The following is a 57,671-nucleotide window of genomic DNA, read 5'->3' on the forward strand; positions in this document are numbered from 1 at the left end:
TACCCATCCCGAACACGACCGTTAAGCCCTCCAGCGCCGATGGTACTTGGACCGCAGGGTCCTGGGAGAGTAGGACGTCGCCAAGCAATAGATAAAGACACTGCCATTAGGTAGTGTCTTTTTTGTCTTTTCTTTTATCTATATTCTAATATTGAATCGGTTTTATTTTACTTGTATTTCCTTTTCACCCTATTTATACTTGATAAGACTGACTTAGACGGGGCAAATTCATCTATATCCTCTTAGCTGTTTTGCGTTGGAGGGTAATGATGTTTTCTTCTAATAATAAAAATTAGTACCAGGTACTAGTATCTAGTGTTATAATACTTATATAAAATATGGGAAGGTGATCGTATCGTATATTCTAAAGCACAAATTACTGCAATAGGTACCTATGTTCCGGAGAAGGTGCTGACCAATACAGATCTAGAGAAGATTGTAGATACTAATGATGAGTGGATTGTTCAGCGTACAGGGATGCGGGAGAGACGTATTGCTGGGGAAAATGAATACGTATCAGACCTGAGTTGCAAAGCAATTGAAGATATGGTGAAGCGATATCATATTGATGTTAGTGATGTAGATATGATTCTTGTAGCTACGAGTACAGCAGAATATACCTTCCCTAGTGTTGCAGCAAGGATACAGCATTATTTTAATATAGCTCAGACAGGAACAATGGATGTAAGCGCTGCTTGTGCAGGTTTCGTCTATGGATTACAGCTGGCAGATAGCCTGATTACGAGTGGAATGTATCATAAAGTTCTCGTTGTTGGCGCTGAAACTTTGTCTAAGATTACAGATTATACGGATCGATCCACCTGCATTTTATTTGGAGATGGAGCAGGCGCTGTTCTTGTTGAGAGAAGTGAAGATAAACCTGGTTTCTTGGGATCTATTTCTGGAACTCAGGGTAGTGGAGGAATTCACTTATATAAAACGGCTTTAGGAGAACAAATGGAGGGGCAAGAACTTCAGAAAGATGGCTATCTCGTGCAAAATGGCCGTGAAGTTTATAAATGGGCAGTGCGTAATGTGCCTGAAAAAACAAAAGAGCTGATACGTAAATCGGGTCTAACTTCATCTGATATTCAGTGGTTTGTCCCTCATAGTGCGAATCTTCGTATGATTGAGTCTATTTGTGAAAAAGGCCCCGTACCTATGGAACGTACTTTAACTAGTGTAGAATATCGAGGAAATACTTCTGCGGCCTCTATTCCTCTTGCAATCCAGCTTGCTTTAGATGAAGGTCGTGTGAAATATAATGATACAATGCTTTTGTTTGGTTTTGGAGGAGGACTAACGTATGCAGGAAGTATTATACGTTGGGGAGTCCCTAATATAGAGAAGTAGAGAAGTTGTTCAAAAAGATCTCATCTGGCTGCAATGAGCTAGGAGGTCTTTTTTTGTTGTGGATATAAAAATGAAGTGAAAAGAGTACAGGGAATCTGTAAATACTCCAGCATTTTCTCTACGCTTTACGTGAATGTTATAATAGAAGTATTGCAGAAAGGGGAGAGTTATGAAAGTACTCGTATTAGCAGAAAAACCCTCGGTAGCACGTGAGATTGCACGCGTCATGGGAAGCCGTGAAAAACATAAAAGTTATTTTGAAGGACCGCAGTATGTGGTAACTTGGGCCCTTGGGCATTTGGTTGGTCTTGCAGAGCCTGAGGATTATGATCGTAAGTATGCGACATGGAATTTAGAAGATTTGCCGATTTTACCGAAACAAACCAAGCTTAAGGTACTTCGGGAGACAAATCATCAATATAAAGCAGTAGCGCAGCTCATGAAAAGATCGGATATTAAAGAACTGATTATTGCTACAGATGCGGCGAGAGAAGGGGAACTGCTTGCTCGCTGGATCATTCAAATGGCACATTGTAAGAAACCTTTTAAACGTCTATGGATCTCTTCTCAAACGGATAAAGCGATAAAACAAGGTTTTGCTAGTCTGAAGCCTGGGCATCAGTTTGATCGATTATATGAATCTGCTCGTTGCCGTGCGGAAGCGGACTGGATGGTAGGACTCAATGTAACTAGAGCTCTTACCGTGAAGTATGGAGCTCAGCTATCTGCTGGCCGGGTCCAAACACCAACCCTTGGCATGATTATGGACCGTGAAAAAGAAATTATGAATTTCCGCTCAGAAGAATATGATACCATTGCAACGGATTTCGGGAATTTCCAGGCAATGTGGCGCGCAGCTCAAGGGGATTCACGTATTTTTGACAAGACACGGACAGAAGAGCTAAAACAGAAACTAGATGGAGCCTCTGCGAAAGTCGTTCAGGTGAAGAAAAGTGAAAAGGTGGAACCTCATCCCCTTGCCTATGATCTTACAGAACTGCAGCGAGATGCGAATAAAAGATATGGTTTCTCGGCAAAAGAGACCTCTAACTTGCTTCAACGTTTGTATGAACAGCATAAACTGGTTACTTATCCTCGAACCGATAGCAGATATTTGACGAGTGATATGACAGATACGCTCAAAGAACGACTGGAAAGTGTAGCGGTTGGACCTTACAGCGCGCTGGCCCGTCCGTTATTACGTAAGTCGCTTCCTATTACGAAACGTATTGTAGACGACGGTAAAGTGACAGATCACCATGCGATTATTCCAACAGAGCAAACGGTCATTTTAAATGCACTCTCTACCGATGAGCGAAAGCTATATGATCTCATTGTGAGAAGATTCATTAGTTTATTTTATGGTCCGGCAAGGTATGATGCAGTGCAGGTGAAGTTAGAGGTAGAGAAAGAAATACTTGCGGTAAAAGGGACTACGGTAAAAGATCACGGCTGGAGAGAAGTTTATGGGGCAGAGGGATATGAGGACGATACAGATGCAGAAGATGAGTCCCACGAAGGTAAATCAGGCGGACAGCAACTTCCAGAACTTCGTGAAGGTGAAACTTTTAAAATACAGCGCTGCATTGTGAAACCAGGCAGAACACTTCCGCCAAAACGTTATAATGAAGCTGCTTTACTAGGTCAAATGGAGAAGCATGGTCTCGGTACTCCAGCTACTCGTGCAGATATTATTGAGAAGCTGGTTAGTTCAGATACGATTGAACGTCAAGGAAATTCACTGCATCCTACTGGTAAAGGTAAACAGCTGATCGAGCTAGCTGCTCCTCAGCTCCGTACGCCGGAATTAACTGCGAAATGGGAAGCTGAACTAGAACGGATAGCCAAAGGACAAGGACAGCCGGAACCATTTTTAGATGGAATTCGTACCATGGCTGGCGAGCTTGTCCGTAGTGTAAAAAATAGCACAGTGGAATACAAACCGCATAATGTTTCTAATAGTCATTGCCCAGACTGCGGAACACGGTTATTAGAGAAGAAATCGAAACGTGGAAAATTCCTCGTGTGCCCTTCAAATGACTGTGGTTATAAGCGTTCTGCGGAAAAAAGGCTTTCAAATCGCCGCTGTCCTCAGTGTCATAAAAAAATGGAACTTAAAGAAGGAAAAGCAGGACTGTATGTACAGTGCCTTCCTTGTGGGATCACGGAGACACTGGATAAAGATAAAAAGCATGTGAATAAGCGTGAACAGCAGAAACTGGTGAAGCAATTTGAGAAAAAAGAATCCATCGGTTCTAATCTGGGTGATTTGCTGAAAGCTGCGATGGAACAGAAAAAAGAAGGGAAATAGGAAAGCTTTTTCTTTTCTTTGGCAACATGTAAATATTCCTTCGCATAATGGAACTAGAGGATGGCACCTTATACTTCAGGGGGTGATCCACGAATGCCACATCATAAGCCGCTTAAAACTAAAAATCAGCAAAACAAGTCAAGTATACTCGAAGAAAGTAAGACGCTTCGTCCGGCAAAGGCTGCCCAATATCCGCCGAGTTTAAACGAAATTCCAAAACAGGAGTCGTAAACGGCAGATATTGTTTTATAAATACCTTGTATGAACATAGAAGTAAACAGCAGCGCCTAACCTAAGGCGCTGTTTTTCTTATCATGAGATTGTGCATAAAAATATCAAAGTTTCGTTACAATAAGATGAGAAGTGTTAACCTTTGTGATCCCTTAATGCAGTGATTGTATTCATTGCCTACATGTTCCAGCTAGCGGTATAATAGGAGGGAACAATGTAGTTAACAAGGCTCATTGAAAGGGGCGATCGGGTGAGAGAGGGAATCATGGTATGGTTTGTTTTTATTAACGTGGTGGCCTACCTGGTGATGTCCGAAGATAAGAGAAGGGCCCAGAAAAGAAGAGACAGGGTGCCGGAAAAGACACTATTTCTACTTTCCGCAATTGGTGGCTCGCTTGGCATTCTCATTGCGATGTACCGTAAACGCCATAAAACAAAGCATGCCAGTTTTACCATTGGTATTCCAATTCTTTTGTTTATAAACGCTGTACTGTATGGGTACTTTCTTAGCTAAAATGGATAATGATTCATTCTCATGAATTTGGTTAAAAACTACATACAGAAAGGTGGAGGTCCTCATGTCATTTTCCAAAATATTATTAGCTTATGATGGCTCACCGGTATCAAATAAAGCACTTGAAAAGGCAGTAGAGTTAGCGGAAATGTCAGAGAATTCAGTACTTGATGTCGTACATGTGTATGATTTTCCAAGAGTGTTTATTGGTGAGGGGCTTGCTCCGATCCCGCCTTCCGTCAACAATGAAGTGTATCAACTTGCGGAACAAACGGTAGAAGAAGCCAAACAACGACTGGCAGCTGCAGGATCCAATGCTCGAGTGGAACTCATTCAAGGCTCCCCAGTAGATGTGATTATTGAATATATTAAACAAAATGATATTGATTTGATTGTTATCGGCAGTCGTGGGCTCAGCGGAATTCGTGAGTTTATGCTCGGAAGTGTCAGCCACCGCGTTGCACAGGAAGTAAGTATTCCGGTTCTTATCGTAAAATAAGCAAACGTCTACAAAATACTTTGAAAAAGTAAATTCTATACAAATAAATGCATAAAACCAGCATCTATCATTCATTGTGGTAGTTACTGGTTTTTTTATTTTATCTAGACGCAATATTTCCGAACAATATAATTATTGACCTATAGATTGTTCGTCTTTAAGTTGACATCTAGTATAGGGGATTGGTAAACTATGAAAGGTAAAGTACGTAAACGTAAACGTAAATGAAAATGTGAATTTTATCAAAACCATATAAATGACTCGTATAACGCCGGGGATATGGCCCGGAAGTATCTACCTGGAGACCGAAAATTTCCGGACTACGAGGGTATCTGTACTTTTATAGTTAGGAAACTGCAGTTAATGACTGATGTTTTTCCATGCTTATAAAGGGGAATACAGGTATCTTCTATAAACTGTCCGGAATCCGTGAATTAATATTCTTCTCAAGGATTTCGGTTTTTATTTTTAATAGAGTTTGGATCAAGGGACAAGGGAGAGGATTGGATGTCAGTGCAAGTCGGTGTTATTATGGGAAGCAAATCAGATTGGGAAACCATGTCGCATGCATGTGAAGTACTCGAGGAACTTGGCCTTTCTTATGAGAAAAAAGTAGTATCTGCTCATCGTACGCCAGATCTTATGTTTGAATATGCAGAGTCTGCCTATGAACGAGGAATCAAGGTCATTATTGCCGGAGCTGGAGGTGCTGCGCACTTACCTGGGATGGTAGCATCCAAAACGGTAGTGCCTGTCATTGGTGTTCCTGTACAGACGAAAGCTTTAAATGGTCTGGATTCTCTGCTATCCATCGTGCAAATGCCGGGCGGCATTCCTGTTGCTACCGTAGCGATCGGAAAAGCGGGTGCAATAAACGCTGGACTACTGGCAGCACAGATGATCGGCTCCTTTGATCCTGAGATTGCAAAACGTGTAACAGAAAGAAGAGATCGGATTCGCACTGAAGTCCTGGAAAGCAGTGACACTTTATGAGTCAAAACACGACTAGCAGGATAGCGCCTGAACTGAACGTGATTGATTCAGAGAGAAAGATACTTAAACCAGGTTCAGTTATAGGGGTACTGGGCGGTGGACAGCTTGGACGTATGATGACTCTATCAGGAGCTGCGATGGGATACCGGTTCATTACTTTAGATCCGACCGATGCATCTCCCTGTGGTCAGATTGCGGAGCAGATTGTTGCTGATTACAGTAATCAGGATGCGGCTCGTGAGCTTGCAAGACGATGTGATGTCATCACATACGAATTCGAAAATGTGGATGCAGAGGTCGCAGCTCTTTTAGAAAAAGAATCTTATGTCCCTCAAGGAAGTAAGCTGTTATACACCACACAGCACAGACTGAGAGAGAAACAAGCCATAGAAGCTGCGGGTGTTCCTGTTGCTCCTTACCGAGAAGTGAAGAGTGCGGCAGACATGGAAGAGGCAGTGGAAGCGCTTGGTGTACCTTGTGTACTTAAGACAGTCACTGGCGGGTATGATGGAAAAGGTCAGCGGGTGATTCGTGAGAAAGAGGCAGCACTTCGCGCATATGAGGAACTTGGCGGTTCTTCAGTGGAACTCGTTCTTGAGCAGTTTATTCCTTTTACTTGTGAAATCTCTGTCGTTGCAGCGCGTAATCCGCAAGGGGAAATCAAAACATTTCCACCGGCAGAAAACATACATGTAAACAATATTCTTCATACCTCTATCGTACCTGCAAGAGTATCTTCCGAACTTCAGCTCGAAGCACAGCATCTTGCTTCACAGCTTGCTGAATCCTTACAGGTTGTGGGACTGCTGGCTGTAGAGTTGTTTGTCACAGAGGATGGGAAACTTTACGTTAATGAATTGGCTCCTCGTCCTCATAACTCGGGTCACTATACGATGGAAGCTTGTACGACAACTCAGTTCGAGCAGCATGTAAGAGCGATCTGTGGTTTACCTCTCGCAGATACAACATTGCTAAGTCCTGTTGTTATGGTCAATGTACTTGGCGAACATATGGAAGAAGTAGTAGATCGTTTTTCTGGATCCGACCTGGAAGCAGAAGAACTGGGTATTGCGGCTAAACTTCATTTGTATGGAAAAGCGGAAGCGAAAACAGGACGTAAAATGGGACATATTAATCTCTTATGCCATGATGTGCAGCATGCACTGATGTGGATTGAGAAAACGAATATTTGGAGGAATCAAAATTCATGATTGAACGTTATAGCAGACCCGAAATGAGGGCTATCTGGACGGAAGAGAATAAATTTCAAGCTTGGTTAGAAGTTGAACTATGTGCTTGCGAAGCATGGGTAGAACTTGGCGTTATTCCTAAAGAAGATGCTGAGTTACTCCGAAAAAATGCTAGCTTTGATATTGATCGGATCTATGAAATTGAGAAAGAAACGCGCCATGACGTTATTGCTTTTACTCGTACGGTATCGGAGAGTTTAGGCGAAGAGCGTAAATGGGTACATTACGGTCTGACTTCTACTGACGTAGTGGATACAGCGAATGGTTATCTGCTTCGTCAAGCCAATGAAATTTTGGAGAAGGATATCTTGAATTTCATTGAAATCTTGAAAGATAAAGCGATCGAATACAAACATACCCCAATGATGGGACGTACGCATGGTGTACACGCAGAGCCGACTACATTTGGTCTGAAAATGGCACTTTGGTACGAGGAAATGAAACGGAATTTGGAGCGTTTCCGCCGTGCAGCTGACAATGTGCAGTTTGGTAAAATTTCGGGTGCTGTTGGAACCTATGCCAATATCGATCCTTTTGTCGAAGAATTTGTATGTAAGAAACTCGGCACAAAGGCAGCTCCGATCTCTACACAAACATTGCAGCGTGACCGTCACGCGGAATACATGGCTACTCTCGCTCTAATCGCAACTTCACTCGATAAATTTGCAACAGAAGTGCGTGCGCTTCAGAAGAGTGAATTCCGTGAAGTCGAAGAAGCTTTTGCTAAAGGTCAAAAAGGTTCATCTGCCATGCCGCATAAACGTAACCCTATTGGCAGCGAAAATATCTCTGGTCTGTCCCGCGTTATTCGCGGACATATGCTGACTGCTTACGAGAATGTAACGCTCTGGCATGAGCGCGATATCTCTCACTCTTCTGCTGAGCGTGTCATCCTACCAGATGCTACGATGCTGCTGAATTATATGTTGAACCGTTTCGGTAACATCATTAAGAACCTGACGGTATTCCCAGAGAATATGAAACGCAACATGGCAAGAACATATGGTGTTCCTTTCTCCGGCCGCATTATGACGAAACTGATCGACAAAGGTTTCAGCCGTGAGCAAGCATATGATACGGTTCAGCCACGAGCGATGGAAGCATGGGAAACACAGCGTCAGTTCCGTGAGATTGTAGAATCTACACCAGAGATTACCGAAGTGCTGAGTGCAGAAGAAATTGAAGATGCATTCAACCCAGCATGGCACCTGAAGCATGTAGATACGATTTTTGCGAAGCTCGGACTGAACTAGAAACAAGATAGCATGTACTAGCCTTACCATGATATGAATTGATATTTGTTCTTTAGTAACAGATTCATGATCTGCCTTTGACGCTTCTAAAGGGAATGTGAAGGCAGATCCATTTTCTAAATATGAAGTTGTGGAGTGATTCAGGCTATGACACTATCATCCGCGGTAGAGCTCGTTAATGCACCGCTGTTATATAAAGGAAAAGTTCGTGAATTATATGATATTGGCGAACATTATCTGATTGTTGTAACGGACCGTATTTCCGCTTTTGATTATGTACTTGAGCCGGCTGTTCCTGAGAAAGGGAACGTTCTTAACCGCCTAAGTGCATTCTGGTTCGAGCAGACAAAAGGATGGATGGAGAACCACGTTGTTCATACGGATGTAGAATTGCTTGGTGATGTGGTCAAGAACAAAGAGCAGTTAAAAGATCGCATCATGGTGACCCGCAAAGCGGAACGTATTGATATCGAGTGTGTCGTTCGCGGCTATATTACAGGCGGCGGCTGGAGACAATACGAAGCTTCAGGAACCGTTAACGGGATTCAGCTTCCGCAAGGACTGCGTAAGAATTCCAAGCTGGAACAGCCGATTTTTACACCTGCTGCCAAGAATGATGTCGGTCATGACGAAGATATCTCAATGGCTCAGATGGAAGAGATGGTTGGAAAAGAGTTGGCTCAGGAACTGGAAGCAAAAAGCCTTGAACTTTATGCATATGCAAGAGATTATTGCGAGAAGCGCGGCATTATTTTAGCAGACTGTAAGTTTGAATTCGGTATGGTAGATGGGAAGGTCATTCTCATTGATGAGATTTTCACACCGGATGCTTCAAGATTCTGGGCTAAAGAAAATTATGCGCTAGATGTAGAGATTGACAGTATGGACAAAGAACCTGTAAGAACCTACCTTTCTACTACCGATTGGGATAAAAATAGTCAGCCTGATCCTCTTCCGCAGCAAGTGGTGGAAGCAACATCAGCCCGCTATACAGATATTATGAACCGATTGATATAGGGGGGTCTCATATTCAACTCCCTCTCTCCAGTTGGCTTCGCCAAAAGTCGTTCGGGATTTGAATATTTCGACCTAGCAGGGAAGAGAACAGATTAAGGGCAAGAGCAGAAAGCTAAGGGCAAGGGCAGAGGACAATAATATCAAGGGCAATAGCAATGGTTAGCCAATAAAAAGCAAGCCGAAAACGAGTCCAGATGAACAGTCGTTCAAGAAGCAACTTTAAAGATAGTGAAGTGAAAGAAAAGCAACAAAATAAAGTCCTAAGTGTAGATAGAAGGATGTAACTCAGCAAACAACGGCAAAACGCGCTATTATACTTCATCCCATAAATTATTAAGTTGAGAAGTTTTTAATCCCATATCTAATAGATGTAATGAATGAGGGACAAGGCATGTCCTGAAATAATGATAGATTCATAAAAAGATAGAGTCTTAAAGATGCTAGATTCAAAAATAGTAGAACGTAATAATGCTAGATTCAACAATTTAATATCATCACAGTAATTCGCAAGCCTGTAACGACTAATACCAAAATCTTTTACCATTCCTTAGGAGGAACTTCCGATTATGATAAAAGCTACTGTATACGTGACGATCAAACAAAGCGTGCTAGACCCGCAAGGTGTTGCTGTGCAAGGTGCACTTCATTCCATGGGTTTTGCAGAAGTGGACAGTGTACGAATTGGGAAATACCTTGAGCTCACTTTAGATACAAGTGATAAAAAGGAAGCAGAAGAACGCGTAAAAGTGATGTGTGAAAAGCTGCTCGCGAACACGGTTGTAGAAGACTATCGCTTTGAGTTGGAGGGTTAATCCATGAAATTTGCAGTTCTCGTGTTTCCGGGTTCCAACTGTGATATCGACTGCTTCAAAGCAGTAGAAGAAACGGTAGGGCAAACAGTCGATTATGTATGGCATACGGCGACGGATTTGTCAGCTTATGATTGCATCATCGTTCCTGGTGGTTTCTCTTACGGCGATTATCTCAGATGCGGAGCGATTTCTCGTTTTGCTCCCGTCATGAATGAAGTAGCTAAAGCAGCAGAGCAAGGCAAATATATCATCGGAATCTGCAACGGATTCCAAATCTTAACGGAAGCGGGTCTCCTACCAGGTGCGCTGCTTCGCAACGAAGGTATGAAGTTCATTTGTCATGATTCGGTACTTAAAGTGGAAAACAACAACACTCCGTTCACTCGCGAATATGAGGCAGGCGAAGAAATCGTCATTCCGATCGCACACGGAGAAGGCAACTATTACTGTGATGAAGAGACACTGGCTGAGATTACTGCAAATAGCCAGATCGTCTTTACTTATAAAAATAATCCAAACGGATCTTTAAATAACATCGCCGGTGTCAGCAACAAAGCCGGTAACGTCGTTGGCATGATGCCTCATCCGGAACGTGCCGTAAACGAAGTGCTTGGAACAACGGATGGCAAACGTATGTTTACTTCGATTTTGAATGCCTGGAGGGATCAACATGACGCAGCAAGTATCCGTTAAAGAACCAACCGCAGCACAGGTTGCGGAGCATAAACTTTATCAGCAAATGGGCGTTTCGGACAGTGAATATGATCTAATCGTATCCTTTATGGGTCGTCAGCCTAACTATACAGAGATAGGCGTATTCAGTGTAATGTGGTCTGAGCACTGTGCATACAAGAACTCAAAACCTTTGCTTCGCCGCTTCCCAACTACGGGAGAACGTGTTCTGATGGGACCAGGGGAAGGTGCCGGAATCGTTGACATCGGTGATAATCAAGCGGTTGTATTTAAAATCGAAAGTCATAACCATCCATCAGCAGTTGAACCTTTCCAAGGTGCAGCAACAGGTGTGGGCGGGATTATCCGCGATATTTTCTCGATGGGTGCAAGACCAATTGCAACACTGAATTCCTTGCGTTTTGGTAAGCTCGAAAGCGACCGTGTTAAGTATTTGTTCGAACATGTTGTCTCGGGTATTGCGGGTTATGGTAACTGTATCGGAATTCCGACCGTTGGCGGCGAAGTGATGTTCGACGAAAGCTACGACGGTAATCCGCTTGTTAACGCAATGTGTGTTGGACTGATCGATCATGATAAAATCCAGCGCGGTGTAGCAAAAGGGGTAGGCAATCCTGTGTTTTACGTGGGACCTCCGACAGGCCGTGATGGTATTCACGGAGCAACATTCGCTTCCGTTGAACTTACAGAAGAATCCGAATCGAATCGTACGGCAGTTCAAGTTGGTGATCCATTCATGGAAAAACTCGTTATGGAATCTTGTCTCGAACTGATCAACTCCGGCATCGTGCTAGGTATTCAGGATATGGGCGCAGCAGGACTTACATGCTCTAGTGCGGAGATGGCAAGTAAAGCAGGAAATGGCCTGGAACTATACCTTGACCAAGTACCACAGCGTGAAGAAGGCATGACTCCTTATGAAATGATGCTGTCTGAATCTCAAGAGCGGATGCTTTTCGTTGTTGAACCAAAAGATGAAGCGCAAGCGCTGGAAATCTTCGAACGTTGGGGCGTTATCTGTGCCAAAGTTGGTAAAGTAACCGATGATGGAAGACTCAAACTGTATCATCACGGCGAGGTTGTTGGCGACATGCCAGTTAACGCACTTGTTGACGAATGTCCGGTGTATAACAAACCTTCAACTGTTCCCGAGTATTACATTGAAAATGGAAAAATTGACACGTTGCGTTATGAAGAAGTGTCGGATCTTACAGGCGCTCTTAAAACGGTACTGTCCTCTCCGACAGTGTCCAGTAAAGCGTGGGTATACAACCAATATGATTACATGGTTCGGACAAGTACAGCCGTTCGTCCAGGTTCCGATGCAGCCGTAGTAACCGTGCACGGAACACGCAAAGGGCTTGCTATGACGACAGATTGTAACGGACGTTACGTATATCTCGACCCAGAAGTAGGCGGCAAAATTGCAGTCAGCGAAGCTGCTCGTAACATCGTTTGCTCTGGAGCAGAACCACTGGCAATTACAGATAACCTGAACTTTGGTTCTCCTGAGAAACCAGAAATTTTCTGGCAAATGGAAAAATCAGTAGACGGTATGGCAGAAGCTTGTAACGTACTTGGAACGCCGGTTATCGGCGGTAATGTAAGTATGTATAACGAAAATGCCAAAGGAGCAATCTATCCAACTCCGGTTGTGGGTATGGTGGGTCTCGTACATGATACAGATCATATTACGACACAAGGTTTCAAAAACGAAGGAGATGTTATTCTCCTGCTCGGAGATACTTTTGCTGAACTTGGCGGCAGTGAATTCCAGTATGCGGTTCATGGTGTGACCGAAGGACGTCCGCCGAAACTGGATCTGGCTACGGAGAAAGCACTTCTAGATGCAGTACTTGGTGCGATCCAAAAAGGACTTGTCGAATCTGCGCATGACTTATCTGAGGGCGGTCTAGCTGTTGCTCTAGCTGAAAGTTGTATCAGCGGCGGTAAAGGTGCTCAGGTAAGTATGACAACAGAGCTTCGTAAAGATCATGCTTTGTTTAGTGAAAGCCAGTCTCGTATCTTGCTGACAGCATCGAAAGAAAATGCAGAAGCTTTAGAAGCATTTGTGAAAAATAACGGAGTTCCTGTACAAGTGATCGGACAAGTAACAGGCAGCAATCTAACAGTGGAGTTGAACGGTACATCAGCTGTGGACGAATCGGTAGCGGTTCTGAAGCAGGTCTGGGAGGATGTTATTCCATGTCTGATGAAGTAAGCGTTCCGAAGTTCTGGACAGGTGACTATTACAACGAAGGTTCGGGTAAAGAAGGACTTTTCGATAAATTGAAAGAGGAATGCGGGGTTTTCGGGGTGTACAGACACCCTGAAGCCGCCTCTTTATCCTATTACGGACTTCACGCCCTTCAGCATCGTGGAGAAGAAAGTGCCGGTATGTGCGTTAGTGACGGCAATGAGTTCCATTACCACCGCGGGATGGGACTTGTAAAAGAAGTATTCACAAAAGACCTTATGGCTACTTTGACTGGAGATATCTCCATAGGTCATGTGCGCTATTCCACTAGTGGAGACAGTAAACTGACGAATGCACAGCCGCTTGTATTTAAATACCGTGATGGTGATCTTGCTGTTGCGACAAACGGTAATATCGTGAATGCGCCCGAAATCCGTAAGGAATTGGAGCAAAGCGGTTCGATTTTTCAAACAACCAGCGACACGGAAGTCATTGCTCACCTGATTGCACGGTCATCGAAGGATTTAGTTGAGGCAGCAAAAGATGCCTTCCGCCGAATAGTGGGGGGATATGCTTTTCTGATTATGACGAACGACCGTCTGCTCGTAGCATCTGATCCGCATGGTCTTCGTCCGCTCACGATGGGTAAACTCGGAGATGCTTATATTTTTGCTTCTGAGACTTGTGCATTGGAGACGATTGGTGCGGAACTGATTCGTGATATTGAGCCTGGTGAGATGCTGATCTTGGATGAGAACGGACTTCATGAAGATCGTTTCGAGGAACAAAAGCACCGGAAAGCACTTTGTGCAATGGAGTATATCTACTTTGCTCGTCCAGATAGTGATATGAATGGTTCCAATCAGCACGCAGCAAGAAAACGGATGGGCAGCCGAATGGCGCTTGAATCCTTTGTCGACGCCGATGTGGTGACGGGGGTACCTGACTCTAGTATATCCGCAGCGATTGGATATGCAGAGCAAACGGGCATTCCGTATGAGCTTGGAATGATTAAGAACAAATATACAGGTCGTACATTTATTCAGCCAAGTCAGGAACTGCGTGAGCAGGGCGTGAAGATGAAGCTGAGTGCCGTACGCCGGGTAGTAGAAGGCAAACGTGTTGTTATGATTGATGATTCGATCGTGCGGGGAACTACATCACGCCGAATCGTAAATATGCTGCGTGATGCAGGAGCAACAGAGGTGCATGTACGGATTACCTCACCTCCGTTTAAAAATCCTTGTTTCTACGGAATCGACACGCCAAATCGGGATGAACTCATTGCTTCTTCCAGATCGGTTGAAGAGATTTGTAGAGAAATTAATGCCGATTCCTTGTCTTTCCTTAGTCCTGAGGGCCTGATTGCTTCGATTCAAGGCAATCATCAAGATGAATATAAAGGCGGCTTATGCCTTGCCTGTTTTGATAATGATTATCCGACGACCCTGAGTTTCAAAGAAGGGGCGAAGGCCGGCTGCGGTTGCTAAGCTAAGCAGCATCATAGAAAGCTCCATGGAGAGTTGACCTACCTTTGCGAAGCAAATAGGGATGATCTCTCAAGGAGTTGTAAATTGCTTCACCACTTACGAATGGGGTGAAGTAAGCGCGCAGCGCGAGGGCACTAGCTAAGCCGAGAATCCCCACATTTGCCGCAGGCAAACAGGGAGATTCGGCAGAGCAACGCGCACAGCGCGAAAGAACTTGTGCAGCAATGGAAGCCGCCGCATTTGCCAACGGCAAACAGGTGGACTTCCTTGCGGAGCCCCGCGCGAAGCGCATGCACTTAGCGAAGCTGAGAATCCCCGTATTTACCGCAGGTAAACAGGGAGATTCGGCGAAGCGCAGCTCTTGGCGAAGCCGAGAATCCCTGCATTTGCCGCAGGCGAACAGGGAGATTCGGCGGAGCTACGCGCGTAGCGCGAAAGAACTTGCGCAGCTAAGGAAGCCGCCACATTTGCCAACGGCAAACAGGTGGACTTCCTTGCGGAACTACACGCGCACAGCGTGAAGGCACTTGCACTTATGCTCGATGAGCCAAATGTAAGCCGGTCTGAAAGACCATTAGCGATCCAATCACCAACGTAAACATAGCAAGAACACCCAAAACTCCGGTCCGCTAGCAAATTTGCGGGTGTCCAGAGGGGCGCTGCCCCTCTGGGGTCCTCCTTGTCAGGGAGGATTTAGGTGGGTGATTTTCCCCTTAAGGATGGTGTCCAATTTGTCAGAAGCCTACAAGAATGCCGGCGTTGATATCGCGGCAGGCAACGAAGCGGTAGAAAAGATGAAAAAACATGTGAAGCGTACATTCCGTCCAGAAGTAATGACAGATCTCGGTGGATTTGGCGCTTTGTTTGGTTTGAATAAAGACAAATATGATGAGCCAGTACTGGTATCCGGTACAGACGGTGTGGGAACGAAGCTCAAAATTGCATTCGCCATGGATCGTCATGACACCATTGGTATTGATGCAGTGGCGATGTGTGTGAATGATATTGTCGTTCAAGGCGCGGAGCCTCTTTTCTTCCTTGATTACCTTGCTTGTGACAAAGTCGTTCCAGATAAAATTGAAGCCATCGTAGCAGGTATTGCAGAAGGTTGTCATCAATCAGGCGCAGCACTGATCGGCGGCGAGACGGCTGAAATGCCAGGTATGTACAGTGATGGTGAATATGATATAGCTGGTTTCACGGTGGGTATCGTAGATAAAGCTAAAATCATTAACGGAAGTACCATTACACCTGGAGATACCGTGATCGGGGTTGCTTCTAGCGGAGTTCATAGTAACGGATTCTCTCTAGTGCGTAAGCTGCTTCTGGAGCAAGCCGGCTATAGTCTTCATGATGAGGTTGCAGAACTGGGCGGTAAGCTTGGGGATGAGCTCTTGAAGCCAACGAAAGTCTATGTAAAGCCAATCTTGGCACTCCTGGATGAAGTGAAAGTAAAAGGAATGGCTCATATTACCGGCGGTGGATTTATCGAAAATATTCCGCGGATGCTTCCAGCAAACGTGAATGTAGAGATTAACTATGGCTCATGGCCGATTCTACCAATCTTTAAACTGATGCAGCAAAAAGGAAGTATTTCTAACAAAGACATGTTCACTACCTTCAATATGGGGGTTGGCATGGTGATTGTAGTAAGTGAAGCAGATGCAGAAAAAACAATCGAATCACTGCGTGCAAATGGAGAGGAAGCCTACACCATCGGCCGAGTAACGGAAGGAAACCAAGTGGTAACCTTTACTGGAGCGGATGTATAATGTCCGGTTTTCGTATTGCCGTATTCGCTTCTGGGCAAGGAAGTAATTTTCAGTCCTTAGTAGAAGCTGCATCTAATGGAAAAATAGAAGGTTCGATCGAGCTTCTTGTCAGTGATAAACCGCAAGCTCTTGTTGTCCAAAAAGCACAGGCTGCCGGGATTCACTGCCATCTGTTTCAGCCGAAAGATTATCCTTCACGTGAAGCATATGAACAGGAAATCGTCGAAAAACTGAATGCACTTAAAATCGATCTTGTTGTGCTTGCAGGTTATATGAGACTACTGACTCCTGTGATTGTCGAGGGGTATGCGGGAAGACTCATCAACATTCATCCTTCTCTGTTACCAGCTTTTCCAGGTAAAAATGCAATTGGACAAGCTTTGGATTACGGGGTAACTCTTACGGGAATAACGGTACATTTTGTTGATGGCGGAATGGATACGGGGCCTATTATTGCACAGCGTGCAGTAGAAGTTTCAGCGGAAGATACCGCGGAATCGTTAGGGGAATCCATTCATGCACTGGAGCAACAGTTATATCCAGAGGTTGTTTCCTGGTTTGCAAAAGGTCTTGTGAAACTGGATGGACGTAAAGTTACGATTGGTGCGAAAGAATGCCAGGAAAATACTCAAACTGCACCATAGTGGAGACATTCCAACATTTTGTGCGGGGCTAGTAAAACGGATACGGCATGATGTGATATTTCTCGGGAAATAAACGTAGTTTCGACGTTGTTCATTAGGCGTAAGAAATCGGTATTATCTTTATTTGATCGTTCCAATTAGACGTGTTTCGGAAATTAGTCTTTAACTATTGATTCTATGTGGTGACACACAAGAGGAGGAGCTTCATCGTGAGTATAAAAAGAGCACTCGTTAGCGTATCAGATAAAACAGGCATCGTGGATTTTTGCCGCGAGTTGTCTAATTTAGGGGTCGAAATTATCTCGACAGGCGGCACCAGCAGCCTGTTGTCGAAAGAAGGTATTCCAGTCATCGGTATTTCCGACGTAACGGGATTCCCTGAGATTATGGATGGACGTGTAAAAACACTTCACCCTGCCGTACACAGCGGGCTTCTCGCAGTTAGAGACAATGAAGAGCATCAAAAGCAAATGAAGGATCTCGGTCTTGATTACATCGATCTGGTTGTTGTAAATCTCTATCCTTTCCAAGAAACAATTGCTAAACCGGATGTTTCTTACGAGGATGCAATCGAAAATATAGATATTGGCGGGCCAACCATGCTCCGTTCTGCTGCGAAAAACCATGCTTTTGTTAGTGTTGTTGTAGATGCGAATGACTACAGTCAGGTACTTGCTGAGGTACGTGAACAAGGAGATACAACCCTTGAGACTCGTAAACAGCTTGCGGCAAAAGTATTCCGTCATACGGCATCTTACGATGCACTTATTTCCGATTACTTGTCCAATGTGAACGGGGATCCGCTTCCTGAGCGGTATACGGTTACTTACGAGAAGATTCAGGACCTTCGTTATGGAGAAAATCCTCACCAGCAAGCTGCATTTTACCGCAAGCCTCTTGCGCCGCAGGGCACGCTGACAACAGCAGAGCAACTTCATGGTAAAGAGCTTTCCTATAACAATATTAATGATGCTAACGCTGCACTCCAAATTGTAAAAGAATTCGAAGAGCCGGCTGTCGTGGCGGTTAAACATATGAATCCTTGCGGAGTAGGTACAGGTGAAAGCATTTATCAAGCTTACATGAAAGCTTACTCAGCGGATCCGACTTCGATTTTCGGCGGTATTGTTGCAGCCAACCGAATCATTGATGCGGATACAGCGGCAAAACTTAGCGAAATCTTCCTCGAGATTGTGCTTGCTCCTGATTTCACAGAAGAAGCACTCGAAATTCTCACCAAGAAGAAAAATATTCGTCTGCTCAAAATGGGCGAACTTTCTTCTGCTAAAGAACGTACGAGTCAGTTTGTTGTAACGAGTATCGACGGTGGTATGGTCGTTCAGCAAAGTGACGTACACTCCGTGGATGTAGATGATCTGCAGGTCGTAACCGACCGGGCTCCTTCTGAAGAGGAACTGAAACAACTTCTGTTTGGATGGAAAGTAGTTAAGCATGTGAAATCCAATGCGATTGTGCTCGCTTCGGATAATATGACAGTAGGTGTAGGTGCAGGACAGATGAACCGTGTAGGTGCAGCGAAAATTGCACTTGAACAAGCGGCAGATAAAGCAAAAGGAGCTATACTGGCTTCGGATGCATTTTTCCCATTGGGCGATACGGTAGAGCTTGCGGCTAAACACGGCATTACTGCGATTATTCAGCCAGGCGGTTCCATTAAGGATGAAGAGTCCATTAAGGCAGCAAATGAGAACGGAATTGCCATGGTCTTCACAGGAGTACGACATTTCAAACATTAATTTCCCGGAAATAAGGTACAAGGATATTTTCATTTCATCATATTAAAGATATATTACCTAAAATGGATTCAGATTCGAGCGTGATCTGCACACGATCAAAAAGGGGTTTTTGAACGGAACAGCATCAATTTCATAAATTCATAATAAGGTTTTATGAAATTAATTCTTCAGCAGAGCGTTATCTTATCTTTCCTGAGGCTGGGAGTGCAAAGCGGAGAGCTTGGCCTCTCAGCCTTTATTATTATTCAAAGGTACATACTTAAGGAGGAACTTATGGATATTCTCGTTATTGGTGCTGGCGGACGCGAGCATGCGATCGTATGGTCTCTATCAAAAAGTGAAAAGGTAAATACCATTTACTGTGCTCCCGGAAATGCAGGAATCAGCCAAATTGCACAGTGTGTGCCGATTGGTGTACATGAATTTGAAAAACTAGCTGATTTTGCAATCCAAAAAGAAGTGGGACTTGTTGTCGTTGGCCCCGATGATCCATTAGCAGATGGAATTGTCGATGTGTTTGAAGCGAAGAACATTCCGGTCTTTGGACCACGAAAAAATGCAGCGGAGATTGAAGGAAGTAAGGCATTTATGAAAGATCTGCTTCGGAAATATAACATCCCAACCGCAGCTTACGAGAAATTTGATAACTATGAGGCGGCACTCGATTATCTTCGTTCTCGCCCGGTTCCGATCGTCATCAAAGCTGATGGACTTGCTGCTGGTAAAGGAGTAACCGTAGCATACACTCGTGAAGAGGCAGAAACAGCACTTCACCTTATGATGGTAGAAAAGACATTTGGTGAAGCAGGTACAAATGTCGTAATCGAGGAGTTCCTGGAAGGTCAGGAAATGTCGATTCTGGCATTTGTCGATGGAGAAACCGTAAGATGTATGCCAGCAGCACAAGACCACAAACCGGTATACGATGGGGATAAAGGTCCAAATACTGGCGGGATGGGGACGTATTCTCCACTGCCGCATATCGATCAGGCGATTATTGATAAAGCCATAGAAACCATTGTTGTTCCAACAGCAAAAGCGATGGTATCCGAAGGTCGTCCATTCCGCGGGGTTCTTTTTGCAGGGCTCATGATCTCACCAGACGGTACACCGAAGACCGTAGAATTCAATGCTCGTTTTGGTGATCCTGAGACGCAGGTTGTTCTGCCAAGACTAAGAACAGACTTGCTTGATATTTTCCTGGCTGCCGTGAACGGTACACTTGCTGACATCGACATTCAGTGGAGTGACGAAGCAGCTGTATGCGTAATTCTCGCTTCTGGCGGATATCCTGCTTCTTATCCGAAGGGGATTGTCATCTCTGGACTTGAACAAGCAGGGGATGCTCTCGTATTTCATGCAGGGACAGCGAAAAATGATGCAGGTGAATATGTAACAAGCGGAGGACGTGTACTTGGCGTCGTCGGAAGAGGAACATCCATCGAAGAAGCAAGAAATAACGCTTATACGGCTACAAAACAGATCACTTTCGAAGGTAAACACCAACGCTCTGATATTGCAGCAAAAGCTTTAGTGTAATGTGAAAATATAGCTCCCGCATACAAATAGCAACAGATCAAAAACTAAAGATCAAAAACAAATAGATCAAGCACAAGCAGATCAAATCAGAGTAGGAACGCTCGGTTTGATCTGTTTTTCTTTTAATCAAGAGGAAATCAGATCTACTCTTGAACTGCGGATGAAAAAGAAGTATGATGAATTCAAAGAGATTATCTTAAATTTAAGATAATTAAGCGAGAACGCTCAGAGAATGAGAAAAGTGGGTAATAGAACTGATAACGATTCGATTGACTAAGGTAGAGTGATATGAAATAAAAGGAGAGCGAAAATATGACGATGAAACATGTATTCCATAAAGGGACAAATCCAGAATTGCCTACTATATTAGTGCTTCATGGCACAGGCGGAACGGAAAGCGATTTAATTCCTCTTGCAGAGATGGTATCTCCATATTCAAATATTTTAGGGGTTCGTGGAAATGTAAGTGAACACGGAATGTCCCGATTCTTCCGCCGCTTGGCAGAAGGGGTGTTTGATGTAGAAGACCTGATTTTCCGCACAAAAGAACTGCACGAGTTCTTGGATGAAGCAGCTAAGACTTATAACTTTGACCGAAGCAACGTAGTAGCGATCGGTTATTCAAACGGTGCTAATATTGCGGGAAGTCTCCTATTCCACTATGCCGACTCTTTAAAGGGAGCAATTCTACATCATCCTATGGTTCCTTTACGTGACAAAGACTTGCCTGATTTATCTGGAGTTCCTGTTTTTATCGCTGCCGGCAAAAACGATCCGATGTGCGCACCTCAAGAATCCGAAGATCTTCAGCAACTTCTTGAAGGGGCTGGAGCAAGCGTACAGTTACACTGGGAAAATAATGGCCATCAGCTGAGTCGTACAGAAGTTGTAGCGGCAGCTACATGGTTTAAGCAAAACATCATTTCTTAAGACGTATGATCCGATAAGAAAATTAGAAGGACACTTACTAGTAACATAATGAATAAGTAAGTAAGTAAATAAATAAGTGAATCATATTCATGATACCTTTCGTTGTCTAAACAAAAGTAAATATAGAACGTAACGGTTTCGTTTGTCTAAAATGTTGTCTAAAATATAGCCTCAAATGTAATGAATTATAAATTTGATTCAAGTAACATTCAAAAACCCAAAGGGATTCTCTCTATACGAGGGGAACACCTTTGGGTTTTCTTTCTCCTCTGCTAGTTGCAGTCACAGTCGCAGTTTTGAATTACTCTGCTTCTTTAATCGCTTCAGCAAGAATCTTGCGGAAAGCAACTTCCTCATGATCCTCGAATCCTTTGAAAATAACGTCTTTAATATCTTCATGATTAAAGAATGCGTTGGAATCTTCCGTCAGATTTCCGTGAGGATAGTAGCATGCAACATAATCCCATGTATTTTGAGATTCCGTATCATTTTGCAAACGGCCATAAATCATCAGCTTCTGTTTCCACTCTTTGATGCGTACAACAGAGCCAATAGGCAGTAAGTCTTGTTCGTAGTTAATCGACATTGGTTAGGGTCCTCCTCTTTCAAACACTGCTTTTATTTAAACATAGGTTTGCAGTGATATGCAAAATGTAACCTGAAAGAAAAGTAAATTTTTCAAGAAAATTCAGGAAAATCCGCAAAACGAACCGTCCTTCGTCCGTCCAAAGATGGTACAATACATAAAATAGAAAATATGTGCAGCGAATGTAAAGCTGACCAAATCAAGCGGAGTGTGGGAGAAAATGAAATCAGTGGAGACACCTAATCATGGCACTGTCCCTGTAGTGGGAATGGAAGATATCGTTAGAGCACACCATGTACTGAGAGAGGTCATTGTAAGAACGCCGCTCCAGCGTGATGCTGTACTATCTGCAAAGTACAATTGTGAAGTCTATCTGAAAAGAGAAGATCTGCAAGTCGTTCGTTCTTTTAAAATCCGCGGTGCCTATAATATGATCCGAAACTTATCCGCTGAAGAGCGTGAGCGAGGCATTGTTTGTGCGAGTGCAGGAAATCATGCACAAGGGGTTGCTTTTTCATGTAATGCCCTTGGGATTCAGGGTAAAATCTTTATGCCAAGCACAACTCCAAATCAGAAGGTTAAGCAAGTGAAACGTTTTGGCGGCAGTAACATTGAAGTTGTCCTTACGGGGGATACGTATGATGATTCCTATGAAGCGGCTATGCGAGTAAGAGATGAGCAGGAACTTACGTTCATTCATCCATTTGATCAGCCGAAGATTATTGCAGGGAACGGGACAATTGGGATGGAAGTCATGGAGGATCTTGATGGTCCTGCTGATTATGTATTTGTGACGATTGGCGGAGGCGGTCTTGCTGCTGGAGTGGGAACCTATGTTAAAACAGTGCATCCACAGACACGGGTAATTGGGGTGGAGCCTTTAGGCGCAGCATCCATGACAGAGGCGATGGATCAGAAACAGGTGGTTACGCTTCAAAAGATTGATAAGTTTGTCGATGGGGCAGCGGTGAAGAGAGTAGGAGATCTAACTTATGATATCTGTACCCGAACTTTGGATGATGTAGTTAAGGTTCCGGAAGGAAAAGCTTGTACCACCATCTTGGAACTGTATAACGAGAATGCAATTGTAGTCGAACCTGCGGGCTCTCTGGCCGTAGCTGCACTGGAACAGTATAAAGATAAGATCAAAGGTAAAAAAGTCGTATGTATTATTAGCGGCGGGAACAACGATATTGACCGGATGCAGGAGATTAAGGAACGTTCGCTTATCTATGAAGGACTCAAACATTATTTCATGATTAATTTCCCACAGCGTGCAGGTGCCCTTCGTGAATTTCTCTCGGATGTACTTGGTCCAGATGATGATATCGCAAGATTTGAATATACGAAGAAAACGAATAAAGAAAATGGTCCTGCCCTTGTCGGTATAGAGTTACTCAATAAAGAGGATTACGAGCCGCTGGTTGAACGAATGAAGGCGAAAAACATCCAGTATACGGAGCTCAACAAAGACCAAAACTTATTTAATCTACTGATTTGATCATTTTGTGAAAAACCCATAAGTAATGGATGGATTCAAATTTTTTAAGATGCTGGAACTAAAAAGTGAATATAATGATCGACAAACCCCCGTGAAGAAAGGTTCGCGGGGGTTTTGTTTATTTTGCTAAAGTCCGTAAAAATCGATTATTTATGATTGCTTCGTTCCATAAACTCCAGGCGATTTCCAAAAGGATCTTGAAGATAAAACCGAACGACACCTTCCTCTTGGCGGGCATCATCTGCGATGATCGGAATTCCTTGATCTACTAAGTAGCTGCGCAATGCTTCTAGCTGTTTTACATCAAAAGCAGGATGAGCCTTTGTAGCTGGAGAAAAATCAGCCTGCACGCCGATATGAACCTCGTGACTTCCACAAAGAAACCATACACCGCCCCTTTTTTGCAGTACTTCCGGTTTAGGGATTTCAGTAAATCCAAGGATTTCACTGTAAAAATGACGAGCTTCTTCCTCGCATCCGGGAGGACCTGCAAGCTGAACATGGTCAATGCCAACATAATGATAGTTCATGGATTTCACTCTTCTTCCTGTTTCGTATAATGAAACTGAATATCGTTAGATGAAATTAGTATCATTATATCAATAAAATGGAAAACGAAGAAGTGTTTCTTACCCTATCGCAATTTATATGCATTAAAATATTTTTTGTTTTCCGTCCCTTTTATGGAACTTTATCCCATTCACTTGCGTTATAAGATTGCTAAGCTAAACCAAGTTAATAATAATCCAAATACTGGAGGTAACAATAATAATGAAAAAATGGATCTCCACAGCAGTCATTGCTGCCTTAATTACAGCAAGTGTTCCCCCTGTCGTGTCTCACGCTGCAACGGCCATACAGATTTACATTGATAACGAGAAATTATCAGCTTCACAACCCCCAATTATGAAAGGCGCCAGAGTACTCGTTCCACTTCGGTCTATTTTTGAAGGGCTGAACGCAAAGGTCGTATGGAACAATAAGTCGAAGACGGTTACGGCCACCAAAGGCGACCAGACGGTATCTCTGAAGATCGGATCAAAGACGGCTACTATTAATGGCAATACGGTCTATCTGGATATTCCAGCCTCTGTAGTTAAGGGGAATACCATGGTTCCCATTCGATTTGTAACGGAAGCATTGGGAGAAGAAGTGTATTGGAACTCACAGGCAAAACGTGTGGATATCGTCACAAAGAGCGATGATTTGTCTACCTCTACCATTACAACGAGTGTAGGTACTCAGTATGGTGACGGCCGGGATATAAAAGTTGATTTTACACCTTCGCAGAACGAAGGCGGAGTATACGAATATCGTGTCATGTTAGTCAAGGATACGAGTGCAGGCAACTTTACACTTAATGCAGCCATGAATATAACCTCTGCGAACTATACTCAAGTAAGCAAAAGGAATGGAAATGTGAGTGTCACTTTAGGAGAGAACACACGGGATGTGAGCGGAGAGAAGATTAGATCCGGTGTAACTTACAAAGTGTATGTATTAACCGTTGGAAACGATGCTGCTGACTATGCCTCACTTCTTTCTTCCGCAAGAAATTCAATTACCCTGACAGCAAAACCAGCGGTGCAGGCAGTAAGTGAACTGCGTGTCAAAGATGTTGCGAATAACGGAGATGGCCGTGATCTTCAGATTAGTTTCAAACAGCCTGGAACGACATCGGATATTAACAGCTACCGTGCCTTTATCGTCAAGACCAAAGACGCATCATCTTTTGACCTAAATGCGGCGAACCGTGCTTCGAGCAGTTACTCGACGGTCATCGGTAAATCAGGAAGTTCCGTGATTACGACGACACTTTCCTCTTCATCACGCGATGTATCAGGGGATCTTATCAAGAATGGAACTGCATATACGCTGTTTGTTCTCTCGACTAGTACGAATACGAATGATAAACAGAATAGACTGTCCTCTGGTTCTTCGAGCTTCACTTTGGACGGAAGTACACTGACTGCTCCTTCCATTACATCGGTAACCGATCGAAGTGATAACGGAGATGCACGAGATCTGCAGGTTTCATTCAACAAAACAGGTGACGAATCCAAAGTAGGCTTTTATCGGGTGTTTGTAGTCCGCAATAATAACAGCTCTGCATTTACCATGAGTGAAGCGAATAAAGTATCTTCCGGAAGTTACTATGACATATCGAAGAATGGAAAAAACCAGACGATTACACTGCCGCAAAGCCTAAAAGATACAAGTGGGATTACGGTTCGTGAAGGAGAAAGCTATCGTGTGTTTGTAGCAGCGATGGGAAATCAGCAAGGAGGATATGAGAATTTATTATCTTCTTCCTCTAATGCAATCTCCTTAAGTAACAACTCGGTGTCGAAGCCAGCGACTAGCGTAGCTGTAAGTGATATTCAGGATTACGGAGATGGACGGGATCTACAGGTTACATTTAATAAATCATCTGAAGAATCTCGCGTAGATCATTACCGTGTATTTGTAGTGAAGTCAGGCAATGCAGGAAGCTTCGACCTTTCTAGAGCAAATGGGATGAGTAGTGATCGATATACAAGAGTAAATACAACGGGTGGCAATCTGAAGGTTACACTCGCATCCGGGGCAAAGGATACGGATGGATCAGCGATCCGCAGCGGGGTAAGTTACCGGGTATTCGTACTTGCCGTAAGTAACCGCGGGGATAGTAAGCTGAGTGCATTGTCATCTGCCTCTTCAGCGATACAGCTGTCTTCAAGCAGTGTTAGACCTGCTTCTAATGTATCTGCGAATATCAAAGGAAATAATGGGGACGGCCGTGATGTGACGATCTCTTTCCAAAAAGCTTCAGATGAAACTGGAATATCCCGTTATCTGATCATGCTTGTGCGAGCAGATGAAGCAAGCCGCTTTGATCTTTCCGCAGCAAATCGTGTATCGTCAAGTAATTACACGGCGGTAAATAAAAACGGTTCGAATATCTCCAAGCTTCTTGGAGAAGGAACCAAGGATATTAACGGTAATAAGCTGGTTGCCGGTACTAGTTATAAAGCGTTTGTTCTCTCTCTAGCAGATGGTTCAACCCGTTCAGTGAATGCCTTATCGGATGGATCGAGTAATTTTGCACTGAGTCAACCTTCCGTTCAGGTAGATCAGGCTAACATAACGAAGGTAGAGAATAAGCCAAATGGAAACCCTGCAGTACAAGTGAATTTCAATAAAGCAGGGGATGAGAAAGGTCTTTCTTTCTATGCAGTGATTGCAGTTAAAGCAGCTTCAGCTAGTCAGTTTACTTTGGATCAAGCGAATGCCCTGCCAAGATCACAATACACATCCGTGAATAAAACGGGTGGAAACGGAGTCGTCACTGTAGATACTTCAACGCTGGATTCAGATGGAAGTTCACTGAAACCGGGGGTTAGTTACCGATTCTTTGTTCTATCTGTAGCGGATGGAGATAAAGCAACGATTAATAGCTTATCCCGAGCTAGTGATTCCATTGTCCTTGAAGAAGTAACACCAATGAAAGAAGAAAAGAAAGAAGAACCGAAAGAACCGAATGAGGATAAGAAAGAAGATAAGAAAGAAGATAAGGGGAACTAGAAATAAGGTAATTTGAAGAGGGAAGGATGAACGAAAGCCGGGACCATGATATATGGTTCCGGCTTTTATGCTTGCCTTGCGTTTGTAGATAAGGGCGCGAGATTACCGAATCATTCTGCGATACACCGCTGGGGTTAGACCTTCTAATTTCTTAAACGTTTTAATAAAATATCCCGCATCCGTATATCCCAGGTCCTCGCTGATTTGATGAATTGGAAGATTGGTTTCTTCAAGCAGCTGCTTTGCCCATTCCATTTTCAGTCGAGGTACAAACACGGAAAAATTCTCTCCCGTTTCTTTTGTAAAGATCCGGCTAAAATAGCTTGGACTCACGTGACATAATTTTGCCATTTGCTGCAGCGTGATATTCTCATTTTTGTGATGATAAATATACTCAAATGCTGGGGTAAGCAAGGGGTTCATTGTATGGAAATCATGTGTAGTGAATTTCTTGATCTTTCTGTCGATCATCGTATTAACCAGCTCATGCTGCATGGCTTCCATATTTTTAAATGCGGTGACGGAAGGGAGATGAGTCGGGATTGTAAGCGGCACGTCCTGTGACAGCGCGTTTTTATACATCTCAATGGTTGCATTCTTCTGGATGGACTCCTCGACAATATAAGTAGAAAGCTGAAGCAGCATCTCTGCCGCTTGGGCCACTTCATCGTAAGTAAGCTGCGGTAGTGCGTTGTATTCTTTTTCAAGTACTTTGAATTTAGCTCGGCTTTCCGTATTCTCAGGACGATTCACAATCTGTTCAAGATATAGTTCCTGATCCGTCAATTTGATCTGTCCTGCCATAATTGCACCCACATATTGACCATCAACAAGGATCGGAATGGCAATATCCACGATATTAAAATGACAGGAATATATGTAGGGTTTGTTTGTTCGAACGGCCTCAAGCCCGCCTCTGGCATCACATTTCTGGCAGTACTCAGACAACATCTCGTCTTTACGCACAGCTTGGCAGAAGGACTGGCAATGACTGTGCTTCGTCACAGGGACACCTTTGTAATCGACAGTAATGATCGCCATTTTCGTTACAAGTGAGAGGGAGTCTTGGAGCCCGTGCCATTTATCAATATCAATGATTTGATTCAGATGGAAGTGTGCTGGTTTCATAGTGGTGTACTCCTATAGTGAAAAATTGAAGTTAGATGCCTAATTCTTCTTTAAGTATATCTTTTTACAGAAGTGAAGTACATAAAAGTACGATTTTTGACAGTTTAGTACAAAAAAACACAATAAGAAAACGCTTTAATTAGTAATCGTAGTTCAATGTAATGAGATTGGGTAAAAAATATAATAGAGATAGAGAAACAGAAAACAGATAGAAGAACCATTTTGCTAGGAGGTAATAACGATGAGAAGAGCTTTTATTAGTCCAACGAAATATGTACAAGGTGAAAATGAACTTTTGAATTTAGGATATTTTATTCGGACATTTGGTGACTCTGCGTTACTGATTGCCCATCCAGATGATATCGCTCGTGTGAAAGAACAACTGAACACAACTTCAGATAAATTTAACGTGACTTTTGTAGAAGGTGGATTCGGCGGAGAATGTACCCGCGAGGAGATCGCTAGACTGCAAAAGCTCGCAGAAGAGAAAAAATGTGATTGTACGATTGGCCTTGGCGGAGGGAAAGCCATTGATACAGCGAAGTGTGTAGCTGAAGGTGAAGCACTCATTATCGTACCAACGATCGCTGCAACAGACGCACCAACAAGCCATTCCGCTGTACTTTATACCGAGGATGGAGCATTTGATGATTACGCTTACTTCAAACAAAGCCCAAGTGTAGTCATGATTGATACTACGATTATTGCGAATGCACCTACTCGTTTCCTAGTTTCTGGAATGGGCGATGCTCTTTCTACTTATTTTGAAGCGAGAGCAACTGCTAGATCCTACTCTGGTGTGAACGCAGGTCTTCCTTGTGGTGTACTTGACGGCAGTGCACCGAAAGTAGTCGGTACAAAAGCAGCACTTGCGCTTGCAAAACTATGTTATGAAACACTGCTCGAAGATGGACTGAATGCGAAGGTTGCATGTGACTGCAACTTAGTGACTCCAGCGCTTGAGAATATTGTAGAGACGAACATCTTGCTGTCCGGACTTGGTTTTGAAAGTGCAGGTCTTGCAGCAGCCCATGCGATTCATAATGGACTTACTGCACTTGAAGGCACACATCATTATTTCCACGGTGAAAAAGTAGCGTTCAGTACCATCGCTCAATTGGTGCTTGAAAATGCTCCGAAAGAAGAGCTGGACGAAGTTCTTGCTTTCTGTGTATCCATCGGACTTCCGGTATGTCTTGCTGATATCGGCGTTGATACAGTTACAGTGGAAGAACTGAAAGAAGTAGCAAGAAAAGCATGTATTCCAGAGGAATCGATTCACTCCATGCCATTCCCGGTAACCGAAGAAGCAGTCGTTGCTTCCATCATGGTTGCTGACCAAATTGGACGAGAATATAAACAAAAGTTAGGGTGAACGATATGAAAAAAATAATGAACAAACCAGAAACACTTGTAAGAGAAATGGCTGGCGGTCTTATTCTCGCTCATCCAGAACTTACATTTGATTCAAGATATAAAATCATTGCGAAAAAAGAACTTAACCCTAGCAAAGTGACGCTGATCAGCGGCGGAGGAAGCGGTCATGAGCCGGCACATGCAGGTTTTGTAGGGAAAGGGATGCTTGATGTAGCCGTCTGTGGAGACGTATTTGCTTCTCCATCTCAGATTCAAGTTTACCAAGCGCTTCGTGGGTCACGCAGTGACAAAGGTACGCTACTTATTATTAAAAACTACAGCGGGGACATCATGAACTTCCGTAATGCTGCCCATCTGGCACGAGAAGACGGAATTACCGTTGACTACGTAAAAGTAGAAGATGATATCGCAGTGGAAGACAGTCTGTACACAGTAGGTAAGCGAGGTGTTGCAGGTACCGTATTTGTGCATAAGATTGCGGGAGCTGCAGCAGAACTGGGCAAATCACTGACAGAAGTCAAAGAAGCGGCACAAAAAGCAGCAGACCGTACGAAAAGTATTGGTTTTGCCCTGACTTCTTGTACCGTTCCAGCCAAAGGAAGCCCTACGTTCCAATTGAACGAGGATGAGATTGAATATGGAGTGGGTATTCATGGTGAGCCAGGGATTCGGCGTGAAAAAGTACTTCCTGCCGATGAACTCGCTCGCCGAATGGTTGAAGACTTGCTGAAACATATGGATCCAAATGGAGAAGATGAGTATGCTGTTCTCGTTAATGGCTTTGGAGGCTCACCGCTTCAGGAACTGTATTTGCTGAACAATGCAGTCATGAGAGAGATGAAGGCGAGAGGCAAAAAGGTGATGAAGGTTCTCGTTGGTGACTATATGACAAGTATTGATATGGCAGGCGCATCCTTGTCACTGATGCAGCTTGATGAGGAACTAAAGAATCTGCTTGCTGTAGAGTGTGAGACACCGGCGCTTACGATGAGAGGACCTCTAACAGAAGTGGTCTATACAGACCAAGTGGAAGAAGTTCAAGCAGATGGCGGTAAGAAAGCATCTTATACCGTAGAAACTTCTGAAGAATATTCGAAGGTACAAAACGAGCAGTTCTCTCTCAATAATCTGATCTATTATATCGACAAGATGAGTGAAATCATCATTAAGAATGAGGGACCGTTCTGTGATCTCGATTCTCATGCAGGAGACGGTGATTTCGGTACAAGTATCGCAACCGGATTTAAACAACTCAAAAAAGAGTGGGATCACGTACTAGAGAAAAGTTCCAGCATGTCCGAATTCCTTGATGCATGTTCTCTCATTATTATGGAGAAATGCGGCGGGGCTTCAGGTCCGATCTGGGGATCGGCTTTCCGTGCAGCAAGTAAAAGTGCAGGCGAGAAAGAAGTTCTTGGGGTACAGGATGTTGCTGATCTGTTGTCTGCCGTAGTGAAGGGAATCCAAGATACAGGTGAAAGATCATTTGGACGCGGAGCAGTTGTGGGTGACAAGACACTCATTGATGCACTTGTACCTATGGCTGATTCCTGGCAGAAGAGTGCAGATGCAGGAGAAGATATGCAGACTGCTTCTAAAAAAGCTGCACAAGCTGCGGTGGAAGGTGCGAAGAAAACCGAAGAAATCGTTGCTCGTATGGGAAGAGCAGGGACGGTCGGAGAACGAAGCATTGGATATCCAGATGCGGGAGCTTACGCGATCGGGTTTATTTTCACCGAGTTGTCTGAAGCAATGAAATAATAACCAATTCTTATCCTATAAAAAAGGCTGTCTACGTATCGTTTTCTGGCGATACATTAGACAGCCTTTTCTTTTATTTTACCCGTTTACGAACAAAGATCGGATAGATCAAGATAAAAGCAATAAGTCCGATGATGAGAAATGTAATAGAAGAGAGTTGAATGATGGGAAGGACTTTTCCAAGCATATATCCTAGTAATAGAATCACTACAACGACGATGAGATATTTGAGCATAGAAGTAAGCTGAAACCCTTTTTTTCTTACAGAGGATTGAACCTCATCGGTTCCATTGTTGAAAGAAAGCAACACTTGAATCAATACAATGGCTCCGCCTGCAATAAGAGTTAAAGTAAATAAGCTGATTCGGGTATAGGGAGTCGGATCTTGACCGCTCCATTCCGTTACTAATCCGATGAAGCCCATGAGTACAAAGACAATCGATATCGCAGACCAAGCAATCAGTAGATTGAATGAAATTCCTCGGGTTTCGCTCTCTGTCGCAGAAGATGAAGCTTCGGCCTTCGTGTCCTTTGGTGAAGCCCACTCCGAACCGGTTTGTGGTCTGTATTTCTGTTCTAGTTCTTTTATGTATCCTAGCGGATTACCTTCATATATGGAATCAGGTGCATCCCCTTTGTTTTGTGCTTCTACAAGGCGCTTAGCAGCATCCAGGAGCAATTCTTCCTGCTTCTGTGCTGGAATACGGGTGTCTCTAACATTCATAGAGAAAGTCTCATAAAAGGCTAAAGTTCTTTCCTTCATCTGCCCAAGAAAAGTATTCTGGCGATTTCGGAGCAGCATGATTTGTTTGTTGTTCGGTTTCATTCGTGTTCTCTCCTTCGGAGTACAGGCTCTGCTCATAAATTATACGGGACGACACCTTAATTCGCAAAAATGGATACAGAAAAAGGTTTGATTGACTTTTTTAGCAGGTGGATGCTACACTAATTTTACCTTAATTCATATTAAACCTATCGGATTTAAATAAATAGATATATTTCATTCTTAGGAGGCGTTTTTATGGAAAGACAAATCGTTATTCGTCATGGTGAGGAAGAACTTGCTGCGACAATTCATTATCCTGTCGTGTCTGAACTGCAAGAAGGAGAACGTCCTTCACGTGTACCGCTTATTGTTATATGTCACGGCTTTGTAGGCAGCCGGATTGGCGTCGATCGTCTTTTTGTAAAAACGAGCCGGGAACTTGCGGAAGATGGATATTTAGTGCTCCGTTTTGATTACATTGGTTGCGGTGAAAGCAGCGGAGAGTATGGAGCAGAAGGCCTTGAATCGATGATAAATCAGACACGCACAGTTCTAGACTATGCAATCCAGTGCTGTGACGTTGATCCTAAGAGAATCACGCTACTTGGACATAGCCTTGGCGGGGCGACAGCGCTGCTTACAGCGGTGAGAGATAAGCGCGTGAACAGGCTGATCATGTGGTCTGCAGTAGGTTATCCTTTCAATGATATCGTGAAGATTACGGGCCGCAGTACATATGATCAGTCTGTAAAAGAAGGAAGCGCAGATCATCTCGGTTATAATTTTAGTCCGGTGTTCTTCAATTCGCTGGCTCAGTTTCAGCCGTTTCAGGAGGCTGCTAAATTTACGGGAGACGTACTTATTGCGCATGGAACAAGCGATGATACCATTCCGGTCGATTATGCTTTTTTGTATCAGAAAATATTTTGGATGCGTTCTACTGGGCGCTGTGATAAAGATATTATTTTTCAGGGGAATCATACATTTTCATCAGGACCAGAACGGGAGCAACTTATCAAACGTACCCGTGCATGGCTTGCTGAACAGAATCGGATAGATGAGGACTGGCAACACTGGATGATCTAATGAAAAATTATGAAATTAATCCTGAAAATGATTGGAATTCTTACATTCTAGCGTTAAAATAAAGGGGCAACCATTATACCTGTGTCTGGAGGCTTGGCAGCGATGACCTTACCTACATTGTTTATAGCTCACGGTTCACCTACCCTTGCGGTGGAGGATAACGAGTATACTGCTTTCCTTAGAGAACTCGGTACCCGTATGCCGCTTCCCAAAGGCATTGCCGTTTTTTCGGCGCATTTCGATGAGCCGGTGCAGACCGTATCGATGGACGAGCATCATTCCACGATGCATGATTTTTATGGTTTTCCTAGCGAGATGTATGAACTGGAATATCCGGCTCAAGGTGATCCTGCATTATCTAGGAGAATATGCGAAATTTTCAAGGAAGCGAACCTTCCTGTGAAACCACTTAAAGACAGAGGACTCGATCATGGCGTTTGGGTTATTCTTCGTCATATGTTCCCGGAAGCGAACATTCCAGTAGTCGCCTTATCTGTAGATTCACAGCGTTCTTCGGAGGAACAGTATCATATTGGACGTATGCTGGCCCCGCTTCGCGAAGAAGGAATTCTACTGATTGGCAGCGGAGGGGTGGTTCATAATTTGAGGAAGCTCAGTCAGCAAGACGAGCCTGAAGGCTGGGCAGTGGAATTTGATGAATGGGTTGCAGAACGTCTTGAACAGTGGAATCTTAGAGAGCTGTTTGCTTACGAGAGAAAAGCACCTTATGCGGAGGATGCAGTTCCTTCTTATGCTTCAGAGCATTTCGCTCCCTTGTTCTATGCAATGGGCGCAGCTGATGCAGATCGGAAGGCCGAGAGGAAATTTCAGACCTATCAATATGGCAGTCTCAGCTTGAACTGCTGGCAGTTTGGAACAACGTAAGTCTATCTTTTATAAAATAAAACAAGGCATCCCTGATCAAAAGGGGATGCCTTTCTTGTATGTAAGCAGAATTACTTTTTGATCTCGAAGAATTCACATTCGTTCCGTCCATGATAAGCCAGGTCACTGACACTAGACTGGATCACGATCGTCTTCTGATCAAACCGAATAATCTGTCCTCCGTTATTGATCTGATGATTATCTTGAAATACTCGAATTTGATTCTTGCCGTTCATTGCTTCTTCGAAGTCAGCATCGGTATTCAGGCGGCGATTAACAGCCATATACACACACCTCCAGGTGGTTAATTATGAAACGATAGACTTTTCTCTACCAGAAATTATAACATAGGCAAAGCGTGTGTAGAGGCAAAAAAACAAGCTCCCATTTACAGGGAACTTGTTCATAGAAGATATGATGATTTAAGTGAATCAATTTCATAATAAAGCGAGTAATATTTTGATTAATAATTTTGTTGTGTTTTTATGTGAACTGCTTTGTCTTTATTTCTAAATTTACCAAACAGGCCGCGGATGTAAGGAACCACCCAGTTATCAAGACCGATTTTACCTGCGTTAAATCCAGCAACCAGGATAAACATTTGAAGCAAGATCAGCTGTGCATTCGTGCTTACTGTACCCGAGAAGAGGAAAGCGAAGTTCATGACCATTGCCATCAGTACGGCGAAAGTAGTGAAACATCCAAGGATAAGACCAAGACCAACAAGGAACTCACCAAGCGGTACAAGAACGTTGAACAGTCCTACATTCGGTAGAGCAAAAGTTTGAAGGAAGCTTCCCCACCAACCTTGAACCGTTGCGCCCTCACCAGTCGAATTGGTGATCGCATAGCCGATAAAGCCACTTGCATCAAAACCGCCGCTGGTAAGTTTAGCCCATCCGTGAGTCATCCAATCATAACCGATATAGATACGCAGTACAGTTAGTAACCACATTGCTACTTTATTTTCTCTAATCCATGTTGTAAACATAGAAACCACTCCATCCATTTTTTATGGTTTATTAAAATATTACCGAGCATCCAAGTTGCGGTTGCTTTATTGCTGAACTGATTTTTTTGCTATAAAAGTGATCACTCTTTCGATGTCTTTATATTAAAATAAATTCCACATCATGGTTGTGATATTTTTCACAAATAGAAAAAGAATTCATTTACTCCATTTTCAATTCTCATTATTTCCAAATTTTCAACAAATAGGGACAAAACCCCTACTGGTGTGATTAAATAAATGAGATAACCATGTTCATTAGAGTGGACAAACGGAGGAGGAAAAATCGGTTTGCATAAAAAATGGAGACTTGTGGCGTTATTGATGTTCTTATTGGTTGTGCTTCTAATGACAGCCTGCCGTGCCGAATCATCAAAACTTGCGGATCCTTCAGCGCTTGAAATGGAAGCACCAACGGAATCAATAGATTCAACAGATCCAACAGATTCGCCCCAAGAGAATCAAGAACAAGACTACGCTTATACGGCTCCTTTAACGGGGATGAAAGTAGAAGAACCTGCTGAGAAAAGGCCCGTTGCGGTAATGATTAATAACGCGCCCGCTGCTAGACCCCAATCGGGACTAAGCCATGCTGATCAGATCTATGAAGTGCTTGCTGAGGGAGGTATCACCCGGCTGATTGCTATTTTTCAAAGTGAGGGTACGACGGAAACGGTAGGTCCTATTCGCAGTATTCGCCCTTATCTAATAGAAATTGGAGAAAGCTATGGCAGTATTTTTGCTCATGCCGGAGGAAGTCAGGCAGCCTATTCTATTTTGCAAAATCAGGGAAAACCTTATCTGGATGAAATTTCGAACGCAGGTCCCTACTATTTCCGAAGTAGTGATCGCAAAGCACCTCATAATTTGTATTCATCGCTGGATCAGCTGAGAGAAGCTGCTGCGAAACGAGGATATTCGGAAGAGAATAAATCACCTGTATATAGCTATTTAGAAGAAGGAACGCAGGTGGAGGGAGAAGAAGCTCTCCATTTTGATATTACCTACTTAACTAGCAGTTACGAAGTGAGTTACGATTACGATAAGTCTACGAACACGTATGTAAGAAGTGTAGAGGGAAAAGAGGATATCGATGCCGATAATGGGGAGAGGCTCGCAGCTTCCAATGTTATCGTATTATCCACAGCCCATAAAGTACTGGATGATGTCGGAAGACTCAGTGTCGATCTTACATCTGGCGGAGATGCGATGTTATTTCAGCAAGGTAAAGTAATTCACGCGAAATGGTCCAAGCAAGCAGGGGATCTTATTCGTGTGACGAAAGAAGGAAAGGAACTGCCGCTTGTGCCCGGAAAGACCTTCTTTAGTATTGTGACGAGTGTACCACCGCTTGGTGAGCATGTTATTATTCGTACACCTTAATAAAAGTGAAATCATAAAGTTTGCTCATATCATATGTCTATTGAAAAGCTAACTACCTTAGGTCCTGACCGATCAAAGAGCGTTAGCTTATTTTGTTATAGAGTGAGGACAAAGTTAATAGAAGCAAGACAATGATAAGCGTTATAAACAGTATTTGGATAATATGTGTCGGCACTGGTCAGTCTATGTCAAAAGATGAAAAATTCTATTGTAAAAATCGTTCGTTTTTTATGTAAACACAATGAAAAGTGTGATAAGATATCACTTGTTGTCATTTCTTTTCATTAAATTTCACGCAATCTTTCTGTGAAGGGGATATAAAAATGGCTTTTAAGAAGAAAAAAGATATTTTTTTCGAGTCACTCGAAAATATGGCAAATACCGTTGTACAAGCTGCAGACTACTTTGCACAGAACACCGGCGATCTAAGTAACATGGTTGAGTTCACTGACCAAATGAAGAAGTACGAGACCGAGTGCGACAACTATACGCATACGATCATCAAAGAGCTTAACAAAACGTTTATCACGCCGATTGAACGTGATGATATTATGGCTCTGGCGACAACACTTGACGATGTACTGGATGGACTTGAAGCAACGGCTTCCCGTTTCTATATGTACGATCTGAAAGAAGCGGACGAGTATATCATTCAGTTCTCCGAAATTCTTCGTGAATCTGCTTATGAAATTCAGAAGGCAGTTCACCTCTTATCACAGAAAAAATTGCTCGCTATCCGTGAGTATACGATTCGCCTGAATGATCTGGAGAATCAAGGAGACGAGCTTCTTCGTATCTGTACTAAAAACTTGTTTGCTTCCGTACAGGACCCAATCGAGCTGATTAAGCGTAAAGAAATCTACGAGCGCCTTGAGGCAACTACAGATTCTTGTGAACATGTAGCTAACTGTCTTGAGTCCATCATTATGCGGAATTCATAAGGAGTATGTGAGATATGGATATAACAACTCCACTATGGATTCTAGGGATTGTCATCTTTTTAGCTTTGGCCTTTGACTTTATCAACGGTTTCCATGATACAGCTAATGCGATTGCAACCTCAGTATCTACTCGTGCTCTGACACCGCGTCGTGCGATTTTGCTCGCAGCCAGTATGAACTTTATCGGGGCGCTTCTATTTACAGGAGTAGCCAAAACCATTGGGGGAAGCGTTGCAGACCCCACCCAGCTAGATAACGGAATCAATATTGTTATAGCGACGCTCATTGCAGCGATTGCTTGGAATTTAATCACCTGGTGGTTTGGACTTCCCTCATCTTCTTCCCATGCACTGATTGGTGCACTGGCGGGGGCTGTATTTATCAGTGAACCAGGGAAGCTGAACTGGTCTGGATTTACTAGCATTGTTCAAGGTCTGATCTTGTCTCCTATTATTGCCTTTGCAATTGGTTATGTGGTCATGACGATCCTGAAATGGATCTTTGCCAAGCGTAGTCCGCATAGTGTAAACAAGGGATTTCGTACGATGCAGATTTTCACAGCTGCTCTACAATCCTTTACACACGGAACGAATGATGCTCAGAAGGCGATGGGGATTATCACATTCGCTCTCGTAGCAGGTGGTGTTCAAGACAACATGGAAGTTCCACTGTGGGTTAAGATTGCAGCTGCAACAGCGATGGCGGGTGGTACAGCCATTGGTGGATGGAAAATTATCAAGACGATGGGTACTAAAATCTTTAAGATTGAGCCGATTAACGGCTTTGCAGCAGATTTCTCAGCAGCATCTGTAATTTTCTCAGCTACGCTGCTTCATTTACCAGTAAGTACAACACATGCGATTACGTCAGCGATTCTCGGGGTTGGTTCTGCCAAACGATTCTCGGCTGTGAAATGGTCCCTAGCAGGACGAATAGTAGTCACTTGGTTTATTACCATCCCGATTACGGGATTACTCGCTGGTCTAATTATGTTCTTGTTCTTCTAAACATCATAAATGCAATTTTATATATAAAGGTAGAACCCAAATTAACTCGTAAAGTGTGGATACTTTATTACGAGTTATTTGGGTTCTTCACGCCTTTATGTGGAAAATGTTCATAACTCTGTGAATATGGGGACATTTTCCTGAAGATAATAGCATTATAGAAGTTATCCACTTGTGGACAGCCGAAATGCGGCTGAAATCTTGTGAGTTTGTGAATAACATCGTAGTTCGGTTACAGGTATATAGAGGGTAATAAAGAATGAGTACATAACTTCTAGGAATGGATACTGGAAATGGAGGGGAAGCTCCCTTGATTCGTACACTGGCAATAACTCAGGAGCATGAGGTTGTCATGAATCAGCCGCTGCAGGAGATGAATCTTCAGGATTATACGTTTGTATGGGCTGACTTTAGCCGTCCAACTGAAGAAGAAACCCAGTTGCTTACTGACTATTTTCATTTTCATCCTCTGGCTGTTGAAGATTGTCTGCATGTACTTCAGCGTCCTAAGCTTGATTATTATGATGATGTTTATTTTCTTGTGTTGCATGCGCTTCGCATGGGAGATGCACAGCCGCTTGAAGTTGATTTATTTCTAGGCCCAAATTACCTGGTCTCTTATCATCATGATGAACTGGATGAGATCAATCAGGCGTGGGAGCGGATGGCAGAACATGCAGGTGAACGAACGATTTGGAGTAAAGCAACTGTAGCTGTGGCTTATACCGTGATGGATAAGCTGGTCGATGGATATTTTCCGATTCTCTTTGCTATTGAAGATGAGCTGGGGGAGCTGGAGGGACGAAGCAGTAATGAACCTGTCGATGAGCTCATGAATCAAGTATTTATGCTGAGAAGCAGGTTACTGCGACTAAGAAGGACTTTTGTGCCGATGAGAGACTTGTTATATCGGGTAGTTCATTCCGAGCGAATCCAGGGTGGAAATGAGCATAAGCTGTATTTTATAGATATATACGATCATCTGCTCAAGCTTACGGACATGCTCGAAGCAGACCGAGAAATGACAGCGGATCTGAGAGACAGCTACATCTCACTGAATTCGAACCGAATGAACAATATTATGAAAACACTTACCGTAATTACAACGATATTTATGCCGCTTACCCTGATTGCAGGTGTTTATGGGATGAACTTTGAACACATGCCAGAGCTGGGACTAAAATATGGGTATTTCAGCGTTGTTCTGTTTATGGGACTGCTTAGCGCGGGAATGATCTTCTGGTTTAAAAAACGAGGATGGTTTCAATAATATGGGGACTTCTGCTATCAAGCTAAATAGAAGATTTAGATTGACCGATGTGTGAGAGAAGACTGAAAAATAGCACAAAAGCACCCATCACTTAAGGTAAGCGAGGGTGCTCTTATGAACCGCGTTGCAGGGAATAGCGGAAGTTAATATCTTCTAGCTGCTGAGGGGTAATACGCCTTTGTTTTTGCTTCTTTATTCTTTTTTTTACCGGAAGAGACATTGCTGGACTTTTTAGAAGAACCGTTTTTGCCTTTGGAATTTGATTTTTTTCTCTTTTTTCGCCGTTTCGGTGTATAATATTCTTCCTCATATAGAGGGGGCGGAGGGGAAGTACTGTCTTTGGCTGCTTTCGCAGCTGCGGCAGCGCCGAATGGCAGAAGACCTGTAACCAGTTTGAACATAGGAGCCATTTGTTGAACTCCATTAACAACCCTTTGAACTTTACCCATTCCATCCATAATGCCATCAATGCCGCCCATGCGATCAATAAATCCTTTGAGTTCTTTAAGATTGCCGCCGAGTCCGCTTAAGCTGTTAAGAATCCCGCCTCCTGCTGCAGCTTCTGCTGTTTCTGTAACAGCGGCCTCCTCTTGTGTTGTTTGGTTTGCCGGATATACTGGGGTTTGCTGAGCATAATTTTGGGTTGGATATAAAGGAGGTCCTTGTTGCTGAGGTACGATCTGGGGCTGATTATAGGACTGCAAAGAATAAGGTGGAGTCGGGGGACCAGACATGGGCTGAGTGTTATTGTATTGAGGAATACCTGGATAGGGGGTATACTGCTGCGGGTCTCGTAACGCACGAGCCTGCCGGCTGCGTCTTCCATGGTATTGCTGAGACATGTTCATCACATTCCTTTGCACATGATTTACCACAGTATATGTAACAATAACCTACAGGGTTTTAGAAAAGACGCTTTTTTCCGTGATAATCGCGGATTTGGGCCGCTGCCTACTAGATAGAGATGAGAAGAATACACGGAGATTACGGTACAAATACACACATGATGTGCACATCATCAACTGTGGATAATTATTCTTGTTTCGAATGACGAGGAAAATGTGGACAAGTTTTTAAATACATTCGCCAGCAGATTTATTGTGTTATAATGTGTAGTGGTATTACGACAGGGTAAACCGATATAAAAACGGTTTTATTCTGTAGCGCGTGAAACCGTTAATGCTTGAAATACCTACATAGGGTAGGTACAATGGAGAAAGTAATCAGATAACCTTAGGGGATGATAAAATAATGCAGCTGAAAAAGCTAGATGATAGAAGCATAGATCAATTATTTGAAGCGATTTTGACGCTTAAAGATATCGAAGAGTGTTATGTATTTTTTGATGACTTGTGCACAGTGAACGAAATTCAGTCGCTGTCTCAGCGTCTGGAAGTAGCGCGTATGCTCGGCAAAGGAAATACGTATAACCAAATCGAATCCGAGACAGGAGCAAGCACGGCAACAATTTCTCGTGTGAAGCGCTGCCTGAACTACGGAAATGACGGGTACAAAATGGCGCTGGAGCGCCTCGGACGCTAGGATGAAACAAGGCGTTCTCATTATCAGTCATGGATCCAAGGATGCAGGCTGGACAGAACTTGTAGATGATGCGGTAGGGCAGCTTACGCTTATGCAGCCTGCTCTTGTGGAAGCTTCTTTTCTCGAGAATGTAGAAGGAAGAGGAATTCAGGATGGAATTGACCGATTGGAAGCAGCAGGGGTAACGGATATTCTGGCGATCCCTTTGTTTGTTTCGGCGGGAAGTACGCATGTGGATGAGATCGGGTATGCTCTTGGTGCGAAGCCTTCCCCTGAGAAGGAGACGGATCTTGCTCCCTTTCGGATTTCGGCGAGGCTTCATTTCGGATCTCCGCTTCATGATGATCCTCTTCTTGCTGATATGGTCTGGGATAAAGTAAAGTCCTTCTCGGAGGATCTATCTCGCGAAGTCATTCTACTCATTGGTCATGGAAGTCGCCATGATGGTTTTCTACAGCGATGGGAACAAGGTCTAGGAACACTTGCAGAGCGAGTGCAGATGGTAAGCGGCGTTGCAAAAGCAGATTATGCTTTGCTGAATCCAGATCAGGTCAAGGATCGTGCAAGTTACTGGCGAGAACAAGGATTCCGCGTGATTGCGGTTCCGGTGTTTCTTAGTGCAGGTTATTTTACCAATGTAGTTATTCCGAAGCGCCTTGATGGGGTGGAAGTAGTCTACAGCGGTGAACAGACCTTACTTCCTCATCCGCTGCTTCATACCTGGATTGAGAGACAAGTTGCCGCAATGCAGCAAGATGTAATCTCTCCTTCATGATATTGAGCATTTTGACAGCAGGATGAACAATAGAAGCAGTATTTGAATACAGTAGAATACAAAATATAGCCTAGCTGATTGTCCTGACGTGATTACACGAATCAGATTGAAGACGACAGCTGGGTTTTTGTTGTATAATGAACTATCTGTGTCTGTACGTGAGATATAAGCATAAGGGACACTAAAGAGCGTTTTTGTTGGGAATACTTTAGAAGAAACTATGCTACAAAAAAAGAACGGATATTTGCTAAAAGTAGGTGGCGTAAGGATCATGACGATGAAAAAAGCGAGATTAATTTATAATCCGACTTCGGGCCGGGAAGAAGCCAAAAGAAGACTTGTATCTATATTACAGCGTCTTGATGAAGGTGGAATTGAAGCTTCTTGCCATGCAACAACGGGTGAAGGCGATGCAACGAGAGAAGCCTCGGAAGCAGTTGATCGCGGCTATGATCTCATTATTGCGGCCGGTGGTGACGGTACACTCTATGAAGTGATTAACGGCATGGCCCAAAAAGAAAATAGACCGCCGCTTGGCATTTTTCCGCTGGGAACAACCAATGATTTCGCAAGAGCGCTGGGAATTCCGCGTCACTGGGAAGATTACTGTGACATGGTCATTCGTCAAGAGACCCGTCCCGTGGATCTTGGACTTGTGAATGATCGTTATTTTATTAATATAGCCGGTGGCGGAACGCTGACGGAACTCACATATGAAGTGCCAAGCAAACTGAAGACGATGATTGGTCAGCTTGCTTATTATATGAAGGGCATGGAGAAAATGACGAACCTGGCTCCGCAGGAGCTGTATATCCGTGCGAACGGACAGGAAGATATCCACGATGAATTCATGCTCTTTCTCATCGCAAACACAAACTCGGTAGGCGGTTTTGAGAAACTCGCTCCAGGAGCTACGATTGACGATGGTTTATTCGATGTCATTGCTCTCAAAAAGTGTAATCTTCCTGAGATGATTCGTCTCGTGCGACTCGCACTGCGCGGAGAGCATCTGAATGACAAGAAGGTTATTCATTTTCAAACCGATTATATGGAAGTAAACTCCCCAGGTGAAGTACTGCTGAATCTGGATGGAGAACTGGGCGGACAACTGCCTGCAACGTTCCGTAATCTGCCGCATCACATTCAAATTTTCAGATAAAATCAATTTTAATATAGAAAGAGGAATTAACTAATATGGATACAAACCGCAGCGGACGTGGAAAAAGCCGCCGGAACACAGAGCGTCAAGGAATGACAAGTGCAGGGAAGCCGCAGGGCGATAACAAGGGAGTTTTGAATACAAGAAGAACAGAGATGCAGCCGCAAGGCGAGGCATCTTTTTCTGCTGCTCAAGGACTGTCAGGGCAGACCGAAGGTAGAGAAAATCGTACAACCGAGAAGAGAAGGTCTGGAAGTGGGCGTTCGGGCAGTAATCGCAGCGGTAAAAACAAGCCTGCTAGGGATATTGCGGCTGAGCTCGGTTTGCCGGTTGCTAAGAACGACGAGACCGTGATCGATATCATCGGTATGAATCATGACGGCGAAGGAGTTGGACGTGCGGAAGGGTATACCTTGTTCGTAGCGGGCGCGCTTCCTAGCGAGAAAGTTCGCGTCAAAGTCCTGAAGACGAAGAAACAGTATGGATATGCCAAACTGCTTGAGATTGTCGAAGCGAGCAAAGATCGTGTCTCTGCCCCTTGTCCCATCTACGCACAGTGCGGCGGCTGCCAGTTGCAGCATATGAGCTACGAAGGACAACTTCACTGGAAGCGCCAGATGGTGGTAGATAATCTGAAGCGAATTGGGAAACTGAATGTGGTAGGGGAAGACAGAGGTAACGAAGTACGAGCTCATCAAGATGTGGATAATGTAGATGCCGACAGCAGTCATCCACAAGTGGATAACCTTGGAGAAGGAACCGAAACTGTACACAGCAGTGGGGATAAAGCTGTGCATGAATGGATAAATACCCCAAATGCGCCTGCAGGAATTACCGTTCTCCCTACGCTCGGTATGGACGAGCCTTGGCGTTACCGGAACAAAGCACAGGTGCCGATGGGTGAGATGGAAGGCGGCCTTATCGGTGGATTTTATGCGAAAGGCAGTCACCGGATCGTCGATATGGAGCGCTGCTTAATTCAGCATGAGCATAACGATGAAGTCGTTGAGCGTGTCAAAGAGATCGGCCGCCGCGTTGGGATTAGAGCATATAACGAAGAGACAGGGCGGGGACTGCTGCGACATGTTGTCGTGAAGAAAGCGTTCCGCACTGGGGAGATGATGCTGGTCCTTGTCACGAATGGAGACATCATCCCAGAGAAGGACGAGTGGATTCGCGGTATTCGTGAACAGCTTCCGCAGGTGACAAGTATCTGTCAGAACGTGAACACGAAGAAAACGAACGTGATTCTCGGGGATGTTACCCGCGTTCTATGGGGCAGTGAAGTGATCTATGACTATATCGGAGACGTGAAGTTTGCAATTTCGGCGCGTTCCTTCTACCAAGTAAACCCGGTACAAACAGAGGTGCTTTACGGTAAAACCGTAGAATACGCAGGCCTTACCGGCAAAGAGACCGTTATCGATGCGTATTGCGGAATCGGGACGATCTCTCTTTTCCTAGCGCAGCATGCGGAGCATGTGTACGGAGTTGAGATTGTGAAGGAAGCAATCGAGGATGCGAAGAAGAATGCCGAGCTGAATGGCATTACGAACGCAACCTTTGAAACAGGGCCGTCCGAAGATGTCATTCCACAGTGGAAAGAACAAGGCATTACGCCAGACGTGATCGTTGTCGATCCACCGCGTAAGGGTTGCGATCCGAGACTGCTCGATACGATTCTAGAGATGCGTCCGGAGCGAGTCGTGTATGTATCCTGTAATCCTTCGACATTGGCAAGAGATCTGCGTGTGCTTGAGGACGGTGGATACCGGACGACTGAGGTTCAGCCGGTGGATATGTTCCCGCATACGGTGCATGTCGAATCGGTGGCTTTGTTGGTGTGGGTTGGTACAGAAGGCTGAGATTGTAGTAGTGGAGCGGATTTAGGGAGTATTACAGATGGAATTGTAGTGTGAAACAGAAGCTTGAAATTAATAGAGTGGACTGATTGTTGACGAAAATAATAGCTCGTATTGGGGATGACAACTTCATAAATCGTGATTGTAATTGGTCTGGAAGAGGTTTGGCTCTCCTCGCCTTCATCTTGAAGGGGCTGTCTCAAAAGGAAATCTGCACACACTACTGACATATATCACCTAGATCAAATCACGGTAAAAATTAAAGAAATGGCGGCGTTAGGGAGCTCCCTGTGCCGCCATTTCTCTATTTCGATCCATAACCGCTTTCTTTAATAGATTATGAGCAAACGAAAGCCACCCAACCTCCAGGCTTACATTTGGTAAGCCCACGAAGCAGTAAGCGTCCAATCCCCGATTATTATTTATTTGCCCAAACACACTTTCAGGTTCAACCATTCGCTGAGTATAATGCACATATCCTTCTTCACTTCATATCTTTTCCCTAGCCTTTCTCCTCAAACGCATGTACTTCAGACTTGCCTTCACTTCTCTGATACCTACGGCTTTTGTACAAGCAGTTTTAATGTATAGCCTTCACAACTCGTACTACTATAGTGTTCGTACTCAATTTCATAGTCACTTCCCATTTTCTCTTTGCTTTTACGATAAAAAGCTAACTTCTGTCCGGCTTTACAGGTCCAAATATCTTTGTTGGAATTTTATTCCTAGCTATCTATATTGCTTGCAAGCCTTATCTGAAAGCATTCAAGTAAAATACAGTAAATCATTCTTGATCCACTTAAATCACTCGTACCACAGGCTATTTATAGGCTTGACCTAGCAGTGAGACTATGATGTCAAGGTGAAAATCATTATGGTTCCTCAGGATTATTTCTTTGGTTTGAGATTATTTCCTCTTTGAGATCGTATGAAATCGAGATGTATTCTTTTTCTCCTCGAACCCAATCTGCTCCGGATAAATCTTTTACTCGTATTTGACTTGGTCCAAGAGGATGATTCTCATAATACGGGGATGGCAATGCTGCGATTTTCGCTTGACCACCTTTATTTAAGTAAGCAAGAAAATTATCATCACACTCGCAGTGTGGAATGGTAATTTGAAACATAAGACTACTGAAGCAAACTGCATAGATTGAATAAGGAGTGGTTGGTTCCGCGGTTTCCTTCCGAAGAAATAGCCAATTACAGGGATAAGGGTAAACTTTGAAGCCAGGAGTAAACTGTACAAAAGTTAACAAACCAAATGGACATTTCATTTTCGAGTGATCGGGTTCCATTATCCATTCAATAGTTTTTCTGAAATGCTGTATCTCCGATTCCGGCATTAAGGTGAGAGCCATTTTTACGAAACATTTATATACTGCAACCGGAATGTATGGATCTCTTATCCCGGGGAGGATGATCTCGTTATTTTCATCATTGTTGAAGATGGATGGGCTGTCGATGGAGTCACTAATTCGTAGTTGACCATCAACTGATTGGATTTCGAGATCCTTCTTATACTTTGGGGTTCCGCGCTTTCCTCTAACCTGAGAAACAGCCCGCCAGAAGGATGTATAATTGCCAAGATGGTTCTCTATATCGGAGAAAAATTGATTGCAGCTATCACATTCGTAATGATTTAATAAACGTCTGTTACCTAGCATTTCAGGGATTGCATGAGCTTTCTTCTTGAAAGTAACTTCTGGTCTGCTTCTTTGACAGAAACGGCAAGTTTGATCTTGTTTTGAGCCGAGAAATTTCAATTCCTCCCAATTCAAAGGAAGTACACAAGCGTCATATTTATGTTCAAAGAAGGAGAACATCTCTCTTATCTCTTCATTCATTTAACAACCCCCAAAAAAATATTGTTATCGTTATATCTTAGGATAGCGAGATTGTCTAATTATCTTATTCACCCACAAATTCATCCTTCCAATTATACTCCATAATTTGTAATCATAAACGAAAAGTCTTAAGTAATAGCTCGGTCTTGATCTAAGTAGGGATCAAAAGAGTTGGCAATGATCCTCAAGGGTATACAGTTGTTTGAACAATAAATAAAATAGCTGGATCAATTGGTCGCTTTGACTTTCCTATTTTATCTATTATCATTAAGAGGAAATGTTATTTTAAAAGAAATGCAGGTGAATGAATGGACAGTGAGAGAAAAGTAATTTGCGACAATTTGAATAAGTACATAACAGATGAATTGGTAAATTGTATTGATGAAGAATTATTCACTAAGGCCACATTAGAAGAATTAGGCGAATTCTATTATAAAAAAGCATTGTCACAGGTCAACGATGCAACAGATATATTACTTCAAACTGTAATTAGATTTAAAGTTCATAAAGATTTAGCATTTGAAAATTTGAAAGACTATTATAAAAGTCTTTGCAAAATTATAGGCATAGAAAAATTACCAAGCGAAATATTTATTGAAGTGAAGGAAAAATACAACGATATTTTTGTTCAGAAATATAACGTAGTTCTTCAGAAAGCGAGTACCGCAACAGTAGATATAAATAATAAACTTTGGAGGCTTAAGGATGATAGTGACTCTTTAAAGAATGCTCCACCAAATTACTCACTTTTGAGGGATTTAAGCAGTGATGAGTTAAGGCTATATGAGTACGGTAACGAATGTAATGTATTAAGAACAAGAAAAGAAATGATAGAGTTCGTTGTACAATATATGACAACTAAACTGATGGAGTTCTGCGATATTCATAATACAAATAGTATTGAGTTAGCCATAAAAGAAGAAACTCTCAAACTGTCAAAAAATGATACTTTTGGAGCGGATGTTTCTTTTTCATCATATAAAGATATAGTAGAAATAACCGAGGATGATATAGACAGACCGTATGCGCTATTTTTTAAAGTGAAATTTTACACTGCCACTGAGATGGCGCGAAAAAAATTATATACATCACAGTATACGTTCAATGAGGAAGCTAGGATTGAGCAATACAAAGCGCATTTTAGCAATATTCCAAGGGTAGATGATTTGCAATTCCATAGAGAGAACGACCAGGAGGCGTATTTATCTTCTTTAAGGAAGTTCGTATCCGATTATCTAATAGTAGATGATTTAACAAATATGATAGCCGAGAGTATATGCCTACGAGATCGAAAGGATATATTGTCAAAATGTGTAGAACTATATAATGCAGAGGAATTCGAGATTTTTGGCAATATTGCGCCAATTCAAATAGAAGGTATGTTTGCTGACTTCTTAAGGGATGCAACAATCTTTAGACGATTTACAAAGCTAGAGGTATATGCAGGTGCTGTTTTACGAGAGAAAATTAAATACTTACAAGATGTAAATAGTGATATTTATCCAGAAGCCGTAGAATATTTTATGTTTTACTTCAACAATATTATTAGGAATAAAGTGGCTCATGGTAGTTACAAGAACATCTTTAAAGATAAAATGCAGGCAGAGATATTTGCTACAGAAGTAATTTTAGATATGAGTATGCTGGTTTACATGCTTTCTAGGAAAAGTGAAACAGAAAAAATGTACCGATTTATAAATGGATATCAAAAATACTACACTCAGATGATTAAGTCTGAGCATCCCTGTTTTGAAGCATTGTTAAATGACATGATAGGTGACAAAATGGTTTCAAATTATGATTCTATCGAAAAATATCGTCCTATTCAAGTTGCTTATTGGCTTGTGAACCCATACTATGAGAAAATATATGAATCGGTGGGAGACAAAAAAGATTTGCTTGATTTGAGAAGTCAATTTCTTAGTAAAGAGTTTTGGTTATATGTTTTAAACGAACTAAATGATGTCATTCAAACTGGATATGACTATAGAAGAATTAATTTGGAGTTTATTTCTATAGTCAATGGGCTCTTTCGTTGTAATATTACAGATGAAGTTAAAGGAATTTTAGGACAAGTAAATTCAGCGCTTCAACGAATTAAGATTATGGGGAACTAGCATGTTGCGCTGCTACTGATTTATGAGAAGTGAAGATATTAATCAATGGATGCCGTTATCCTTACAAGGGTAGCCGTATTTTATTTTTTCGAAGAGGTTTCTTGTCGATTCGTGTTTTTGGAGCAGGACCTTAAACCTTGGTTAGAACCCTTATATATCAAGGGTTTTAGCCAACTAACACAGAAACCAAACAACTCACACATGTTCCCGCATACGGTTCATGTAGAATCTGTGGCGGTGTTGGTTAGAGATTAGGGAACCACAAATAAACCCGTGCTAAAATTGGAATAAAGACGTGATAAAATGAGGGAAGGGATGAATGGAAAAGGGGAAAACCCAGATCCATTAAGCCTTTCCCATTGTTTTATATTAAAATGGGAGGAGGATCAATATGGATCTAACATTTGAAAAAGATAACTTATTCTGGATACATGAGCCTAAGGAATATGCTATTAATAATAATGAAATTATGATTAGAACAGATGCGGGAACAGATTTTTGGCAAAAAACTTATTATGGATTTCAAAATGATAATGCACCTGCGCTGTTAATGAAAACCAATGAGAAATACTTTTCTTTTTCAGTGAAAACGGAATTTGACAGTAAACATCGTTTTGACCAGTGTGGTGTAATCATCTATCAAAATAGTGATAACTGGATAAAGGCTTCGATCGAATATGAAAATGAGGAATACCAGAGATTAGGAAGTGTAGTAACGAACTTAGGATATTCTGATTGGGCAACCACGGATATTACTGCAACACAGAAATTTATGTATTATAGAATAAGCCGACGTGAAAGCGATTATTGTATTGAAAATTCTTATGATGGTATTCATTATAAACAAATGCGTATTGCACACCTTTTTGAAGGAGCAGACGATATACAGATCGGTATTTATGCTTGCAGTCCAGAAGAATCTTCATTTAAAGCCATTTTCACAGAAATGAAATTTACTGAATGTCAATGGAAAGAACATAAATAACTTGATACCAATTGTAGATTACAATCAGACTCTTTAGATGAGGGAACATGAATGGATTCAAGTCAATCAGACCCTAATTGAATAAATCAATAATTTAAAAATCGTTGGATGATTAAATCCAATGATTTTTTTCTGTTAAATAACAAATTAATTCTTACATGTTATTCAATACTGTAATCTTGCATGTAACTTTCTCCTATAAAATAAGCTTAGCGAAAAGCCATGAGGACTCTCTTTCAACATGTAAATATCGGAGAAGAAAATCTTGAGTGAAGATAAATGAATAAAGCTAGGGTATACTGTAAAATGATTAAATACCTTTAATTCGAATGTCCACATACATGCTGTCCTCTATTAGGGATGGATGGCTTAGTCTATTAAATGTGTGTTGTATATATAGAAATATTTTTGTTATTTATTTTGAAATAGCATTTGAAGAGGTACCTATAATGAAAGGATATGAAATTTAAATATGTCAGAAAATTTTTGGAATGACTTACCTAAACCATTTTTCGTACTAGCTCCAATGGAAGATGTAACGGATGTGGTATTCCGTCATGTTGTTGCTAAAGCAGGCAGACCTGATGTGTTTTTTACTGAATTCACGAACGCAGAGAGTTACTGTCATCCAGAAGGAATGAAAAGTGTTCGCGGACGCTTAATGTTTACTGAGGATGAGCAGCCACTAGTTGCGCATATTTGGGGGGATCAACCTGAGAATTTCCGGCGAATGAGTATTGGCTTAGCGGAGATGGGTTTTAAAGGGATTGATATTAACATGGGCTGTCCTGTCCCGAATGTCGCACGAAGAGGGAAAGGCAGTGGTCTCATTCTTCGTCCAGATCTTGCGGCAGAACTTATTGAAGCGGCAAAAGCGGGCGGGCTGCCTGTAAGTGTGAAAACACGTCTTGGCTTTAGCGAAGTAGGGGAGTGGAAAGAATGGTTAACCCATATTTTAAAACAAGATATCGCGAATCTTTCCATTCATTTGCGTACAAGAGATGAAATGAGTCAGGTCGATGCGCACTGGGAGCTCATTCCGGAGATTAAGGAATTACGTGACCAAATAGCGCCAAATACATTACTTACAATCAATGGTGATATTCTTGACCGTCAAATGGGGCTAGAGCTTGCCACAAAGTACGGTGTAGATGGCGTGATGATTGGACGCGGTATTTTTAAAAATCCGTTTGCTTTTGAAAAGGAACCGAAAGAGCGTAGCAGTAAGGAGCACTTGGATCTTCTAAGATTGCAGCTGGATCTGCATGATCAATATATAGAAGTGTTGCCTCGTTCCGTTTCAGCGCTTCATCGTTTCTTTAAGATATATGTCAAAGGATTCCGTGGTGCAGGCGAACTCAGAAATCAATTGATGAACACGAAATCTACAGATGAAGTACGTGCGTTGCTTGATCATTTCGAAGAAAACAATGTTGATTAATACCTAACAGTGTGTGGAATTAACAGTAATAAATAGCTTAAGTTCTATGAGCGAAAAATAGGATTCTACTAATCTAACGATTGTAACATCGATGTTTATAACATGTGAGCCAAGATAAATTCAGGTCTATACTCCTGTTTTTTCTTGGCTTTTTCTTGCTCATTACAATTATGGTATCCGAACTTTTCTGAGTTCGGTTTTTTGTTTATATAGCTCGTCCTTTAAGAAAACGATAATAACTATAGGGTGAGTTTAGCTGCTGGTTATAGCTTTTAGCTATAACCAGGTATTACTTTTAAGTGTTATGTGGATCGTATTCCACCATGCTAGAATCAAAACAATACATAACGAGATGTACTAACGGAGGAGGAAATTTTTATGTGCAATAGATTTCAAATCGTAGGTAGCTTGCTGCGTCCATCGGACTTATTAGAATATAAACATGAGATTGAACACCGTGATGATATCACTTATCCCTTTTACCAAGATTTCGAGGGGTATGAGCAGTGTGAGACAGATGCAATTAAGGCTGTAGTCGATAAAGAAATTAAAAATGGTGTATCCATTCTTACCGATGGAGAGTATTCCAAATCGATGTGGCATTTGGATTTTGTTTGGGGCTTTGAGGGAGTTAGCCGCTATATAGCGGATCATGGATATTTTTTCAGAGATACGGATGGGACTTCAAAATATGAGACTCGGAAAGATATTGGACTACGTATTACAGGCGAATTAAGCGGTAAAAACCATCATTTTATTCATGTGTTTAAAGAACTACAAGCTGCTGCTGGGGACCGTGAAACCAAGCTGTGCGTACCATCTCCATCCCATATTTTTGGAGAGCTATCTTGGTCAGATAACATTGGCGGGGCGGAAGCCGTTTATAAAGATCGACATGAGCTTAAAGATGGTCTTGTTAAAGCTTATAAGGAATTTGTTGAGGACTTTGCCGCTGTAGGAGGGAAAATTCTTCAATTCGACGATTGCCTATGGGAGCTATTTGCAGATGATAACCCGAACTCTCCTTATACTGGCGAGAATATCGATCATGAGGAAGTGCAGGCTCTCGCTACCGAATTTATTGATATTAACAACACAATCATTGATTATGGCCATAGCTTAGGTCTCAAAATGTGGACGCATAACTGTCGTGGTAACTATGATTCCCGTAATATGGGCGGCGGCTCATATGCCAAAATTGCGAATCTGTTCTTGAAGCAGCTTAAATACGATCGCTTTTTCCTTGAATGGGATGATGAACGTGCAGGTTCGCTTGAGGCACTTGCTGTTTTCAAAGATAAGCCTGAAACAGAAATTGTACTTGGATTGTTGTCTTCCAAAACCAATACGCTTGACGATGAGGCTCGTGTAGTCAGAATGCTTGATGAAGCATCGAAAATCATTGATAAAGATCGTTTATTACTTTCTCACCAATGCGGTTTTGCTTCCTGTGATGGCGGTAATGAACTTACGGAAGATGAACAATGGGCGAAAATTAATCAAGGACAACGTATTGCAGCGCAATATTGGGGATAGTTGAATCAATTTCATAATACCTTTGGTTGCTTTAGTCTTAATAAACTTAAGTTAAAGAGGGAAGTAAATTCTCTCAATCAGACTGTCGATGGTACTTATCGGCAGTCTTTTTTTCTATGCATAGAGGAACGTGCTGAAAATTAAATAAAGTTGTGATAGAATCGGGGGAAGGCCTGAATGGATGATACAAAGTGTTTTAAGTTAGAGAATGTCTCATCATACGAAAAGAAAGCATAGAAAGCCGAGCAACTGCAAATATGGGTAGTTTAGGCTTTAAGAAATAGGAGGATACATGTCCTGGAGTAAATTGAAGAAAGAACTGGAGAGTTTTCTCTGTCCTGCATTAATTGGGAGAGTTGAATACCGCGCAACAAGTTACCGTTATTTACTTGATAAATCAGGGATTTGTTATATTGCTGTTGATAAAAAGAACGTACTCAACATGAGTGATCCAAATAACTCGATTAGATGGTATCAGACAGAACAGGAAATTAAGAGTGATTCAACTCTTGAAATCCCGATTAGCAATGAAGAAATTGAAGCAGTCAGACAAGATACAAAGGGAACTGTTCCGGAAGATCGTTTAATCGTGATTGCAAGAAGCAGGAAAATATCTGTACTTGCTAAGGAACTTTTGACAGCCCAAGCCACCTTAACTAAATCTAATTTTGTCGTTGTAGCGACAAAGTACTTATCTACTTCAATAGATGAAAATCTAGAGAGTAATGATATCTTATTGAATGTATTAGCATTAATCGACAGACGAGTTGGGAAAAAACGAATTCTAAACATGTCCGAGAAGATAAAGTTAAAACATCCCATTGTGCAGTATTTTTATGAATTGCGGCGCAGTACATTATAATAATAAATAACTTCCATTATAGAGTATTCAAGAGTAGATAAACCGCCAAGTGGGGTGGATCTCTTAACTGTAAGTGAAATGTGAAATCACTAAATTAAGGCATAAAAAAGAAGACAACAGGATGGTCCTGTGTGTCTTCTTTTTTGTGTTCGTTTAGCAAACCATACTGGTGCATTTATTTATCAGGCACCTAGGAACATTTTCATGTCATCTTCTACATTGGTAATACCGCCGATTCCGAAGTTCTCTACGAGTACTTTGGCAACGTTAGGCGACAGGAATGCAGGAAGCGTAGGGCCGAGATGAATATTTTTCACACCAAGATAAAGCAGGGCAAGCAGCACGATAACTGCTTTTTGCTCATACCAGGCAATGTTGTAGGAAATCGGCAGTTCATTGATATCCTCAAGTTCGAATACTTCCTTCAGTTTCAAAGCGATAACGACCAGGGAGTATGAATCATTGCATTGCCCAGCGTCCAGAACCCGCGGAATACCGCCGATATCGCCTAAATCCAGCTTATTGTATTTGTATTTGGCACAGCCTGCGGTCAGGATGACCGTATCTTTCGGAAGCTCGGCTACAAAATCGGTGTAATAATTGCGGGATTTCATCCGCCCGTCGCAGCCGGCCATGACGAAGAATCGGCGGATCGCACCGGTTTTCACAGCATCGACAATTTGATCAGCCACGTTCATCACAGCAGCATGAGCGAAGCCGCCAATGATCTCGCCTGTTTCAAGTTCTGTTGGAGCTTGGCATTCTTTTGCTTGTTCGATCAGTGCAGAGAAATCCTTTGGAGCGCCATCTGTTCCTTCCGGAATATGACGGACGCCCGGAAATCCGGTGTTGCCCGTTGTATAAATACGGTCCTTATAACTATCCTTCGGCGGAACGATACAGTTGGTCGTCATCAGAATCGGTCCGTTAAAGGCTGCAAATTCGCTAGTTTGCTTCCACCAGGCATTTCCGTAATTACCTACAAAATGCTCATATTTCTTGAACGCTGGATAATAGTGAGCAGGGAGCATTTCACTGTGCGTATATACGTCCACACCGGTTCCTTCCGTCTGCTTCAGCAGTTCTTCTAAATCCTTCAGATCATGACCGCTGATGAGAATGCCGGGACGGTTTCTAACCCCGATATTCACCTTCGTTATTTCCGGATTTCCATACACGGAGGTGTTTGCCTCGTCAAGCATCGCCATTGCGTTTACACCGTATTTACCAGTTTCCATCGTCAAAGCTATGAGATCCTGCACTTCAAGGCTGTCGTCAAGCGTAGCTGCAAGCGCACGGCGCATAAATCGGTTGAGTTCGTTGTCATCCTTCTCCAGGTGAAGCGCATGATACGTATACGCAGCCATCCCCTTGAGGCCGTATGTAATCAATTCGCGCAGCGAGCGGATGTCTTCGTTACGTGTGGAGAGGACACCAACCGTACGTGCTTTTTCATCAAAAGCAGCCTCGTTATCCGCTTCCCACACAGCAGCATCCGGGAGACTCGCAGATCGGTCCGGATATTGTTCATTATAATAGCCTCGTACCTCGCCGCGGAGCGCTATCGCTTCTCTTATTCTTCCTACAAAAACATCGCGGTCAAAGTTGGCATTCGTAATCGTTGCAAACAAGGAGTCCATGATAAACAGCGATACGCGCTGTTCAAGCACTTCTGGCAGCCGGACATCCAGACTGAGAAAAGAGATACCTTTCAGCAGATAAATCAGCAAATCCTGCAGGTTTGCCACGTCATGCGGTTTACCGCATACCCCGATAAGAGTGCAGCCTGTTCCTTTGGATGCCTCTTGGCATTGAAAGCAGAACATGGACGGCTGATGGTTTAAGGTCTGCTCTGTCACGTTGTTTTTCATTATCTTTCCTCCTGTTTTCATGTCATTTTTTATCGTTTGATTCAGTATAAGTTTGCCCTTCAATTGGACTGTCAGAAGTCAGTATACCCCGCCACCAAGGCTGTATGGGTGATTGGAATCACTATTTTTGAGGTTGTGAGTAAAATCACAACCCACGTTCGTCTCTTCTTTTAAACTGGTATCATTGACCCTAGAAGAAATGAGGAGAGAAGATGTCGATTTTACCTCAAAAAAATGAACTGGGATTTTACGAGATCCGTCTTGAATCCATCGGCGGGCTTGGTGCCAACCTGGCCGGAAAAATGTTGGCCGAAGCTGGAGTGACTGGCTCTGGTCTTAACGGTTCCAATTTTTCTAGCTATGGTTCGGAGAAAAAAGGTTCACCGGTAAAGAGTTTCGTAAGATTCTGTGATCCAGACGTTGAAATTCGTGATCACAGTCCCATTGAACAGCCGCATGTAGTCGGCGTATTTCATGAGGCATTATATAAAACAGTTGATGTAATAAGCGGATTAAGACCGGGCGGAACGGTGCTTGTGAACACAGCGCGAGATCTTTCCGAAGTAGCCGCAGATCTGAACATGACGCAAGGTACTCTGGCCGCGATCGATGCGCTAAGAATTGCCGTTGAGGAAAAAACGAAAGTCAATACGGCGATGCTTGGTGCCTTGTTCCGGATTTGCAGTTTCCTTAACCCGGACGATATGCGGCAGGTTATCCGTAGAACGTTTGAGAAAAAGCTCCCACATCTCGTGGAAGCGAATTTGCGTACCTTTGATAGAGGATATAACGAAGTTCAGTTCCTATCTTTAGAAAATGGCACAGAGCTTATGGATCAGGCGCCCTTCGTAAGACCGCAGCCAATCCTCGGATATGAAACGCAGGAGTTTGGCGGAATACTGAGCGTTACGGCAAACAGCGTGCTGAAGGATCTTAGCAGCTCCCGGCAAGGTTATTTGCCGGAATACAAGCAGGAGGACTGCATTAACTGTGCCGCCTGCGATACGGTATGTCCGGATTTCTGCATCGTATGGGAACAGAAACCGGATAAACGCGGCAACCTGCAGATGTTTATGAAAGGTATCGATTATCAGTACTGCAAAGGCTGCCTGAAATGTGTGGAAGCTTGTCCGACGAGTGCTTTGTCCGCCATGTTGGAAGAGGCGCATTATGCGCAGCAGCACCGGGTGCCGCAATCATTCCCCTATATAACTGCGGAGGGAGTTAAATCATGAACATGCAAATGACAGAAACAACGGGGCAAAAGATGCCGGCCGCTCAAACAGCGGTCTTTGAATCAGGCAACGAAATGGCAGCTATGGCTGCTGCCCAGATTAACTATCACATTATGGGTTATTTCCCGATTACACCGTCTACAGAAATCGCTCAATATCTTGACATGATGCGTACGCGCGGCGAACACGATATCAAGCTGATTCCAGCTGATGGTGAACACGGCTCTGCCGGTATCTGCTATGGTGCAGCTGCTGCCGGAGCACGAGTATTTAATGCAACTAGCGCGAACGGGTTCCTGTATATGATTGAACAGCTTCCTGTGCAGGCGGGTACTCGTTTTCCGATGGTGATGAACCTGGTAACGCGAGCGGTCAGCGGCCCATTGGATATCCGAGGGGACCATTCTGATCTTTATTACGGCCTGAATACCGGCTGGGTAATACTGACGGCGCGTTCGCCGCAAGCAGTATATGACCTCAATATCATGGCGCTGCGTATTGCTGAACATGAAGACGTACGTCTGCCGGTTATTGTGGCTTATGACGGCTTTTTCACATCGCACCAAAAACGCCGAGTACAAATATTCACGAACCGAGAAACCGTGCAGAAGTTTGTAGGGGAGCAGGCGCCAGCATTCCCGCATGTGCTGGACGAGAACAATCCGATCGTTGTTGGGGCTTATATGAACGGCGACGACTTGATCAACAACCACTACCAGCAGTCAAACGCGATGTACCGTGCGGGCGAGGTATTCAAGGAAGTGGCGGAGGAGTATGCGGCATTGTCCGGAAGATCCTATTCGCCGCTTGATCTGTACCGTATGGAAGATGCGGATGTGGCTTTGTTCCTGCTAAATTCGGCAGCCGAATCGTCAAAGGACGTAGTGGACCGGCTGCGGGCAAAAGGGATTAAAGCAGGC

General features: G+C 43.1%; 48 protein-coding genes, 1 rRNA gene, 1 pseudogene and 1 riboswitch (1 of these 51 running past the window's edge). Of the genes and pseudogenes, 40 read left to right on the forward strand and 10 right to left on the reverse strand.

Annotation, left to right across the window (positions count from 1 at the left end; genetic code table 11):
• The 19 genes from rrf to H9647_RS18535 form a co-directional block, all read left to right on the forward strand.
• Positions 1-86: ribosomal RNA gene (rrf, locus tag H9647_RS18445) — 5S ribosomal RNA — on the forward strand; the annotation flags it as partial.
• A 268-nt stretch (positions 87-354) separates the two neighbouring features.
• Positions 355-1,353 carry a ketoacyl-ACP synthase III gene (locus H9647_RS18450; protein ID WP_191803072.1) on the forward strand — a complete coding sequence of 333 codons (999 nt, stop codon included), beginning with the start codon at positions 355-357 and terminating at the stop codon, positions 1,351-1,353.
• A 169-nt stretch (positions 1,354-1,522) separates the two neighbouring features.
• Positions 1,523-3,664, forward strand: coding sequence for a DNA topoisomerase III (locus H9647_RS18455; protein WP_191802727.1), 2,142 nt, complete (start codon positions 1,523-1,525; stop codon positions 3,662-3,664).
• Positions 3,665-3,757: 93 nt separating this feature from the next.
• On the forward strand, positions 3,758-3,895 hold the full coding sequence (locus tag H9647_RS18460) for a hypothetical protein (protein ID WP_191802729.1): 138 nt from the start codon (positions 3,758-3,760) through the stop codon (positions 3,893-3,895).
• Positions 3,896-4,160: 265 nt separating this feature from the next.
• Complete coding sequence (locus H9647_RS18465) at positions 4,161-4,409, forward strand: DUF1294 domain-containing protein (RefSeq protein ID WP_225229403.1); 249 nt, start codon at positions 4,161-4,163, stop codon at positions 4,407-4,409.
• A gap of 64 nt (positions 4,410-4,473) precedes the next feature.
• Positions 4,474-4,908 (forward strand): universal stress protein, encoded by a 435-nt coding sequence (locus H9647_RS18470; protein WP_191802733.1) that lies wholly within the window; start codon positions 4,474-4,476, stop codon positions 4,906-4,908.
• Between the two features lie 241 nt (positions 4,909-5,149).
• Positions 5,150-5,251, forward strand: a riboswitch (purine riboswitch).
• 164 nt (positions 5,252-5,415) lie between these two features.
• Positions 5,416-5,901 carry a 5-(carboxyamino)imidazole ribonucleotide mutase gene (purE, locus tag H9647_RS18475; RefSeq protein WP_191802735.1) on the forward strand — a complete coding sequence of 162 codons (486 nt, stop codon included), beginning with the start codon at positions 5,416-5,418 and terminating at the stop codon, positions 5,899-5,901.
• Positions 5,898-7,112: a 5-(carboxyamino)imidazole ribonucleotide synthase gene (gene purK, locus H9647_RS18480; protein ID WP_191802737.1), complete on the forward strand. Its 1,215-nt coding sequence runs from the start codon at positions 5,898-5,900 to the stop codon at positions 7,110-7,112. The genes purE and purK overlap by 4 nt, the downstream gene beginning before the upstream one ends.
• Positions 7,109-8,404, forward strand: a complete 1,296-nt coding sequence (gene purB, locus H9647_RS18485; protein ID WP_191802739.1) for an adenylosuccinate lyase — start codon at positions 7,109-7,111, stop codon at positions 8,402-8,404. The genes purK and purB overlap by 4 nt, the downstream gene beginning before the upstream one ends.
• A 147-nt stretch (positions 8,405-8,551) precedes the next feature.
• Entirely contained in the window at positions 8,552-9,421 is an 870-nt protein-coding gene (locus H9647_RS18490; protein WP_191802741.1) for a phosphoribosylaminoimidazolesuccinocarboxamide synthase, read from the forward strand.
• Positions 9,422-9,987: 566 nt separating this feature from the next.
• On the forward strand, positions 9,988-10,233 hold the full coding sequence (purS, locus tag H9647_RS18495) for a phosphoribosylformylglycinamidine synthase subunit PurS (protein WP_191802743.1): 246 nt from the start codon (positions 9,988-9,990) through the stop codon (positions 10,231-10,233).
• A 3-nt stretch (positions 10,234-10,236) separates the two neighbouring features.
• Entirely contained in the window at positions 10,237-10,926 is a 690-nt protein-coding gene (gene purQ, locus H9647_RS18500) for a phosphoribosylformylglycinamidine synthase subunit PurQ (protein ID WP_191802745.1), read from the forward strand.
• Positions 10,904-13,147 (forward strand): phosphoribosylformylglycinamidine synthase subunit PurL, encoded by a 2,244-nt coding sequence (gene purL / locus H9647_RS18505; RefSeq protein ID WP_191802747.1) that lies wholly within the window; start codon positions 10,904-10,906, stop codon positions 13,145-13,147. The genes purQ and purL overlap by 23 nt, the downstream gene beginning before the upstream one ends.
• Complete coding sequence (purF, locus tag H9647_RS18510) at positions 13,132-14,613, forward strand: amidophosphoribosyltransferase (protein ID WP_191802749.1); 1,482 nt, start codon at positions 13,132-13,134, stop codon at positions 14,611-14,613. Before purL ends, purF begins: the two co-directional genes overlap by 16 nt.
• A 731-nt stretch (positions 14,614-15,344) precedes the next feature.
• The gene (gene purM / locus H9647_RS18515) at positions 15,345-16,385 is read left to right on the forward strand and encodes a phosphoribosylformylglycinamidine cyclo-ligase (protein WP_191802750.1); all 1,041 of its coding nucleotides are present in this window, start codon (positions 15,345-15,347) and stop codon (positions 16,383-16,385) included.
• On the forward strand, positions 16,385-17,029 hold the full coding sequence (purN, locus tag H9647_RS18520) for a phosphoribosylglycinamide formyltransferase (RefSeq protein ID WP_191802752.1): 645 nt from the start codon (positions 16,385-16,387) through the stop codon (positions 17,027-17,029). Before purM ends, purN begins: the two co-directional genes overlap by 1 nt.
• Before the next feature lie 209 nt (positions 17,030-17,238).
• Positions 17,239-18,786, forward strand: coding sequence for a bifunctional phosphoribosylaminoimidazolecarboxamide formyltransferase/IMP cyclohydrolase (gene purH / locus H9647_RS18525; protein ID WP_191802754.1), 1,548 nt, complete (start codon positions 17,239-17,241; stop codon positions 18,784-18,786).
• A 273-nt stretch (positions 18,787-19,059) separates the two neighbouring features.
• Positions 19,060-20,325: a phosphoribosylamine--glycine ligase gene (gene purD / locus H9647_RS18530; RefSeq protein ID WP_191803074.1), complete on the forward strand. Its 1,266-nt coding sequence runs from the start codon at positions 19,060-19,062 to the stop codon at positions 20,323-20,325.
• 318 nt (positions 20,326-20,643) lie between these two features.
• Positions 20,644-21,255 (forward strand): alpha/beta hydrolase, encoded by a 612-nt coding sequence (locus tag H9647_RS18535; RefSeq protein WP_191803076.1) that lies wholly within the window; start codon positions 20,644-20,646, stop codon positions 21,253-21,255.
• Between the two features lie 301 nt (positions 21,256-21,556).
• Here the strand turns inward: H9647_RS18535 and H9647_RS18540 are convergent, their stop codons facing one another.
• Positions 21,557-21,841 carry a DUF4176 domain-containing protein gene (locus tag H9647_RS18540; RefSeq protein ID WP_191802756.1) on the reverse strand — a complete coding sequence of 95 codons (285 nt, stop codon included), beginning with the start codon at positions 21,839-21,841 and terminating at the stop codon, positions 21,557-21,559.
• Positions 21,842-22,061: 220 nt separating this feature from the next.
• On the opposite strand from H9647_RS18540, the gene ilvA reads away from it, so the two are divergent.
• A complete protein-coding gene (gene ilvA, locus H9647_RS18545) occupies positions 22,062-23,342 on the forward strand; it encodes a threonine ammonia-lyase IlvA (RefSeq protein WP_191802758.1) in 1,281 nt (426 codons plus the stop codon).
• A gap of 146 nt (positions 23,343-23,488) precedes the next feature.
• On the opposite strand, the gene H9647_RS18550 is transcribed toward ilvA, so the two are convergent.
• Positions 23,489-23,872, reverse strand: coding sequence for a VOC family protein (locus H9647_RS18550; protein WP_191802759.1), 384 nt, complete (start codon positions 23,870-23,872; stop codon positions 23,489-23,491).
• 241 nt (positions 23,873-24,113) lie between these two features.
• Between H9647_RS18550 and H9647_RS18555 the strand changes: the two genes are divergently transcribed.
• Positions 24,114-26,906: a stalk domain-containing protein gene (locus H9647_RS18555; protein ID WP_191802761.1), complete on the forward strand. Its 2,793-nt coding sequence runs from the start codon at positions 24,114-24,116 to the stop codon at positions 26,904-26,906.
• A 102-nt stretch (positions 26,907-27,008) separates the two neighbouring features.
• On the opposite strand, the gene H9647_RS18560 is transcribed toward H9647_RS18555, so the two are convergent.
• Positions 27,009-28,034, reverse strand: a complete 1,026-nt coding sequence (locus tag H9647_RS18560) for a PocR ligand-binding domain-containing protein (protein ID WP_191802763.1) — start codon at positions 28,032-28,034, stop codon at positions 27,009-27,011.
• Between the two features lie 241 nt (positions 28,035-28,275).
• Between H9647_RS18560 and H9647_RS18565 the strand changes: the two genes are divergently transcribed.
• On the forward strand, positions 28,276-29,409 hold the full coding sequence (locus H9647_RS18565; protein WP_191802765.1) for a glycerol dehydrogenase: 1,134 nt from the start codon (positions 28,276-28,278) through the stop codon (positions 29,407-29,409).
• 5 nt (positions 29,410-29,414) lie between these two features.
• The gene (gene dhaK, locus H9647_RS18570; protein WP_191802767.1) at positions 29,415-31,172 is read left to right on the forward strand and encodes a dihydroxyacetone kinase subunit DhaK; all 1,758 of its coding nucleotides are present in this window, start codon (positions 29,415-29,417) and stop codon (positions 31,170-31,172) included.
• A gap of 73 nt (positions 31,173-31,245) precedes the next feature.
• On the opposite strand, the gene H9647_RS18575 is transcribed toward dhaK, so the two are convergent.
• Complete coding sequence (locus H9647_RS18575; RefSeq protein ID WP_191802769.1) at positions 31,246-31,998, reverse strand: DUF1129 family protein; 753 nt, start codon at positions 31,996-31,998, stop codon at positions 31,246-31,248.
• A gap of 195 nt (positions 31,999-32,193) precedes the next feature.
• Between H9647_RS18575 and H9647_RS18580 the strand changes: the two genes are divergently transcribed.
• Complete coding sequence (locus H9647_RS18580; RefSeq protein WP_191802771.1) at positions 32,194-33,024, forward strand: alpha/beta hydrolase family protein; 831 nt, start codon at positions 32,194-32,196, stop codon at positions 33,022-33,024.
• Between the two features lie 102 nt (positions 33,025-33,126).
• A complete protein-coding gene (locus tag H9647_RS18585) occupies positions 33,127-33,909 on the forward strand; it encodes a DODA-type extradiol aromatic ring-opening family dioxygenase (RefSeq protein WP_191802773.1) in 783 nt (260 codons plus the stop codon).
• A gap of 71 nt (positions 33,910-33,980) precedes the next feature.
• On the opposite strand, the gene H9647_RS18590 is transcribed toward H9647_RS18585, so the two are convergent.
• The gene (locus H9647_RS18590) at positions 33,981-34,193 is read right to left on the reverse strand and encodes a hypothetical protein (RefSeq protein ID WP_191802775.1); all 213 of its coding nucleotides are present in this window, start codon (positions 34,191-34,193) and stop codon (positions 33,981-33,983) included.
• A gap of 179 nt (positions 34,194-34,372) precedes the next feature.
• Entirely contained in the window at positions 34,373-34,900 is a 528-nt protein-coding gene (locus H9647_RS18595; RefSeq protein WP_191802776.1) for a DoxX family protein, read from the reverse strand.
• 309 nt (positions 34,901-35,209) lie between these two features.
• Between H9647_RS18595 and H9647_RS18600 the strand changes: the two genes are divergently transcribed.
• The 4 genes from H9647_RS18600 to corA all read left to right on the forward strand — a co-directional run bounded on the left by H9647_RS18600 (position 35,210) and on the right by corA (position 39,519).
• Positions 35,210-36,301 (forward strand): DUF3048 domain-containing protein, encoded by a 1,092-nt coding sequence (locus H9647_RS18600; RefSeq protein WP_225229404.1) that lies wholly within the window; start codon positions 35,210-35,212, stop codon positions 36,299-36,301.
• 323 nt (positions 36,302-36,624) lie between these two features.
• The gene (locus H9647_RS18605; RefSeq protein ID WP_191802778.1) at positions 36,625-37,242 is read left to right on the forward strand and encodes a DUF47 domain-containing protein; all 618 of its coding nucleotides are present in this window, start codon (positions 36,625-36,627) and stop codon (positions 37,240-37,242) included.
• A gap of 14 nt (positions 37,243-37,256) precedes the next feature.
• Positions 37,257-38,249, forward strand: a complete 993-nt coding sequence (locus H9647_RS18610) for an inorganic phosphate transporter (RefSeq protein WP_225229405.1) — start codon at positions 37,257-37,259, stop codon at positions 38,247-38,249.
• 310 nt (positions 38,250-38,559) lie between these two features.
• Positions 38,560-39,519 carry a magnesium/cobalt transporter CorA gene (corA, locus tag H9647_RS18615; protein ID WP_191802780.1) on the forward strand — a complete coding sequence of 320 codons (960 nt, stop codon included), beginning with the start codon at positions 38,560-38,562 and terminating at the stop codon, positions 39,517-39,519.
• A gap of 143 nt (positions 39,520-39,662) precedes the next feature.
• On the opposite strand, the gene H9647_RS18620 is transcribed toward corA, so the two are convergent.
• A complete protein-coding gene (locus H9647_RS18620; RefSeq protein WP_191802782.1) occupies positions 39,663-40,361 on the reverse strand; it encodes a hypothetical protein in 699 nt (232 codons plus the stop codon).
• Between the two features lie 409 nt (positions 40,362-40,770).
• On the opposite strand from H9647_RS18620, the gene H9647_RS18625 reads away from it, so the two are divergent.
• The 4 genes from H9647_RS18625 to rlmD all read left to right on the forward strand — a co-directional run bounded on the left by H9647_RS18625 (position 40,771) and on the right by rlmD (position 44,860).
• Positions 40,771-41,061: a YerC/YecD family TrpR-related protein gene (locus tag H9647_RS18625; protein ID WP_160033767.1), complete on the forward strand. Its 291-nt coding sequence runs from the start codon at positions 40,771-40,773 to the stop codon at positions 41,059-41,061.
• Between the two features lies 1 nt (position 41,062).
• Positions 41,063-41,836 (forward strand): sirohydrochlorin chelatase, encoded by a 774-nt coding sequence (locus tag H9647_RS18630; RefSeq protein ID WP_191802784.1) that lies wholly within the window; start codon positions 41,063-41,065, stop codon positions 41,834-41,836.
• A 277-nt stretch (positions 41,837-42,113) separates the two neighbouring features.
• Positions 42,114-42,995 carry a diacylglycerol kinase gene (locus H9647_RS18635; RefSeq protein ID WP_191803082.1) on the forward strand — a complete coding sequence of 294 codons (882 nt, stop codon included), beginning with the start codon at positions 42,114-42,116 and terminating at the stop codon, positions 42,993-42,995.
• A 35-nt stretch (positions 42,996-43,030) separates the two neighbouring features.
• Positions 43,031-44,860, forward strand: a complete 1,830-nt coding sequence (rlmD, locus tag H9647_RS18640) for a 23S rRNA (uracil(1939)-C(5))-methyltransferase RlmD (RefSeq protein WP_191802786.1) — start codon at positions 43,031-43,033, stop codon at positions 44,858-44,860.
• 273 nt (positions 44,861-45,133) lie between these two features.
• Here the strand turns inward: rlmD and H9647_RS18645 are convergent.
• Together H9647_RS18645 and H9647_RS18650 are read right to left on the reverse strand one after the other, a co-directional pair.
• Positions 45,134-45,334 (reverse strand): annotated as a pseudogene (locus tag H9647_RS18645) (transposase); the annotation flags it as partial.
• A 395-nt stretch (positions 45,335-45,729) separates the two neighbouring features.
• Complete coding sequence (locus tag H9647_RS18650) at positions 45,730-46,704, reverse strand: HNH endonuclease (protein ID WP_191802790.1); 975 nt, start codon at positions 46,702-46,704, stop codon at positions 45,730-45,732.
• A 341-nt stretch (positions 46,705-47,045) separates the two neighbouring features.
• Here H9647_RS18650 and H9647_RS18655 point away from each other — a divergent pair, with 341 nt between their 5' ends.
• From H9647_RS18655 to H9647_RS18675, 5 genes are all read left to right on the forward strand, one after another.
• A complete protein-coding gene (locus H9647_RS18655; protein ID WP_225229406.1) occupies positions 47,046-48,821 on the forward strand; it encodes a hypothetical protein in 1,776 nt (591 codons plus the stop codon).
• Between the two features lie 391 nt (positions 48,822-49,212).
• Complete coding sequence (locus H9647_RS18660) at positions 49,213-49,806, forward strand: DUF1349 domain-containing protein (protein ID WP_191802794.1); 594 nt, start codon at positions 49,213-49,215, stop codon at positions 49,804-49,806.
• Positions 49,807-50,278: 472 nt separating this feature from the next.
• Complete coding sequence (locus tag H9647_RS18665; protein WP_191802796.1) at positions 50,279-51,247, forward strand: tRNA dihydrouridine synthase; 969 nt, start codon at positions 50,279-50,281, stop codon at positions 51,245-51,247.
• Positions 51,248-51,625: 378 nt separating this feature from the next.
• Positions 51,626-52,783, forward strand: a complete 1,158-nt coding sequence (locus H9647_RS18670; protein ID WP_191802798.1) for a cobalamin-independent methionine synthase II family protein — start codon at positions 51,626-51,628, stop codon at positions 52,781-52,783.
• A gap of 292 nt (positions 52,784-53,075) precedes the next feature.
• Complete coding sequence (locus H9647_RS18675) at positions 53,076-53,645, forward strand: SF0329 family protein (RefSeq protein WP_191802800.1); 570 nt, start codon at positions 53,076-53,078, stop codon at positions 53,643-53,645.
• Between the two features lie 182 nt (positions 53,646-53,827).
• Here the strand turns inward: H9647_RS18675 and hcp are convergent, their stop codons facing one another.
• Entirely contained in the window at positions 53,828-55,516 is a 1,689-nt protein-coding gene (gene hcp, locus H9647_RS18680) for a hydroxylamine reductase (protein ID WP_191802802.1), read from the reverse strand.
• A 212-nt stretch (positions 55,517-55,728) separates the two neighbouring features.
• Between hcp and H9647_RS18685 the strand changes: the two genes are divergently transcribed.
• A complete protein-coding gene (locus H9647_RS18685; RefSeq protein ID WP_191802804.1) occupies positions 55,729-56,751 on the forward strand; it encodes a 2-oxoacid:acceptor oxidoreductase family protein in 1,023 nt (340 codons plus the stop codon).
• A protein-coding gene (locus H9647_RS18690) for a thiamine pyrophosphate-dependent enzyme (RefSeq protein WP_191802806.1) crosses the window boundary here: on the forward strand, positions 56,748-57,671 show its 5' end (the start). Its footprint extends 1,374 nt past the window's final position; only the first 924 of its 2,298 coding nucleotides appear in the window; its start codon is at positions 56,748-56,750; its stop codon lies off the right edge, out of view. Before H9647_RS18685 ends, H9647_RS18690 begins: the two co-directional genes overlap by 4 nt.

The organism is Paenibacillus gallinarum (assembly GCF_014836635.1).
GTDB lineage: Bacteria > Bacillota > Bacilli > Paenibacillales > Paenibacillaceae > Paenibacillus > Paenibacillus gallinarum.

Bases quoted from the DNA above. Each gene is read 5' to 3' on its own strand.
- H9647_RS18455 (WP_191802727.1), top strand. From the start codon at position 1,523: ATGAAAGTACTCGTATTAGCAGAAAAACCCTCGGTAGCACGTGAGATT.
- H9647_RS18460 (WP_191802729.1), top strand. From the start codon at position 3,758: ATGCCACATCATAAGCCGCTTAAAACTAAAAATCAGCAAAACAAGTCA.
- H9647_RS18465 (WP_225229403.1), top strand. From the start codon at position 4,161: ATGGTATGGTTTGTTTTTATTAACGTGGTGGCCTACCTGGTGATGTCC.
- H9647_RS18470 (WP_191802733.1), top strand. From the start codon at position 4,474: ATGTCATTTTCCAAAATATTATTAGCTTATGATGGCTCACCGGTATCA.
- purE (WP_191802735.1), top strand. From the start codon at position 5,416: ATGTCAGTGCAAGTCGGTGTTATTATGGGAAGCAAATCAGATTGGGAA.
- purK (WP_191802737.1), top strand. From the start codon at position 5,898: ATGAGTCAAAACACGACTAGCAGGATAGCGCCTGAACTGAACGTGATT.
- purB (WP_191802739.1), top strand. From the start codon at position 7,109: ATGATTGAACGTTATAGCAGACCCGAAATGAGGGCTATCTGGACGGAA.
- H9647_RS18490 (WP_191802741.1), top strand. From the start codon at position 8,552: ATGACACTATCATCCGCGGTAGAGCTCGTTAATGCACCGCTGTTATAT.
- purS (WP_191802743.1), top strand. From the start codon at position 9,988: ATGATAAAAGCTACTGTATACGTGACGATCAAACAAAGCGTGCTAGAC.
- purQ (WP_191802745.1), top strand. From the start codon at position 10,237: ATGAAATTTGCAGTTCTCGTGTTTCCGGGTTCCAACTGTGATATCGAC.
- purL (WP_191802747.1), top strand. From the start codon at position 10,904: ATGACGCAGCAAGTATCCGTTAAAGAACCAACCGCAGCACAGGTTGCG.
- purF (WP_191802749.1), top strand. From the start codon at position 13,132: ATGTCTGATGAAGTAAGCGTTCCGAAGTTCTGGACAGGTGACTATTAC.
- purN (WP_191802752.1), top strand. From the start codon at position 16,385: ATGTCCGGTTTTCGTATTGCCGTATTCGCTTCTGGGCAAGGAAGTAAT.
- purD (WP_191803074.1), top strand. From the start codon at position 19,060: ATGGATATTCTCGTTATTGGTGCTGGCGGACGCGAGCATGCGATCGTA.
- H9647_RS18535 (WP_191803076.1), top strand. From the start codon at position 20,644: ATGAAACATGTATTCCATAAAGGGACAAATCCAGAATTGCCTACTATA.
- H9647_RS18540 (WP_191802756.1), bottom strand. From the start codon at position 21,841: ATGTCGATTAACTACGAACAAGACTTACTGCCTATTGGCTCTGTTGTA.
- ilvA (WP_191802758.1), top strand. From the start codon at position 22,062: ATGAAATCAGTGGAGACACCTAATCATGGCACTGTCCCTGTAGTGGGA.
- H9647_RS18550 (WP_191802759.1), bottom strand. From the start codon at position 23,872: ATGAACTATCATTATGTTGGCATTGACCATGTTCAGCTTGCAGGTCCT.
- H9647_RS18555 (WP_191802761.1), top strand. From the start codon at position 24,114: ATGAAAAAATGGATCTCCACAGCAGTCATTGCTGCCTTAATTACAGCA.
- H9647_RS18560 (WP_191802763.1), bottom strand. From the start codon at position 28,034: ATGAAACCAGCACACTTCCATCTGAATCAAATCATTGATATTGATAAA.
- H9647_RS18565 (WP_191802765.1), top strand. From the start codon at position 28,276: ATGAGAAGAGCTTTTATTAGTCCAACGAAATATGTACAAGGTGAAAAT.
- dhaK (WP_191802767.1), top strand. From the start codon at position 29,415: ATGAAAAAAATAATGAACAAACCAGAAACACTTGTAAGAGAAATGGCT.
- H9647_RS18575 (WP_191802769.1), bottom strand. From the start codon at position 31,998: ATGAAACCGAACAACAAACAAATCATGCTGCTCCGAAATCGCCAGAAT.
- H9647_RS18580 (WP_191802771.1), top strand. From the start codon at position 32,194: ATGGAAAGACAAATCGTTATTCGTCATGGTGAGGAAGAACTTGCTGCG.
- H9647_RS18585 (WP_191802773.1), top strand. From the start codon at position 33,127: ATGACCTTACCTACATTGTTTATAGCTCACGGTTCACCTACCCTTGCG.
- H9647_RS18590 (WP_191802775.1), bottom strand. From the start codon at position 34,193: ATGGCTGTTAATCGCCGCCTGAATACCGATGCTGACTTCGAAGAAGCA.
- H9647_RS18595 (WP_191802776.1), bottom strand. From the start codon at position 34,900: ATGTTTACAACATGGATTAGAGAAAATAAAGTAGCAATGTGGTTACTA.
- H9647_RS18605 (WP_191802778.1), top strand. From the start codon at position 36,625: ATGGCTTTTAAGAAGAAAAAAGATATTTTTTTCGAGTCACTCGAAAAT.
- H9647_RS18610 (WP_225229405.1), top strand. From the start codon at position 37,257: ATGGATATAACAACTCCACTATGGATTCTAGGGATTGTCATCTTTTTA.
- H9647_RS18620 (WP_191802782.1), bottom strand. From the start codon at position 40,361: ATGTCTCAGCAATACCATGGAAGACGCAGCCGGCAGGCTCGTGCGTTA.
- H9647_RS18625 (WP_160033767.1), top strand. From the start codon at position 40,771: ATGCAGCTGAAAAAGCTAGATGATAGAAGCATAGATCAATTATTTGAA.
- H9647_RS18630 (WP_191802784.1), top strand. From the start codon at position 41,063: ATGAAACAAGGCGTTCTCATTATCAGTCATGGATCCAAGGATGCAGGC.
- H9647_RS18635 (WP_191803082.1), top strand. From the start codon at position 42,114: ATGAAAAAAGCGAGATTAATTTATAATCCGACTTCGGGCCGGGAAGAA.
- rlmD (WP_191802786.1), top strand. From the start codon at position 43,031: ATGGATACAAACCGCAGCGGACGTGGAAAAAGCCGCCGGAACACAGAG.
- H9647_RS18650 (WP_191802790.1), bottom strand. From the start codon at position 46,704: ATGAATGAAGAGATAAGAGAGATGTTCTCCTTCTTTGAACATAAATAT.
- H9647_RS18660 (WP_191802794.1), top strand. From the start codon at position 49,213: ATGGATCTAACATTTGAAAAAGATAACTTATTCTGGATACATGAGCCT.
- H9647_RS18665 (WP_191802796.1), top strand. From the start codon at position 50,279: ATGTCAGAAAATTTTTGGAATGACTTACCTAAACCATTTTTCGTACTA.
- H9647_RS18670 (WP_191802798.1), top strand. From the start codon at position 51,626: ATGTGCAATAGATTTCAAATCGTAGGTAGCTTGCTGCGTCCATCGGAC.
- H9647_RS18675 (WP_191802800.1), top strand. From the start codon at position 53,076: ATGTCCTGGAGTAAATTGAAGAAAGAACTGGAGAGTTTTCTCTGTCCT.
- hcp (WP_191802802.1), bottom strand. From the start codon at position 55,516: ATGAAAAACAACGTGACAGAGCAGACCTTAAACCATCAGCCGTCCATG.
- H9647_RS18685 (WP_191802804.1), top strand. From the start codon at position 55,729: ATGTCGATTTTACCTCAAAAAAATGAACTGGGATTTTACGAGATCCGT.